This window comes from Actinoplanes derwentensis (assembly GCF_900104725.1).
GTDB lineage: Bacteria > Actinomycetota > Actinomycetes > Mycobacteriales > Micromonosporaceae > Actinoplanes > Actinoplanes derwentensis.
Map to the genome: position 1 here is coordinate 10,529,538 of NZ_LT629758.1, position 57,671 is coordinate 10,587,208.

Consider the following 57,671-nt stretch of genomic DNA (forward strand, 5'->3'; position numbering starts at 1 on the left):
GCAGCCAGCGGACACCGGGAGCCCGCAACTCCACCCCCAGGGCCAGCGCGAGCGCGCAGTAGACCACGACGAGAGTGCTGGTCGGCACCGCGATCGCGACCATCCGGGCCAGCAGGGTCTCGTCGCCGGCGAGGATCGGGTTGACCACCAGCAGCCAGGCGATGCTGGCGAACGGGGCCAGCAGGACCGCCGAATCGAGGAACGCGGTACGCCCCGACCGGGTGGCCAGCATTCCGGCGCCGGCGGCGATCGCCAGGTGAGCGGCCAGGTAGAGCCCGTCGGCGACCGATGGGAACGGTGGCATCGCCCCGCTGGCGGTGTACGCGGCGAAGATGATGTCCCCGACCCCGGACAGCGCGAGCCCGGCCACGATGATCTGCCAGCCGCCGCGCCGTTGCGGGGCGTTGCGCTGCAGACCGACCCAGGTGGCGATCGGCGCGGTGCAGTTGAGCACCACGTAGATCCAGCGGGTGGTGGCGGTGAACGGCAGCAGCACGTACGCCGCGGCGGCCGATGAGGCGAGCACCAGGTAGATCCACCACAGGTGGCGGAGGGGCCCGCTCATTCGCATGCCCGGACTCATCGGCGCCGGCGGACCCGACCGGAGGGAAACCGCCAGGGGTTGATGGGCGTGGATCCGGCTGGCAGGGTTGCCGGGCATGACGACAATCGTCCACGGACTCGACGGCCTGACCTCCCTCGCCGGTACGGATCTCGGCCACAGCGGCTGGCTGGAGATCACCCAGGAACGGATCAGCACGTTCGCTGACGCCACCGGCGACCACCAGTGGATCCACGTCGACGTCGAACGCGCCTCGCAGGGCCCGTTCGGTGCGCCGATCGCCCACGGCTACCTCACGTTGTCACTGGTCATCCCACTCTTCACCCAATTGCTGCACGTCGAGGGCATCACCATGGGCGTCAACTACGGCCTGGAGAAGGTCCGGTTCCCGAGCCCGGTCCGGGTCGGCTCCCGAATCCGCCTGACGGCCACCGTGGTCAGCGTCGAGAAGGTGGCCGGCGAGGGCGTACAGGCCGTCTACGACTTCACCGTCGAGATCGACGGCGCCCCCAAACCCGCGTGCGTCGCCCGCCCGGTCTACCGCTACTACGCCTGAGATCGGGCGTGCGACCACTGCTCACGGAAGTGGCCATGCGGCCTCCGTCAAGGCGGGGAGGATGGTGGCTGCGGGGCCGTGCAGGTTGATGGTGGCGGTGGCGTCCAGTGGGGTGGGCTGGGGGTTCACCTGGATCACGGTGGCGCCGAACATCGTCGCCACCTTCGGGATCTCGGCGGCCGGGTAGACCAGGCCGGACGTGCCGACCGTCAGCAGCAGGTCGCAGGCGGTGGCCTCCTGGACGGCGGTCTCCAGGGCCTGTTCGGGGAGCGCCTCGCCGAACCACACGACGCCCGGGCGGATCGGGGCGAAGCAGTGTGCGCAGCGTGGTGGGGCCAGGCGGCGGCCCTCGTCCGGTTCGGTGGCGGCGGGGACTTCGGCGGGGTGGGCGCATCCGGCGCAGCGCGGGGTGAACAGGCTGCCGTGCAGGTGGATCGGATCCCGGGAACCGGCTCGTTCGTGCAGGTCGTCGACGTTCTGCGTGATGACGACCGTACGCGGCGCCCGGTTTTGGATCGTGGTGACCGCCGCATGGCCGGGGTTGGGGGCGACCCGCTGGATCAGCGAACGCCGCCATTCGTACCAGCCCCAGACCAGCTCCGGATCGTCCTCGAAAGCCTGCGGGGTGGCCAGCGTCTGAGCGTCGAACCGCTCCCAGAGGCCGGTCAGCGCGTCCCGGAACGTGGGCACGCCGGACTCCGCCGAGATGCCGGCTCCGGTGAACACGACGACCCGCTGTGCCGCCGCCAGGGCCTCTGCCGCTTTGCGCAGGTCGTGCATTCGATCTCCCGTCTCGGATGAACGTAGGTGCCACTGCGGCCGAGTCTGGCAGAACCTAATTCTGCAGTGGTTCGTTGACCGGGGGAGTAGGCGTCGCCTTGGGAGGTGCTGATGCCGTCAGAACCGGGGGACAACGCCCGCCGTCGCCTCGAACAGGTGGGAAACTACCTGCTCACCGCGGTCGGCGATTGGACCGCACCCGCCCCACCGGACCGTCCAGGTTGGTCGGATTCGACCATGAACCTGCTGGTACGGGTCGTCACCGCGGTCACCGCCGTGGTGTTTCTCCTCGCGATGTTCATCATCTGGCTGATGCGTTGAGGGCTGCCAGGCAGGCCGCCGGGTCGTCGGCGAACGGCAGATGACCGCAACCCTTCAGAGTGACGTGCCGGGCGGCGGGCAGCAGCGCGCGGGCGCGACGGGACTGGGCGAACGGCAGGACCGCGTCCCGCGTACCCCACGCGATGGTGATCTCGCAGAAGTCTCCGACCGGGGCTTGGAAACCGGCGAACGCGTCGCGGGCCGCCGGGAAACCGGGCGCGGAGGCGAGGGCTCGGGCCGCCGCCACGCAGTCGGCTGGGTCGAGTCGCCGGGGGCGGGCGTAGAAGAGCGAGCAGAAGGCCGCGCGCCCGGCCGGGGAGTCCATGATCTGCGGGAGGCGGCTGTCCAAGTGGGACGCGGCGGCGCGGGCGGCGGTGACCACCGACTGGCTCCAGCGGCGGCCGGCCGCCGACCAGAAGCCGATCGGGGCGAACGCGGTGACCGTGGTGGCCCGGCCGCGCCGGCCCAGTTCCAGCGCTGTCCCGCCACCCATCGAACTGCCGGCCACCTGGCACCGGCCGACGCCGAGCCCGTCGAGAAACGACTCGACTCGATCGGCGAACCAGGAGACCGAACCGTAGCCGAATGGGGACGGGCCGATCGGGGAGTCGCCGAAGCCGGGCAGGTCGAGGGTGATCACGTCGCGGTCGCGGGCGAGCGTGTCCAGGATCGGGGTCCACACGTGACGGTGGCTGCCCAGCCCGTGGATCAGGACCAGGGTGGGCCCGGTGCCGCGACGGTCGTACGCCAGCTCGGTCATCAGTCTTTTATGAGACGTCTTCGCTCTTCGCGCAAGACCTGGAAACGCGTTGTTGACATGTTGCCAATAACGGTGTGATGGTACGGCGATGTCGTACGACTACGACGTCCTCGTCATCGGCTCCGGGTTCGGTGGCAGCGTGACCGCGCTGCGCCTGACCGAGAAGGGCTATCGCGTCGGCGTCCTGGAAGCGGGCCGCAGATTCACCGACGAGCAGTTCGCCACCACCTCGTGGCGGCTGCGTGACTACCTCTGGGCGCCCGCGCTCGGCTGCTATGGCATCCTGCGCCTGACCCTGCTCAAAGACGTGATGATCATGTCGGGGGTGGGCGTCGGCGGGGGATCGCTCGGCTACGCCTGCACCCTCTACGAGCCGCCGGACACCTTCTTCGACGACCCGCAGTGGGCCGGGGTCACCGACTGGAAGACCGAGCTGGAGCCCTACTACGACCAGGCCAAACGGATGCTCGGGGTGACCGACAACCCGGTCCTGACCGCTTCCGACCATGCGCTGAAGGCGGTCGCGGAACAGATGGGGGTGGGGCACACGTTCCGGCCCACACCGGTCGGGGTGCTGTTCGGCGCCACTCCCGGAGTGGACGTGCGGGACCCGTTCTTCGGCGGGGCCGGACCGGACCGGCGCACCTGCACACTGTGCGGCTCGTGCATGACCGGCTGCCGTGGCAACGCCAAGAACACCCTGGTCAAGAACTATCTTTACCTGGCCGAGAAAGCCGGTGCCCAGGTGCACGAGCGGACCACGGTGACGTCCGTGCGGCCCGCGCCGGGTGGTGGGTACCTGGTCGAGACCCGAGAACGAACGTTCCGTACGGAACAGGTCGTCTTCTCCGGCGGCGCCCTCGGCACCCAGCGGCTACTGCACCGGATGCGTGACCGGGGCCTGCTCCCGAACATCTCGCCGAGACTGGGGGAGTTGAGCCGTACCAACTCCGAATCCATCCTCGGCGCCCGCACCCGCCGAGCCGGCCGCGACTACACGCACGGCGTCGCGATCACCTCATCGATCCACCCGGACCCGGTCACCCACGTCGAACCGGTCCGGTACGGGCCCGGCAGCAATCTCCTCGCCCTGCTCGCCACCGTCCTGGTCGACGAGGGCCGGCCGCGCTGGCTGATCGCCCTGAAAACCCTGGTCAAGGCCGGAAAGGACTTGCGATTGTACGTCTCCCCACGGCACTGGTCCCGGGAGACGATCGTCCTGCTCGCCATGCAGCCGCTCGACAACTCGATCACCGTGCACACCCGGCGCGGCCTGTTCGGCCGGCGTCTCAGCAGCCGCCCCGGCATCGGCGAACCCAACCCGGTGTGGGTGCCGGCCGCCCACGACGTGGCCCGCCGGGTCGCCGAGCAGATCGACGGGGTGCCCACCGGCGCGATCACCGAGCTGGCCGGGCGGCCGGTGACCGGGCACTTCATCGGCGGCTGCGCGATCGGGGCCATCCCGGAGGAGGGCGTGGTGGATCCGTACCACCGGCTCTTCGGTCATCCGGGGTTGCACGTCATCGACGGATCCGTGGTCGCCGCGAACCTCGGGGTCAACCCGTCGCTCACCATCACCGCGCTGGCCGAACGGGCCGTCGCGCTCTGGCCCAACAAGGGGGAGCCCGACCCCCGGCCCGCATCCGGATATCAGCCGGTCGCGCCGGTCGCGCCCCGGCAGCCCGTCGTGCCCGCCACGGCGCCCGCGGCGCTGCGGCTGACCATCGGGCGGCGACCGTGACCCGAATCGCGATCATCGGGGCCGGGTTCGGCGGGGTGGCGGTGGCGGCGTCGCTGCTCAAGGCCGGGTTCCGCGACATCGTGGTGCTGGAGAAGGCGGCGTCGGCCGGTGGGGTGTGGCGGGATAACACGTATCCGGGGTGTGCGTGTGACGTGCCGGCGCCCCTGTATTCGTATTCGTTCGCTCTGAATCCGTCGTGGTCGCGACGGTATCCGCCGCACGACGAGATCCTCGCCTACCTACGCTCTTGCGCCGACAAAACGGGCGTAACGCCATTGATTCGGTACGGGGCCGAGGTCGCGTCAGCCGTATGGTCCAGTGGAGCGTGGGACATCTCGCTCACCGGCGGCGAAGAGGTGCGGGCCGACGTGCTGATTCCGGCTGTCGGGCAGCTGTCCCGGCCGTCCATCCCGGCCCTGCCCGGGGCCGAGTCCTTCACCGGGATCGCCGTCCACACCGCACACTGGACGCCGGGCATCCCGGTCGACGGCCGGCGGATAGCCGTCGTCGGCACCGGCGCCAGCGCCATCCAGCTGGTGCCGGCGATCGCCGGGCGGGCCACGCACATCGACGTCTACCAGCGCACTGCCCCGTGGACGGTGCCCAAACCGGATCGACGGTACGGCCGGCTCCGTCAGGCCCTGGCCCGGCGCCTTCCGGCCCTGATGCTGCTGTCCCGGGCCGCCACCTGGGGCCTGACGCTGGTGCCCGGTGCCGCGCTGCACGGCAACCGGCCGGTGAACGCGCTGATCCGCGCCTACTCCTGGGTGCAGCGCCACTGGCAGGTCCGGGACCCGGTACTGCGCGCCAAGGTCACCCCCGACGAGCCGATCGGCTGCAAACGCCTGCTCTTCACCAACGCCTGGCTGCCCACCCTGAACCGCCCCGACGTGGACCTGATCACCGAGAAGATCATCGCGGTGACCCCGGACGGCATCCGCACCGCCGACGGCACCGACCACCCGTGCGACGTCCTGGTCTACGGCACCGGTTTCGCCGCCACCGACTTCCTGGCCCCTATCGAGATCACCGGCCGCGACGGCGTGAGCCTGGCCGGCGCGTGGTCCGGCGGCGCCCACGCCTACCTGGGCCTGGCCGTGCCCGGTTTCCCCAACATGTTCCTGGTCTACGGCCCGAACACCAACACCGGCAACACCTCGGTCATCTACTTCCACGAGGCCCAGGCCCGCTGGATCACCCAGGCGGTGCGGTCGGTGGCACAAGGCACCACGATGGAGGTACGCCCGGAGGTGGCGGCCGCCTACGACACCGAGATCCAGTCCCGTCTGTCCACCAGTGTCTGGTCGGCCTGCCAGTCCTGGTACCGCACCGCCGCCGGCCGCATCGTCACGAACTGGCCGGGCAGTGCCACGGAGTACCGCCGCCGTACCGCCGTCCTCGACCGGGCCGACTTCCGGCCCGCTGTGGTGCGGGACGACAGTGGCGGGGCCGGATGACGCTCCGGGCCCCGCCACTGTCAATGACTGCCTATCCGATCACCACTTCTGGTTGGTACCGCCGTTGCAGGTCCAGGTGGTGAGCTTGGCGCCGTCGTTGCGGTTGCTGCTGGGGATGTCGATGCACAGTCCCGAGTTCACGTTGCGCCACGAGTTGTCGGAGTAGTACTCGAACTTCTGGGCGTTGGAGGTGTTGCAGGTGTAGATCTGCAGCACCGTGCCGCTGGTCGTGCCCGAACTCCGCGTGTCCATGCACTTGCCGTTGAAGCTGATGAAGCGCTTGGTGGCGGAGTCGTACTGCCACGCCTGGAAGAGGCTGCTGCTGTTGCAGGTGCGCATCTCCAGCTGGGTGCTGTCGGTGAACGTCGTACCGGGAACGTTGATGCACTTGCTGTTCCAACGGCTGACCATCGTGCCGTGGTGGGTCGCGGTGCTCCAGGTGACCGTGTTGTCGCTGTTGCGGTAGAGCACCAGGTTGCCGTCGTTCTGCATCCTGAGGGTGCTGGGTCCCTTGCCGTAGGTGTTGGAGGCCCAGATCGCGATGCCGTCGGACTTGCGCAGCACCAGGTTGCCGTCGGCCTGGTTGATCAGCCGTACGCCGGTGGTGGTCTTGGTGTTCCAGAGCGGCAGGCCGCCCTTGGTGATCACCACGTTGCCGTCGCCCTGCAGCCGGACGGCGTATCCGTTGTGGGAGGTAAGGAACTTCGCCTCGCCGAGTTCCTGGTCGACCAGCAGCCGAGTGTTGGTGGGGTGCCACAGCTGGTTGGTGCCGCCGTTGACGGCGTAGCTGAGAACGGCGGCGCCGTGGTCGCGGCTGGCGTTCTGGACGGTGACGGCGCGGGTGGCGAAGCCGTTGATCCAGGTGTAGTGCTCGCCGGTCTTGGTGTACTTGAAGGACTGGTCGGCCACCTCGGAGATGCCGCAGGTGGCGATGGCGAACCTGATGTTGTCGGCGGCGGTCCGCTCGGAGAGGGCGGCGCACTTGGTGCGGTCGTAGGCGTTGACGATGCGGTAGCGGTCCGGGGTGCTGTAGACGCGCATCGCGATCCACCGCTGCCGGTCGTTGTCGACGCAGTCGGCCTGCACCAGCAGGGCGCCGTTGGTGAGGCTGTCACCGGCGGCGGCGAGACACTTCTCCGAGTTCTGGTTGCGCCACTGCCAGGACTGGCGGCTGGGCCGGTTGTCGGTGTCCGGGGCGACCCGGGTGCGGCCGGTGCGGACGAAGTCGTTGACGGTGTCCGGGCCGGCGACGGCGAGAGCCCAGGTGGCGGCGGTGACGAGGTTGTCGAAGCCGTCGGTGCGGGCCTTGGTCCGGATGCTCTCGGCGTTACGGCGGTCGGCGGCCTCGGCTTCGGCTTCGAGGCGGGCGCGGTCGGCCTTGTTGGCGGTGTAGATGCCGGTCTCGATGAAGGCGCGCCAAGCGGCCGGGTCACTGTTGCGGACCGCGGTACGGGCGGCGGTGGCGATCTCGGCACGGCGGGTGTCACCGTCGGTGAGGTCCCAGATCCAGCGGACGAAGTTGTCGTCGGTCATGGCGAGTTTGCCCTCGTCGGCGAGGACGCCGAGGACGGCGGCCGCGGCGCGCAGGGTTCCCTCACGGGCGATGCGTTCCTGCTCGATCTTGCCCTTGATCTCAGCGGCGATGATCTCGTCCTGGACGTCCTGGTCAGCCGCTGCTTGCACACCGGTGAGCAGGAAGGCGTGACGTTCCTCAGGGGTGCCGTTGTAGGCGGTGGTGGCGGCGGCCTTCACCCGAGGGCCGGTGGCTTTGGTGATGATCTCGGCGATGACCTGGTGTTCCGGGTAGACCAGCATCTCCCCGGCGGCGTCGAGCGGGACCTTGGCGGCCGCGTAGGCGGCGCGTTTGAGTTCGCGGGCCTGACGAGCGGCGGTGTCGTCGCTGATCTGCTTGGCGTCGTCGGCGACCTTGGCCTCGAAGATGCCCTGCAGGATGAACGACTTGCAGACCCAGTCGATGGTGCTGTCCGGGGCGGACAGCGCCAGCTCGGCGGCGTTACGGATCAGCGGCTGCTCGGCGGTGTGCTGCCAGATCTTGAACACGAAGTTGCGGTCGGTCTGGTTGAGCCAGTCGTTGCCGGGCTCGATACCGATCTCCCGGGCCGCTTTGATCTTGTCCGGGATGCCGGTGGGCAGTCCGTCATCCTCGATCGGATCCTCGGCGGCGAGAGCCTTCGCCGCCACGGTCGGGGCGCCGGCCGGGGACGGGTCGGCCGGCGCGGCCTGGCGGGTGGCCGTCTTCGGCGCTCCCGGTGAGGTGGTGACCACGGGGGTCGGTGACGGCACCGGGGCCGGTGGAGTCACGGCGAGGGCCGGGCTGGTGATCAGCGTCACCAACGCTGAGGCGGTGACCGCGATGAGCAGACCACGGACGGCGTGTGGTCGCCTGGTGGAAGTGTGCATGAAATCCCCGTTGGTATGTGAGTGAACGTGCTGGTGCCGCCGATGCGGAAGAGGGCGGCGAGGGCATGCGGGAACGCAGTCGTGTTCCCGGCCCGGAAGCGCGAACGGTACGGACCCTGTGGATGTGCGTCAATAGCATTTCGGCTACCCGTTAATGGTTAGGTAATTTTTGTAATATTTGAGAAATGGGTTTCTCAGGTTGATCGGGTCGGGGTGGCGGGCCGGTCGCCGGTCGTGTTAGATGCACTCAGGATTCGGCGAGCATGAATGAAATGTGTTTGCCGTCGTCGATCCGCTGTCGCCTATCCCCCCGCTGTCCGACCTGGCAGGTGCCGCCTGTCCAGGTGCGGGGGCCCTCGGCGGTCGCTGTGTCGGCGGAATTTCTGTGAATCACGGGGGATAATTTAATGAATTCGCGACCGACGGCCCGTGGGGCCGTTCTTCTGGCTGCCCTGGTGACGGTTCCGGGCCTGCTGACCATGGGGCCGACGCCGGTGTGGGCAGCCCCGTCATCGGTGGTGATGGCCGCTGCGGCGGTTGACCCGGCGGCGGCTGACCTGATTTATGTGACTCATCTGGCGTTGTATGACACGCGGGCGTTGGTGCGGGTCGCGGCCCGCAACGCGATCACCGTCGAAGCGCGCCTGGTCAAAGCGGCGGTAGCCCGGTTCTTGAAGTCGGAGTTGCCGTTCGCGGTGAGCTATTCGCGGGAGTTGAACGCCGCGAACGCTGATTTCGCCGAGCGGATCCTGGCTACGCACACGCCGGAGTTCGCGCCGGAGGTGCATGCCGCCGCGCAGTTCGCGTTGTCGCGAGGTGCGGCCGCGTTGGACGCCTTCGCGAAGACCGGTTACGAGCAGGCCAAGCTGCGTGACCGCGCGGCTCGGGAGGCGGTCGGTGAGCAGGCGGCGGCGTTGCGGGCCGAGGATCGGGCGTTCGTGGCCCGGTTGCGTGACACCGATCCGGGGATGAACGTGCGTGCCGCGGCGGGACTCGCGGTGGGCGCGGACGGTTCGGACGCGGATGTGGTGGAGTTCTTCGCCTATGACTGGGCTGCCGCCGCGGCGGTGGATCTGGAGATTCTGAAGGTGCGGTGTGCGGACGCCGACATGGTGGGCCGGGCGAACCTGACGCAGTTGGAGACCAACGCCCGTAACGCGGAGAAGGCCGCGCTGGCCGCCGCGGATGAGGCGAAGGCGCAGAAGCTGGCTGTCGCGGCTCGTGCGTGGGAGCTGGTCGGCGGTCAGGCGGAGCCGATGGCCGGCACGTGGGACGAGGCCGAACGGGTCGCCACCGAGCAGGCGGCGCATTGGCGGCAGATCGCGGTGGACGCGGCCGCGGCTGCCACGGACAACCCGAACTGGGCTGCTGTCGCCGGTTCGGCGCAGACCACCGCGCAGCAGTGGCTCATCGAGCGGGACAACGCCGCCGGCCGGGCTGCCTTCTGGGCCGACCGTTACGAGGAAGCGCTGGCCGGCGAGCTGCGCATGCAGCCCTGACCCCTCCCACCCTCATCGCCTTCAGGTAATAAAAGGAATCAGGTGCCATGAACAGCATCCGCATGCCCGGTCTCTGGAGACGGGTCCGTTCGGCGACGTTGTTGTCGCTGGCGGTGACGCTCGTCGTGACGTTGGGGTACGTGCCGCCGTCGGTGTCGGCGTCGCCGCGTTCCGCGGTGCCGCAGGCGGCTCAGCTTCCGGAGATCCCGGTCCCGCCGCTGGTGACCGATCCGTGGGACGGCAGCGAGGGTGTGCCGGAGATGGACGAGCGGTGGCGGCAGTGGGTGGCCGATACCGCCGAGTCCGCTGAGGAGCCGGAGATCCGCGACGCTGCGCTGGCGGCGCTGGCCACCGGTGACAACGCGGTGATCATGAAGTTCGTCATGGAGGACATGCCGATCCTGGACCAGCAGGTCAGTGATCGTAAGTACAAGGAGGCCGCTGACAACCTGGCCAAGGTCAAGGCGATGAAGGGCACCGGTGCGGCGGGCGGCTACTTCAACGCCGAGGTCACCCGGGTGCTGGCCGGTTCCGCGTACGACCGGGTGTTGTTCCTGGCTTATGGGGCTCGGATCGCTCGTGAGCGTGACGAACAGACCGCGAAGCGGACCCTGGAACGGGCTGCGGAACTACGCCAGCGGGTGCAGATCATCGCGGCCGGGGCGGCTGAGGCGTCGCAGGTCAAGCGGGCTGCCGAGGCGGCGCTGGCCGGTGGGGACACGGCGATCGCCACGTTCCTGAAGACCGGCTACCTGACCGCGGCGAACGCGGATGCCGCCGAGTGGGAGCAGCACCTCAAGGACCTGGAAGAACGTAACAAGGCCGCCGAGGAACTCACCGATCTGGCCAAGCGGTCGGCGCGGGCCAACGAGGCCCGCCGGCAGTTGATGATCGCCCATGGCGAGGGTGTGAAGGCGTTGATGCAGGTCGCCAACGCCATGGGCGGGGCGGCCAACAACGCGCGGGAAGCCCAGCGGATCATCACCGGTAGCGACACGGTCGCGGTCAAGAACAGCCGGCTGACCACGGTCAAGGATCTGACCGCCGCCGAACTGCAGCGGGTGCAGAACGCCGCCGAGCTGACCCGGGTCGCCGCCGCCAAGGCCACCCTGGCCACTGACGTGCTGGTGGAGACGGGCCTGGAGTACGGCATCGAGTGGGCCCGGATCACCCAGGGCATGAACGAGGCCGCCAGCGCCGCGGTCAACGCGACCCAGACCGCCGCGCACGCGATCACCGCGACGATCGCCACGAACAACGCCCAGGGCGCGCAGGCGCAGGCCGCGGCCCGTGAGCAGCAGGCGATCACCTGGCATCAGCACGCCGTGGAACACGCCGCCGCGGCCGCGAAGCTCGCCACCGCCGCGGAGAAGCAGGCCGCCGCCGCCAAGACCGCAGCGGCCCGCGCCAAGACCGCCCGGCAGCAGGCCGAGGCCGCCGAACGCACCGCCGCGGTCGAAGCGGCGAAGGTCGCCCAGCAGCGCAAGATCGCCGAGGACCAGGCCGCCGAGGCCGCCCGGCAGCGCAAGATCGCCGAGGACGAGCGCGCCAACGCCGAACGCCACCGCATCGAGGCCGAACGCCAGGCCTCCATCGCTTCCACCGCTCGTGGTGAGGCTGATCGGCAGGCCGGGATCGCCGGGCAGTCGCGGACCAAGGCGGCGGACGCCGAGCAGGCGGCGGCGGGGGCTGACGAGCGGGCGTGGCAGCAGGAAGGTGTCGCCAGGCAGGCCCGTGACGCGGCCACCGCTGCCGAACGCGACGAGCAGACCGCCAAGGCCAAGGCCCAGGCGTTGCGTGCCGCGGCGGCGTCGGCGGACACCGAAGCCGAGAAGCGTGAGGCGCAGGAGCAGGCCGCGATCGCCGATCAGGAGGCTGTCACCGCCGGTAACGCCGCCCGTTCGGCTCGTGCCGCGGCGAACACCGCGACGGGTGCGGCCGCGAATGCGCGGGCCGCCTCGAACCGGGCGCAGCACGCCGCTCAGCTGGCGTGGGCGGCGTACGAGCAGGCGAAGGCCGCGGCGAAGGCCGCCGACGCGGCGGCGGACAAGGCCGAGTCCGGTGCGCGTGCCACGCACGCGGCCCGGGTCAAGGCCGACGCCAAGGCCGCACAGGCCACCGCTCAGCAGGTGAAGGCCGCGGCCGCCGCCAATGCCGCCCAGCGGCTGGCATCGCAGGCCCAGGACGAGGCCGGCAAGTCGTTGCGGGCCGCTGACCGGACCCGCGACGCCGCGCAGGCGGCCACGACCGAAGCCGTCGCCGCCAGTGCGCAGGCCGACGACGCGGTCGCCGCCTCGCACGCCGCGGCCATCTCGGCGGCCGGGATCGCCGACCCCGCGAACACCGCCATCGCGATGGTGCGGCCGTTCGCCGGCACCGACATCGACGCCGACTTCGTCATCCGCATCGCCGAGCAGGCCAAGGTCATCGGCGCCGAGCAGGCCGCCGCCGCCAGCGCCCGTGCGACCGAGGCCCTGGAAGCGGCCAGGCTGGCCACCGAGGCCGCCGACCGGGCCGCCACCCACGTCAAACCCGCCTATCAGGAAGCCGCCAAGGCCGCCCGATCGGCCGCAGCCGCGGCGACGTCCGCGGCCGAGGCCAAGCAGTCCGCCGCCGAAGCCGCCGCCGACGGCGCGGCCGCCCGTCTCGCCGCGGCCAGAGCCGCCGGCCACGACGCCCAGGCCCGCGCCGACGCCACCGCCGCCCGTGCCGCCGCCAACGCCGCGGCCAGCGACGCCAATGCCGCCGGGCGCAGCGCCCAGGACGCCCAGAACGACGCCGACCGCGCCGACCAGGCCGCCACCGCGGCCGAAGCCGACGCGGCGGCAGCCCGCCAAGCCGCCACCAACGCCGAAGCCGACGCCGCGCTGGCTCGCAGCTCAGCCGACAGCGCCCAACGCCACGCGGACAGCGCTGCCCAGGCAGCGAACAGCGCCCTGCAACATGCCGTCGACGCGCAGCGGGCGGCGGACCGCGCGGAAGAGGCCGAGCGCCAGCGGCAGGCCCAGGCCATCGCCGACGCCGCAGCCGGTGGCACCCTGGATCCCCTCGACCCCGACCTGCTGCAATATCTGACCGCCGAGCAACAGGCGGAACTGCGTCAGGCACACGCCGACGCCGGGACCAGCGTCCTCGACTTCCTCCAGGTCGAGGCCGCCGACCTGCTGTTCGAACTGTCCGGTGCCGGTGACCTGGTCCGTTGTTTCCGCGACGGCAACATCGAAGCCTGCCTCTGGAGTCTCGCGGGCCTGCTCGGCGGTATCAAAGCCGTCCGTGCCGGCTACAAGATCGCCAAAGCGATTCCGAAGATCGTCAAGTTCGTCAAGAAGGTCAAGGACGCCAAGAAGCGCCGCGAGGTACTCCTCGAACTCGCTCGCAAGCTGAAGCGGAAGGCCAAGGACCAGGACGACTGTGACGACCGGCGGAACAGCTTCCTGCCCGGCACACCCGTTCTGCTGGCCGACGGCACCACCCGCCCCATCGAGCGGTTGACCATCGGTGACATGGTGCTGGCCACCGATCCGGTCACCGGCGTCACCGCCGCGAAGCCGGTCACCGCCACGATCATCGGTGACGGCGACAAGAAGCTCGTCGACATCACCGTCGACACCGGGACATCGACGGCCACCGTCACCGCCACCCACAACCACCCGTTCTGGGTGCCGGCTCTCTCCGAGTGGGCCGACGCGGAACACCTGGCGCCCGGGCAGTGGCTACGCACCAGCGCCGGCACCCACGTCCAGATCACCGCGATCGGGCAGCGCACGGCCGACACCCGCGTCCACAACCTCACCGTCGCGGACATCCACACCTTCTACGTGACCGCCGGCGCCGCATCGCTGCTCACGCACAACAGCGATGAGTGCGAAGTCTTCGTAGACGTCTACAGGTTCGCCGACCGGAACGACCCCGATTCCGTGCGACCTGTCCTCAAGGGTGATACGGCAACGGCGATGTTCGAGGTTTTCAAGGGGAACCCCGAGTTCAAGAAAGATATCGCGAACAAGCATGCCCGGGAGTGGGACAAGTCTTTCAGCCCGTTCGTGTCGGTGGCGATGGATGTCGAGGCGATCGCTAATACGACAGACTGGGAAGTGCGCAGAGATGTCATCGAGAAGGCTCCTGACATCGGTCACTTCCGTGTCCCCATGAGTAAGCTCTACGAGCTCGACAATGCTCTGTCGACTCGGGAGACGGAATGGTTGTACGAGGGTGAGGGGCTCGGGGGCTATATCGTCAGTTGGCGAACCAATCCGTATCGAAAGAACTGATCGCTGTTTCTGACGTAGGATTATTCATGTGGATGGCCGAATCGAAGATCCGGATGACCTGCTGATAATCGTTGAGCATTCCTACGGGCAGGGGGAGTTTCCGCTGAGTGACTGGATGGCGCACGGGCCCGGTCCGCGTAACACGCAGGTGGTGCGGGTCCGGTCGAAGTCGACCGGTGAAGAGCTTCCCCTGACCGTCATTCCGTTGGCCTACCGCAACAGCCGTGAGTCACGCGCTCTGATCCGGGCCGGTCGTATCGCCTCGCCCTGGCCCGGGCAGGGCGGTGACCCGCCGGCCTTCGACGGGGAGGTCGCGGGCCCCGCGGAGATCGATCGTGCCGTGGCGTCTCTGGTCAGTGTGCTGTCTCGAGGTCCTCTGGACGCCGAGGTGGTCCGGGAGGCGCTGCGGGTGATGCCGGCTCCGGAGTTCGCGCTCCTGGTGCCGTCGATGGTCCGGCGTCTGGCGGCCGGGGAGCGCTGGGCGGACTTCGAGGCGATCACCGGCCTGGCGGGCGTGGCCGGGGTCGCTGAGGTCGGTCCGGTGCTCTGCGAGCTTCTCGATTCGTCACTGCCGGTGCCGGACCGGGGGCACGTCGTCGAGGTGCTGGCACGTGTGCGGTTCGACGACGCGGTGGAGACGCTGGAACGAGAGTTCCTGTGTTACGTGTACGCCGACGAGGACCTTCCTGGCGCTCGACGGTGCCTGCGAGCATTTGCCGCGATCGACAAGGCCAGGTCACGGGTGTACCTGAACCTCATCTCCTGGCGTGACTGGCTGCCGCCGATCATCCGGGAATGGGCCGTCCAGGAGCTGGACGCGATCGGCGCCCGTGTTCCCTCTCCGCGCGAGACCGTGCGGCCCGAGACACGTGATTCCGGTTGAGCCGCAGCCGGGCCGGGGCAGTCAGGGTGTGGGGCGGATGACTTCTGAATGGCTTCCTTATAGCGAATCCGCAGTAGGAGGAGCCGGGTTGGAACAGCGCGCCGCATCCGCGTTGATCAGTCCGGGGCTTCCGGTCGACGAGCGCAAGCTGTTCGTCCGGAACTCCACTCGGGAGTTGGAGTCGAGAAGTCTCGACGGGTGTGGGAGCGCGGCCTTCCTGGGGCAGTACGAGGACGGCGTCAACACCTATTGGGTGAGCTTGCGGGACGGGACGGTGTGGATGCTGTTCGGTTACGACGACGTTCCGCAGAGAGTCGCCCGGATCAATACGTCGGTGACGGCGTTGCAGGCGCTACTCGCTTTGTGGGACGAGTTCATCGGGTCCGGGGTCCACGAGGACGACGACGCCTACGAGGGACTTGTCGAGGACGTTCTACGGCGCGCCCGGCAAGCCGATCCGGAGATGTTCGACGACGAGGAGTCCTGGTGGTCGAGGGTTTTCGAGGAAGTCGAACTCGGAGTCCTGGCGCCGGAGTGAAGAGCGCCTGTCCGAGGATCATGAGCGGCTCCGGAACGATTCGCCTACGTCGACGGTGAGCTCGTTGCTAAGGCGTCGCGTAGGCGGCGCCTGACGCGCTGAGCAGGCCGGGAAGGAATTCGGGGGGCTTGGGGCGGTTCAGGCCGAAGCCCTGGAGCAGGTCGACGCCGGCGGTGGTCAGGTCGGCGGCGGTGGGTTCGTCCTCGACGCCTTCGGCTACCACGGTCATGCCCAGGGAGCGGGCTATCGCGATCACCGAGTCGATGATCGTCGCGTGGGCCACCGAGTCGTGCATGCGGATCACGAAGGAGCGGTCGATCTTCAGTTCGTCGATGGGGAGTTCCGGGAGCAGGCCGAGTGAGGTGTAACCGGTGCCGAAGTCGTCGATCGCCACCCGGACACCCCGGGCCCGCAGTTCGGTGAGCTGGGCCGCCACCTGTTCCGGACGGGTCAGGACCGCCGTCTCGGTGATCTCCACGGTCAGCATCGTCGCCGGGACCTGTTCGAGGTCGAGCAGGGTCAGGATGGTGCCGACGGCGCGGTCCTGGGCCAGGTACGCCGGTGGCAGGTTCACCGACACCGGGATGTGGTGACCGGCCGCCTGCCACACCGACGCCTGGTGCAGGGCTTCGGCCAGCACCCAGTCGGTGAGTTCGAGGATCACGTCGGAGCGTTCCGCGTCGGGTAGGAAGACACCCGGCGGAAGCAGGCCGCGTTGCGGGTGCTGCCAGCGGACCAGTGCCTCGGCGCCGTGGATGCGCCGGGTCTTCGCGTCGTGCAGCGGCTGGTAGTGCAGGCGCAGGTGGCCGGAGCGCAGCCCGGCCCGGAGTTCAGTCAGCTGGCGCAGGTCGACACGCTGGTTGGTGTCCAGGTTCGGGGTCCACTCGACGACCCCGGTGCGGTCGAACTTGGCCCGGCGCATGGCGGCGGCCGCCCGGCGCATCAGCACCGTGACGTCGTGGTGGTCGGCGTGGCTGATACCGATGCTCGCCTCGACGCTGATCGGCAGGCCGTCGACCGGGTGCGGGCCGCGGATGCCGGCGGCCAGGCGGCGGCCGACACTCTGCGGGGTCTGGCCGGGCGGCAGTTCGGAGAGCAGCACCACGAACTGGTCGCCGTCGAGACGGGCGGCCAGGTTGCCGGTGCCGGTGGCCGACCGCAGCGTGCCGGCGACCAGGCTGAGCAGGGTGTCGGCGCCGTGGTGGCCGAGCACGTCGTTGGCGTCCTGGAAGCGGTCCAGTCCCAGGTGGACGACGACGGTCAGGGTGCCGTCGTCCAGCCGGCGCTGTCCTTCGGCCTGGGCGGTGGACCGGTTCGGCAGCCCGGTGAGCGGGTCGGTCCGGGACAGCCGGGCGAACCGGCCGGCCATCGCGGCGAGCAGGTCGACGATCGGGGCGATGCCGTACCGGCCGTCCGGCCAGCACACCAGCACCGGTTCCTCCCGTTCCGCCGCGGGCCGGGCCAGCGCGGCCTCGGCGGCCACGTCGATGTCGGTGTCGGCGGCCAGTTCCAGGGTGGCGGCCCCGGCCACCTGGCAGACGGTGACGGACGGATCAGCGGTGGTGGAGCGGAAGCGGTCCACCACCGCCCGGCTCAGCAGCCGAAAGCCGCCACCGGCCACCGAGGAGCCGGCCACCGAAGAGCCGGTGGTGACGATGACGCCGGGCACCAGGGCGTCGGCGGCCAGGATGCTCTCGACGTCACCGATCGGGGTGTCCGCCGGGATCGGGGTCGTCGGGACGCCGATCTCGCCGAGTTTGCGGGGCAGACGCGGCCCGGTGGACATGGTCACGCGCAGTCGTCCAGCCGGAAGCAGGACACGCTGATCGACTGGTCGCTCCGGGGCCGCAACCGGACGAGCAGACGATCGGTGAGGACACCGTCGGCCCGTTCGCCGCGGACCGCCGACTGCCACAGGGCGGCCAGCGCCTCCTGATCCTTCTCGGCCACCAGCGCGGCGAGCGCCGGCGCCGGGGTGGGTCCGGCCGGAGCCGTGACGGAGAGTACGGCGAGACGTTCCACCAGGTCGGCCAGGTCTCCGCGGACGGCTTCCAGGTCGAGTTCGGTGTGCCGTTCGCGGGTGCGGTCGAGCAGCATGCCGTCCCAGACGGTGGCGCCGCCGGGTTCCCGGTGCGGGCGGGCCGCCCCGTAGAGCCAGCGGCGGGAGCCGTCCCGGCGCACGACGCTGCCGCGCCAGTCCCACGGTTCCAGGGTCTCGGCGGACCGCAGCACGCTGGCGGTGTACGTCTCCAGGTCCTCGACCGCGATGGTGCTCAGGACGTTGCCGCCGGAGGCGATGATCTCCTCCGGTTCGACCTGGTAGATGTCACGGCTGCCGTTGGAGACGAAGGTGAACGAGGTCTCCCCGGTCGTCTCCATCCGGAACTGGTAGAGCATGCCGGGCGCGTTGTCGACGGTGGCCCGGAAGAGCCGTTCGCCGTCGGCGATGGTGGCCTCGCTGCGCCGCCGCCCGGTGTCGTCGATGCCGATCGTGCAGACCCCGTAGACCGAGCCGTCCGGGTCGGTCAGCGGAACCCGGGTGACCACGTACTGGCGGATCTCGTCGCCGAACGGGATCTCCTCGAGGACCGTCTTGGCGGTTCCGGTCTCGGCGACGTCCTGATCGTGGGTGCGCCCGATCGCGGCGGCCGGCGCCGACAGCAGGTCGGCCTCACTGCGCCCGACCATGTCGACGGCGGTGACCTGGAAGACCCGCTCGTACTCGCCGTTGACGAACAGGTAGTTGCCGTCCAGGTCCTTCGCCGAGATGATCGCGGTGGTGTGCTGCAGGATCGCGTTGATCAGGGTGTTGCTGCGCTGGAGTTCCAGTTGGGCGCGGTGCCCGTCGGTCCGGTCGGTGACGAACGCGAAGAAGCCCTGTTCACCGAGCGGGTCGATGGTCATCGACAGGCGTAGTTCGGAGCCGTTCCGATGGGTCGCGGGCACTTCGACCGGGTGGCCGACCATGTCGCTCTCGCCGTTGACCAGGTACCGGGCGAAACCGGCGCTGTGCGCGGACCGCAGCGCCGCCGGGATGATCAGGTCGGTGAGACGCTGCCCGACGGCCTCGTCCCGGGTCCAGCCGAAGATCTGTTCGGCGGCCGGGTTCCAGTCCCGGATCACCCCGGACCGGTCGATCTGCAGGTAGGCCAGTCCGGTGGCGCTCACCGCCCGTTCCCGGAGTCCGGCCGCCGGCGGGGCGCTGATCTGAGGGGCTTCGACGGTGAACACGCCCCGCTCTATCGTCCCGGCGGCGGCCGACTTGAGGTCAGACCAGGGCGGCGGTGGTGTCGAGTGCCGGACGCCACTGCTCGGAGCCGAACACCTCGTACCGGATCCGCTCGTCGGCGACGCCTCGCCGGTGCAGCCCGGCCCGGACCGCCTGCATGAACGGCGCCGGCCCGCACAGGTAGATCTCGGCGTCCGGGTGGAGCGGGATCCGGTCGGTGTCGATCCGGCCGGCGAAGGTGCCCGGCTCGGTGGTCGCCGTCTCATAGAAGAACACGCTGCGGTACGAACGAAGCCGGGCACCGTGGCCGGTCATGTCGGCGCGCAGCGGATGCCGGTCCGGACTGCGGTCGGCGTGCACCGTGGTCACCTCCCGGGTCGGCTGGGTCCGGGCCACGTGCTCCAGGATCGCCGCCATCGGGGTCACTCCCACTCCGGCGCTGATCAGCAGCAGCGGGTCGGGGCCGGAGGTCAAGGTCAGATCGCCGTACGGGCGGCTGAGCCGCAGTCCGTCACCGGCCCGCACGTGGTCGTGCAGATGCCCGGAGACGATCCCGTCGGGGGCCCCGCCGGTGCCGCGCACCCGCCGGACGGTGATCCGCAGCGTCCCGCCGGTGGCGGCCTGGGACAGCGAGTACTGCCGGAGCTGCCGTCCCGCTCCGGGCAGTTCGGCGTTGACCGTCACGTACTGCCCGGGGTGGAAGTCCGGGGCGGGCCGCCCGTCCGCCGGGACCAGCACGAACGACACCGTGTCGTGTGCTTCGGCGATCCGGCTGATCACCGTGTAGTCCCGCCACGGGTCGGCGCCGTCGACTCCGGCCTCCGCGTAGATCCGCGCTTCCCGGCCGATCAGCCGGGCCGCGAACAGCCAGTACACCTCGTCCCAGGCGGCGGCGACGGCCGGGGTGACCGCGTCACCGAGCACCGTGCCGACGGCGCCGAGCAGGTAGCGGCCGACCATCGTGTACTGCTCGGGGCGGATGCCGAGGGCGCAGTGCCGCTGGGCGATCCGCTCGACGATGTGCTCGAACGCGGCCGGTGAGGGACCGGCGCCGATCAGGTGGGCGGCGTAGGCGGCGACCGCTCCGGACAGGGCGCTGCGCTGCTCGCCGGTGGCCTGAGCACTGCGGCTGAACAGGTTCAGCAACTCCGGGTTCTCGCCGAGCATCGTCCGGTAGAAGACGTCGGAGATCGTTTCGAGGTGCTCGCCGACGACGGGCAGGGTGGCCTCGATGATCGGGGCGCTGGATGTGGACAGCACTTTTCCTCCAAGGGGACGAGGGGCTAGTGGCTGAAGGCGCCGAGGGTGAGCAGCACCTGACGGACCGGGGGAGCGGCCAGCTCGCCGACGGTGACGGGGTCGAGTGAGACGTAGAACGCCTCCTGTGCGACACGCAGTGCTCCGCGCAGCCGGCATCCGGCGGTGCTGAGCGGGCAGGGGGTGTCCCCCTCGCACTCCACCACCTCCGAGGCGCCCTCCAGATCGCGGACCAGGCCGCCGACCGAGGCGGACGAGGCTCCGGCGGCGATCCGGACACCGCCGTTGCGGCCGCGCACCGTCTCCAGCAGACCGAGGTGCTGCAGGCGCTGCACCACCTTGGCGAGGTGGTTGCGGGGCACCGCGACGGAGGTGGCCAGCTCGTCGATGGTGAGCAGGTCGTCGGCGCGGGCGGCGGCGAGCATCAGGACGCGCAGGCCGATGTCGGTGGAGCGATTCAGTCGCACGAGACGACCGTACCTAAAGAGGATTTTGAAAGTCCTGTTTTATAGCGTAAATCACGGGAGGGGGCCCGGCCCCCTCCCGTGATGACGATCCGATCAGCTCAGGCGGAACACCGTGGCCTTGTTGCCGACGGTGAGCTGTCCGTTCTTGACCAGGATGTACCGGCCGGGCGACACCCGCAGGGTCACGCCGCCCCTCGCGGCGATCCGGGTGACCGGTGTCCCGGTGCTGCCCAGCGCCACCGTCGTGCCGCTGACCGTCAGGTACTTCGTGGGCTGGTCGACCGACTGGACCGTCTCGGCGGGAGTGCCGTCGGTCCCGGCGATGAACCGGAACTGGGTCAGCTCCAGCTCGCGGGGCGCGTGCGCGGTCCGGACCAGGTCGCCCTCGTGCTTGACGAACGAGCGCGGCTTGTCGGCCGGCGACAGCCGCACGATCGGCCCGCCGGACCCGACCGGGATGCCGAACAGCGGCGTCCCGTCCTCGTGCCAGTACAGCTTCTGCACCCGGGTGTGCCGGTTCGGGTCGTACAGCGGGTCGCCGGTGATCTGCTTGTAGTCCCGCGCGTGGTAGACGAGCATGTCGGTGCCGTCGGGAGTCACCGTGAACGAGTTGTGCCCGGGACCGAAACGAGAGGTTGCCTCGTTCGTGGTGAAGATCGGATCCGGGTGCTTCGTCCAGCTGGATCGCGACAGCAGGTCAGCCGAAGCGGACGCCGTCAACAGCCCCATGCAGTAGTTGGAGTCGGTGGCGCTCGCCGAGAAGGTCAGGAACACCTGACCGTTACGGATCAGCACCGCCGGCCCTTCGTTGACCTTGTACCCGATGATCTCCCAGCTCTTCGTGGGCGTGGCGATCCGGGTGGGCTTGGTCTTGAGCGTCCACGGGTTCGCCATCTCGGCGATGTAGAGGCTGGTGTTGACCGCGATCTCCGGCTCACTCTGCGCCCACACCAGGTACTGCCGGCCCTTGTGGGTGAACGACGTGGCGTCGAGTGTGAACCCGTCCCACTCGGTGAGCAGCTGGCCCTTGAGGACCCAGCCGGCCGGGTCGCGCGGGTCGTCGAGCGCCGACTCCATCACGTAGGTGCGGATCCGGAACACCTCACCGGCGTCACCGGCGGCGAAGTAGAGGTACCACCGCCCGCCGATCCGGTGCAGCTCCGGCGCCCAGATGTGGCCGCCCATCCTGCCGCTGGCAGGCCGCCGCCAGATGACACTCTCCTCGGCGCCGGCCAGGCCCTCGATGGTCGGGGCGCCCCGCACGACCAGGCGATCGTATTCGGGCACCGACCCGGTGAAGTAGTACTGCCCGTTCACCGGCTTGGTGATCCAGGGGTCGGCGCGCTGGCTGATCAGAGGATCGACGGTGGGCACGCCGTAGATCTCCGCATCGGTCTTCGCCGGAGCGGCGTGGGGTGCACCGGAAGCGCCCGCGGGCAGGACGACGGCCATGGCACCCACGGCGCCGCCCGTCAACACGGTTCGTCGGTTCATCAGCGGGCTCCTCATCGGGTCTTGATGCGCAGGAAGGTGACCGAGTTGGCCGGGAACTCACGGGTGAAGACCGAGCCGATGCCGCTGACCGTCGACGTGACCGGCAGGATCGGCTCGGCGGAGCGGGTGTTCTGCTCGCCCGGGTCGCCGGTGATCACGATCTGCTTCGCGGTGCGGGCCACCTTGCGCCCACCCAGGTCGATCTTCGTGACGGCCGGGGTGTCCTGCGCGTTGACCACCTTGACGATCAGCTCGCGGGTCTTGGTGTCCTCGGTGACGACCTGGGCGAACGGCTCGGTGACCGCGTTGTCGTCGAACGAGGCCCATTCGGCGCCGTCGAGGAACAGGGTGACCTTGGTTCCCCGTACCGAAATCTTGAGGTCGTAGGTCTTTCCGGTGGTCACCACGTTGGGCTTGGTCAGGATCTGCTCCTTGGCCGAGGTGATGCCCTTCTCGACCGCGCCCTGGGTGTTGTTCCAGCCGCCCAGGTTCCACCAGTAGAACTGGCCGGTCTCCTGGATGCCGAACGCGACCAGGAAACCCTCCGCGCCGGCCTGTTTGGTGGCCTTCAGCGTGTAGTCGTAATCGGTCTCGCTGACGGTCGCGGCCTTGACCATGGTGTCCTCGGTGTCGGTGGTCGTCTGCGCGTAGCTACCGTTGCTCACCGTCCAGTTGCCACGGTTGGTCACCGAGGTCCAGCCGTCGGCGTTCCCGTCGTTGAAGTCGTCGCCGTAGAGCACCGTGCCGTCCGGCCGGGTCACCTTCACGTCGTCGTACGTCGCTGCGGTACGCCAGGTGGACAGCCCGATCGCGCCGGTGATCGGCTTGGGCTGGAGCACATCGCCGGTGGCCGTGGTCGGGATGACCTTGTCGCCGACGTTGTTCATGAACAGTTTCTGCACCTGGTAACTGGTGGAGCCCCACGACTCGTCGTTGTCGAACCAGATCATGTCCGGTTTCCACTGCACGTTGTCGATGTTGGCGAGCAGCGGCGCGTACGACGCCATCTTCACCACGTCGGCGTTGCGCTCCAGACCGGTCATGTAGGCGGCCTCGGCGAGCGAGTTGTAGAGCTTCGCGTCCAGTGACGCGTACTCACCGAGGAAGACCTTCGGGCCACTGCGGTCGTACGCGTCATAGCGCTTGTTGTTCTGCAGGAACCACGCCGGACTGTTGTAGTAGTGCTCGTCGACCATGTCCGAGCCGTGCGCCTTGTTCTTGGCCCACAGGTTCTCGAACGTGCTGCCCTGGTCGTCGGGGCCGGAGTTGCTGACCACCGTGATGTCCGGGTACTTCGCCTTGATCGCCGACTCGAACTTGAGGAAGTTCGCCCAGTACTCGTTCGGCAGGTTCTCCTCGTTGCCGACCGCGACCGTGGTCAGCCCGAACGGCTTCGGGTGCCCGGCGGCGGCGCGCACCTTGCCCCAGACGCTGGTGGCCGGCCCGTTCGCGTACTCGATCAGGTCCAGCGCGTCCTGGATGTGCCGCTGCAGCAGCGCCTCGTCGACGGTCGCCCGGTTCTGACCACAACCGGTCACCAGCGCGGGCAGCACCGGCAGCGGCATGGCGCCGATGTCCTCAGAGAACTGGAAGTACTCGTGGTAGCCGAGGCCGTAGGTCTGGTTGTAGCCCCAGAAGTTCTTGTTCGTCGCCCGGGTCTCGACCGGCCCGACGGTGTCCTTCCACTGGTAGGCGCGGGCCCGGGGGAAGTTGTTCGCGGCGTCGTAGGCGTACATGCTGCCGGTGTTGACCAGGCAGCCGCCGGGGAAGCGGACGAAGCCGGGGTGCAGGTCGGCGACCTTCTGTGCCAGGTCCTTGCGCAGGCCGTTGGCGCGGCCCCGGTAGGTGTCCTTGGGGAACAGCGAGATCTCGTCGAGGCGCACGCTTCCGGTGGTCTTGACCGACAGGCGGGCGACGTCGCTGGTGGCGGTGGCCTTGAGTGAGCCGGTGTACTTCTTCCAGGTATCGCCGGTGACGGCGACGGTCAGCGGGGCGGAGAGCGGGGTGCCGTCCGCGGTCTGGAGCGCGATCTGGAGATCAGCGGCGCCGGACCGTGCCCAGACCGAGAACTCGTACTTGTCGGACTTCTTCACCGCCAGCCCGGTGTTGTAACCGGAGTTGATCAGGGCGGCGGTGCCGGTCACTGCCAGATAGTTGCGGTTGCGCTCGTTGAGCCGCTGGTCGTCGTTGGTCACGACCGCCGATCCGGTGGCGGCCCAGCCGGTCAGGCCGTTCCAGCCGGCCGCGTCGGTGGTGTTGAACTCGAACGAGCGGTTGCGGACCAGTTCGGCGTAGAGCCCGCCGTCGGCCGCGTAGTTGATGTCCTCGAAGAAGACGCCGTACATCGATGCGGGGATGGCGGCGCCGGTGGCGGCCGGGTTCACCGTGATGGTGTAGTCCGGTTCGACCGCGTGGGCGGCGACCGGCGGCGAGACCGCGAGCGGGAGCGAGACCAGAACGGCGGCCGCGCCCGCTAGGCGGTAGGGGATTCTGCGCATGAGGGGTCCTCCGGTGCGAATCGCAACGGTTTCAGAAGTGTTTCCGGTAGACGGGCTGAGCAATGTGTACGCAAACATCGACACGCCTGTCAAGAGTTGATGGTCGATGTTCTTGCAGCGCTGCAACCGGTAAAGTGCCCTCTTGTTAACGCTAACCAGCGCTAACGCCGAAGACTTTCACCAACCGGTCGACGTCCGGATAACGCGCGGTCTCGACCAGACCCAGAGCCCGCTCGCGGACCTGCTCCGCGGCCGCCGTGTCACCGGTGGCCAGATGGCAGGCGTAGAGACCGATCAGAGGATCGATGTGCATCTCGCGGATGTCGTGGTAGCACTCCAGCGCCGCCTCGAAACAGGCGACGGCGGCCGGGAAGTCCCCGATCGCCCGGTGCAGCGTGCCCGCCGAGTTCAGCGTGTTGCCCTCGGCGAAGGTGTCGTTCCACTTGCGCACGATCCGCAGGGCCTCCGCGAAACAGCCGAGCGCCCGCTCCCGCCCGTCGGGCTGGTAGAAGTGGTGCCAGCCGATCATCGGCAGCACACTGGCCGACGCCCGTTCGCCGCCCTCCCCGCCCATCAGGCGGAAATTCTCCAGAGCCTCACTGGCGTACGGGTGGGCAGCCTCGACCCGATCCCGGGTGGGGATGTCCCACAGGCCGTCGATGACCGCGATGGCCAGTCCGGTCAATCCGATCGCCAGCTGTTGCGGGCCACCGGCCGGGCGCATCACCTCGACCATCCGCGCCAGCGGCTCGCGGGCCTCCGCCCGGCGGTTGAGCAGCAGCAGTCCCCGCCCGATCACGAACATCAGATTGCCGGTCCACCACGGATCGGCGCTGATCCCGGCTCCGGTCAGGGCGGTGCGGGCCATCGCGATCGACTCCTCCTGGAACGGCCGCAGATCCTGCTGATAACAGGCGAGCGTGTGCGCGAACCGGGCCAGATACCGTTCCGGCCCGTCGAGCCACCCCGGCCGGGCGCACAGATCGGTGATCGCGGTGAGGTTCGGGTACTCGGTGTCCAGCCAGCCGACGGCCGCCGCGTGATCGGTGAACTCCTCCGGCAGTACCCCGGGCCGCTCGGGCAGGGGCGGCGGCGGTTCGACGAAGTAGAAGACTCCGGCCGCGTTCTCGGCCGAGCGCAGGAAATACTCGACCAGCCGGTGCGGCACATCGGACAGATCGTCGCCCGGGTCGGTGAGCCGGCGTGCGTAACCACGCAGCAGGTCGTGGTACCCGTACCGGCCGGGGGTGGGCTCGTCGATCAGATGCGCGTCGCGCAGCAGGCGCAGCAGCAACCCGGTCGCCGACCGGGACCGGCCGCTGACGCTGACCGCCGCGTTCAGGCCGAAGTCCGGGCCGGGATGGCGGGCCAGCCGCCGGAACAGTTCGGCCGCGTCGCCGGGCAGCCGCCGGTAGGACCAGGAGAAGACGGTCCGCAGGTCGTGCCCGGCCACCGCGAACGCGTCGAGCCCCTCCTCCCCGTCCAGTTCGCCCGCGACGCCTGCCAGCGAGAACCCGCCGGCCCGTGCGCAGACCAGGGCCAGCGCGAGCGGCAGCCCACCGCACCGGTCCACGATCGCGGCGGTGGCCGCCGGATCCTCGTCGACCGCCGCCGACCCCAGCCGCCGCCGCAGGTAGGCGTGGGCCTCGTCGTCGTCGAACACGTCCAACGGCACCGGCCGGGCGCCGTCGACGACGGCCAGCCCGTCCAGGCGGCTGCGGCTGGTGACCACCACGGCACAGCCCGGCGTGCCGGGAAGCAGCGGCCGGACCTGATCGGCGTCGTGCGCGTTGTCCAGCACGAGCAGCATCCGCCGCCCGGCCAGTACACCGCGGAACATCGCCGTCCGCTCGTCCGCACCCGGCGGCACCCGCTGGTCCGGCACACCCAGCGCGGTCAGGAAACTGAGCAGCACCTCACCCGGCTCGGACGGGGCGTCGTCCGGCCCGAAACCGCGCAGGTCGGCGTAGAGCTGGCCGTCCGGATAGCGCCCGGCGATCCGGTGCGCCCACCGGACCGCCAGAGTGGTCTTGCCGACGCCGCCCGGCCCGGTGATCACGGTCAGCCCGTTCGGGTGCCGGTCCAGTTCAGCCAGTTCCGCCTCGCGGGCCGCGAACGTCGCGGGCGTGCGCGGCAACTGGGCCGGCCGGACCAGCGGCTCGGGTTCCTCGCCGAACCGCAGGTGCCGTTCCAGGACGTCCAGGCGCTGCCCGGCGAGGGCCTGCTCCAAATCGGTCAGTGCGGGTTCCGGGTCGAGGCCCAGTTCGTCGGCGAGCACCCGGCGGTGCCGGCGTAACGCTTCGAGGGCGTCGCCGGGCCGCTGCGCCGCCCACAGCCCGAGCGCGTAGAGCCACCACGACACACCCCGCTGCGGGTGCGCCTCGGCCAGCTCCCACGCGGCCCGCACCCCGTCCTCGGTGTAGCCGAGTTTCAGCTCGCAGGCGATCGCGCGCTGCCGGCCGACCAGCCGCGCCTCCCGCAGCCGGGTCACCTCGCCCTGCGCCCACACCCGGCCGGCGAACTCGCCGTACGGCTCGCCGCGCCACCGGCCCAGAGCCCGCCGCAGGATCTCCAGGGCTTGCGCGGTGGTCAGTTCGCGGGCCTGCTCCTGGACGCTGTGCACCTCCCGTTCCAGGCACCACGCGTCCACGGCGCTGTCCGGCAGGTTCAGTGTGTACCCGACGGCATCGCCGGCCAGGACGCTTGCCGCCCCGCGCGGTGCGCGCCGGGGTTCCAGCAGCTTGCGGAGCCGGGAGACGTACGCCTGGAGCGAGCTGACCGCCCGCGGCGGCGGCCCGGACTCCCACAGTTGACCGACCAGCCGGTCGACGGCGACGGCCCGCCCGCGCGCCGCCACCAGCATGGCCAGCAGAGCCCGCTGCCGTGGCCCGCCGACCGCCACCGGCACCCCGTCGACCAGCACCTGCAACGGGCCCAGCACCCGTATCTCGATCACGCCCGCGTCCCGGTCGTCCCTGGTTCTCCGGTCGTTCCGAGGACCGTCCGCAGCCGCTCGACGTCGTGATAGCGGGCCGACTCGGCCAGCCGGGACGCCTCGGACCGGACCCGTTCCGCGGCCGCCCGGTCACCGGTCGCCGTGTGCACCAGATAGAGGCCGATCAGCGGGTCCATCCGGTGCTCGGCCACGTCACCGTGCTCGTCGAGCACCCGCTGGAACGCCTCGGCCGCACCGGCCTGCTCGCCGGACTCGTGCCGCAGATAGCCGATGTGCAGCAGAGCCTCGGCGGCGTGCTGACCGTTGTCCTTCCGCAGTTGCGTCTCCAGGCTCTGGTCGAGCAGTTTCGCCGCCGCGTCGTACCCGTCGCCGAAGTAGAAGTGCCACCAGGCGATCGTCAGCAGACAACGGGCCTCGCCGATCTGCGCGGTCACTCCCCGGACCGGGTCGCTGAGCACCAGCCGGTACGTCTCCAGCGCCTCCACGGCGTGCGGATGCGCCTGGCGGACCGACTCCCGCGACGGCGTGCCGATGTAGCCGGTGATCGCGGTGACCAGGGCGATCAGCCCCTGCGCGAGATTGATCGGGATACCCGAGGAGCGGGCCGACCGGATGACCCGGTTCAGGTACACCCGGGCCTGGGCCATCTCGTTGAGCCAGAGGTACGCCCGCCCCAGCATGAACAGCAGATACCGCGTCAGCCAGTCGTCGCCGGTCCGCTCGGCCACCGGGAGAGCCCGCAGGCACAGGCCGATCGAGTCGTCCACGAGGAACCGGAAGTCCTGCTGGTACGGCATCAGGGTCCAGACCAGCGGCCCCAGATAGCGTTCGCCCCAGGGTTGTTCGCAGGCCGCGGCGAGAGCCATCACGTTCTCGTACGCGCCGGCCATCCACGCCAGCGCGGCGGCGGCGTCGTCGAACTGTTCCACCACGATGCCGTCCGGGGCCGCGCCGACCCGGTCCGGCCGGGCGAACGTCAGGAACGTGTTCACCGCGTTGTCCGCCGAGTGCAGGTGATACTCGACCAGACCACGGAGCACCCCCTGGTGTACGTCCACCGGGTCCTCCCGCTCCGCCACCTCCACCGCCCAGCCCCGCACCAGGTCGTGGAAGGCGAACCGGCCCGGCTCCCGCTCCTGCAGCAGGTGCGCGTCGGCCAGCGACCGTAACAGCGCCCGGGTGCCGCCCCGGGACAGGCCACTGACCCCGGCTGCCGCGTTCAGCGCCACGTCCGGGCCGGGATGCAGCGCCAGCCGCCGGAACAGGGCCGCCGCGGCCGCCGGCAGCCGCCGGTAGGACCAGGAGAAGACGGCCCGCAGGTCGTAGCCGGAACCGGTGAAGGCGTCCAGCCCGTCGTCGTCGGCCAGTTCGGCGGCCACCGCGGCGAGCGGGCGGCCCTCGGCCCGGGCGCAGACCACGGCCAGTGCCAGCGGCAGCCCGCCGCACCGGGCCACGATCGTCGCGGTGGCCGCCGGATCCGCGTCGGCCGCGGCCGCACCGAGCCGGGCCCGCAGAAAGGCGCGCGCCTCGTCGTCGCGGAAGCCGCCGAGACGCACCGGGAACGCGCCCTCCGCGACGATCAGGCCGCCCAGGGTGTCCCGGCTGGTCACCACGACCGCGCAGCCGGCGGTTCCGGGCAGCAGCGGCCGGACCTGCTCGGTGTCACGGGCGTTGTCGAGGACCAGCAGCATCCGGCGGCCGGCCAGCACACTGCGCAGCAGCGCGGCCCGTTCCGCCTGGCCCGGTGGCACCCGCTGGTTCGGCACCCCCAGCGCGCCGAGGAAACCGGCGAGCACGTCCGCCGGGGCGGCCGGGGTGTCCTCCGGGCCGAAACCGCGCAGGTCGGCGTAGAGCTGCCCGTCCGGATAGCGGCCGGCCACCCGGTGTGCCCAGCGGACCGCGAGGGTGGTCTTGCCGACGCCGCCCGGCCCGGTGATCACCACCAGGCCGTCCTCCTGCCGGTCCAGCTCGGCCAGCTCCGCCTTCCGGGCCGCGAAGGCTTCCGGTTCCCGTGGCAACTGGGCGGGCCGGCCGGCCGCTCCGGTCGCCGGTTCGGTCTCGCCGCCGGTCTCGCCGAAGCGCAGGTGCCGTTCCAGGACGTCCCGGCGCTGCTCCAGGATCGCCCGCTCCAGCTCGGCCAGCTCGGCCGACGAGGCTCCGGCGAGCCGGCGGTACCGGCGGATCGTGTCGAGGGCCTCCGCCGACCGGTGTGCCGCCCACAGGCCGAGCGCGTACAGCCACCACAGGTCGCCACGTGCCGGATTCGCCTCGGCCAGTCCCTGGGCGGCCAGGCAGGCGTCCCCGGTGTGCCCGAGCCTCAGCAGGCAGACGATCGTGCGCCGCCGTCCGGCCAGCCGCACCTCGCACAGCCGGTCGATCTCCGGCCGCGCCCACGGCTCGTTCTCGAACTGCTCGAACGGCCGGCCCCGCCAGCGCGCCAGGGCCGTCCGCAGCGTGTCCAGGGCCGCGTCCGCCGACTGGCTCTCGGCGGCGGCCACCTCACGTTCCAGGCACCAGGCGTCGACGGCGTCCACGGGCAGGCGCAGGGCGTACCCGGCGGGCTCCAGCACCAGAACGGACGCCTCGCCGCGTGGCGCACGCTCCGGTTCGATCACCTTGCGTAACCGGGAGATGTACGCCTGCAACGAGACCAGCGGCTGTGGCGGCGGTGCGCCACCCCAGAGCCGCTCGACGATCCGCCCGGCCGGCACGGCCCGCCCGCCGGCCGCCACGAGCATGGCCAGTACCGCCCGCTGCTGTGGTCCGCCCAGTGAGACGGGTGTCCCGGCGACCGAGACCTCCAGCGATCCCAGCACCCGGACAGCCATGCGACTCGACAGTTCTTCGGCAGGCATCCGCCGGTCCCTCCACTCGGGCGAGGACATAGCGCAGTGTCACCGCGCTCGGCGATCTTAGGCGCATGGCGGCCTCGTTCACGTTTCCGGAACGGACACCGTCGGGAACGTGACACTCGATCGTCAATCGAATGTCCACGGGTGGGCCGGTAAATGGAGCGGGGACGGCGACGGCCGGGTTCGTGGGGAACCCGGCCGTCACTCCGCTAACTCACACCCTGGAGAATCCGCTGGTGCAGCCGCTGCAGTTCGGGAGTGGGCTCGATGCCCAGCTCGTCGGCGAGGGTGCGCCGCACCTGCCGGTAGTGCGCGAGCGCGTCGGCCTGCCGCCCGCCCCGGTAGAGCGCCGTCATCAGCAGCAGATGGCAGCGCTCCCGCAGCGGATCCTCGGCGACCATGGCCCGCAGGTCGGCGATCGCCTCGGCGTAACCGCCCAGTTCGACGGTCAGGTCCACCAGGTCGAACGCGGCGCCCCGGCACAGTTCGGCGAGCCGGGCGCGCTGGCCCTCCACGTAACCGCCGGCCGCGCCGGCCAGGGGAGTGCCCCGATGCAGGTTCACCGCGGCCCGCAACTCGGCGGCCGCCTCCCGGGTATGGCCGTCGCGGCGGGCTTCGGCGGCCCGGGTGGTGTGCCGGTGGAACAGGTGCACGTCGATCGAGCCGGGCGGGGCGGTCAGTACGTAACCGCCGCCGATCCAGTCGATGCGAACCCCGCAGTTCGTGGGGAAGAGCCGCCGCAGCCGGGACAGGTAGGTGCGGACCGTCGCCACCGCGGCCGGTGGCGGGCCGTCCGGCCAGATCGCGTCGACCAGCTCGTCCATGGTGGTGAGCAGGCCCTCCCGCAGCAGCAGCACGGCCAGGGTGGTGCGCTGCTGCGGCGAACCGAGCAGGAACTCGACCCCGTCCCGCCGGGCCCGCACCGGGCCCAGTAGCGCGAAGCTGATCACGCGACCCCGCCCCGCAGCGCGGACATCTGACGGCGGTACTGCCGCTGCCCGACCAGCTTCCACAGCAGACGGCCGGCCGGCGGCACCTTGGCCAGGAAGAAGGCCCGCTCGTCGTCGGTGGCGTCCTCCAGGATCGCGCCGAGGGCCAGGAACACCTTCTCCTTCGGCAGGTTCTCCAGCCCGGCCCGGCCGACCCGCTCCCATTCCGCCTCGGTCAGGTGCTCCTCGACCATCGGCATGACCAGGTCCTCCTCGTCGTAGAGGTGTTCCAGCAGCACCTCCTGATGATCGGCGACCGCGTCGGCGAGGGCGGTCCGGTCGTCCTCGTCGGCCGCCTCCTCCCAGCGGCTGAGCCGCCGTTCGACTTCGGCGAGGGTCGCGTCGAGCGCCTGGTGCTGCATCTCCATCCGGTCCACCAGTTCGCTGTGCAGGCGGGCCCGCTGGTGCAGCAGCGGCCAGATCAGTTCGTCCTCGCAGGCGTGGTGGTGGTGCAGTCCTCCGATGTACTCGCGGACCCATCGGGCCAGCCGGCGGGCGCGGGCGACGTCCCCGGCTTCGGCCGCGCTGACGAAGCGCAGCAACTGGGCGGCCTCGCGACGGAACACCCGGTGGATCATCACCATCTCGCGGGTGTACGGGGTGGTCGTGACGGGCACAGCGTTACTCCTAGGTGGTTCCGTGGCTCTTACGATCGGCCAGTCTCACCGGGCCCACTTGCCGACGACTTGCAAAAGTGACGTTCACTCCACGTTCACGTGAGTGCCACCTCAGAAGGGTGGGTGCCGTACACCTGGGGTTCCTAGCGTCCGGGCCAGCCCGTCATCGCGTTGATGCCGGGGGACCGAGGAGAACTATCCGATGCCGGACTTCAGTCGCAAACTACTGCCGCTGCTGGGACACAGCGGCGGTAGCCGAGATGCGATGACGTGTCTGTACCGATGCGGCAACGCCTGTGATCACCCAGCGCCCAACCAGTCGGCCAACCCGTACCTGGGCGATGTGGTGAACGCCGAGATGAGCCGTCGTGGCGTCATCACCGCCGGTGCGGCCGGCGCGATGGTGCTCGGTTTCGGTGGCTCCGTGCTCGCCGCCACCCCGGCGTTCGCCGGTGGACACCACCCCACCAAACCCGCCACGCCGGCCAAGGCCGGCAAGATCGGCTTCACGCCGGTCGCCCCGAACACCCTCGACCAGGTCAGCATCCCGGCCGGCTACCAGACTTCGGTGGTGATCCGCTGGGGTGACGCGGTGGTGCCCGGCGCTCCGGCGTTCAACGTGGACCGGCAGACCGCCGCCGCCCAGTCGAAGCAGTTCGGTTACAACAACGACTTCGTCGGTGTGGTGCCGATCCCGGGCAGCAAGGACCGCGCGCTGCTCGTGGTCAACCACGAGTACACCAACGAGAACCTGATGTTCCGCGGCTTCACCAGCCTCGACGCGCTCACCGTCGAGCAGATCCAGGTGGCGATGGCGGCGCACGGCCTCTCCGTGGTGGAGATCGAGCGCACCGGCAAGCGCGGCCAGTGGAAGCCGGCCAAGGACCACCGGCTGCGGTACAACCGCCGGATCACGGCTCTGGCCACCGAGTTCAAGCTGACCGGTCCGGTCGCCGGCACCGCGGCCGTGAAGACCGCCGCCGACCCGTCCGGGAAGATCGTCATCGGCACGCTGAACAACTGCGCCGGCGGCGTCACCCCGTGGGGCACCATCCTGTCCGGCGAGGAGAACTTCAACCAGTACTTCGTCGGCGGCGACGCGGTCGCCGCGGAGACCAAACCCAAGCTCAGCCGGTACGGGATCAGCACCACCGCCCGGTACCCCGCCGACAGTCGCAAGTGGGAGCGGGCGCAGGAGCGGTTCGACCTGGCCAAGCACCCCAACGAGGCGAACCGGTTCGGCTGGATCGTCGAGGTCGACCCGTTCGACCCGGATGGCCGCCCGCGCAAGCACACCGCGATGGGCCGGTTCAAGCACGAGGGCGCCAACGTCATCGTCGCCGGGAGCGGGCACGTCGTCGCGTACATGGGTGACGACGAGCGCTTCGACTACCTGTACAAGTTCGTCTCGGACAAGAAGTACATCAAGAGCGACGCCCCGTGGGCCCGCAAGCACAACCTGACCCTGCTGGAGTCGGGCACCCTCTACGTCGCCAAGGTGACCGGCGACAGCCCGGCCACCGAGATCGACGGCACCGGCACGCTCCCGGCGGACGGCAAGTTCGACGGCAAGGGCCAGTGGATCAAGCTGGTGTCCGGTAACCGGTCGTTCGTGCCCGGCATGACCGCCGTCGACGTGCTGACCTTCACCCGGCTCGCCGGCGACGCGGTCGGCGCGACCAAGATGGACCGTCCCGAGGACGTCCAGCCGAGCCTGCGCACCGGCAAGATCTACGCGGCGATGACCAACAACACCAACCGCGGTGTCGGTACGAACCCCGGCGTGGACGAGGCCAACCCGCGCAACGCCAACAAGCACGGCCACATCTTCGAGATCACCGAGGACCGGGGCGACCACACCGGCCTCACCTTCACCTGGCAGCTGCCGATCGTCTGCGGCGACCCGGCCGCCGCCGGCACCTACTTCGGCGGGTACGACAAGACCAAGGTCTCGCCGATCTCCTGCCCGGACAACGTCGCCTTCGACAGCGCCGGCAACCTGTGGATCTCCACCGACGGAAACGCCCTCGGCAGCAACGACGGCCTGTTCGCCACCCCGATCGAAGGCAAGGAGCGCGGCCACCTGCGCCAGTTCCTCACCGTGCCGAAGGGCGCCGAGACCTGCGGCCCGTTCATCACCGGTGACGACAAGTCGGTCTTCGTCGCGGTCCAGCACCCCGGCGAGATCACCGGCGCCTCGGTGGACAACCCGGCGTCGCACTGGCCGGACGGCGACTTCGCCAAGCCCGCCGTCATCGTGACGTGGAAGACCGACGGCGGCCCGATCGGCAGCTGAAGCACACGTCCGGGCGCGGCACTGGTGAGGGTGCCGCGCCCGGACGCTGGCCGGGCTCACCTACCATCGTGGCCGTGCTGATCAAGGTGTGCTCGCTGGCGGGCCGCAATCGCGTCGCCGTCCTGGTCGTCGCCGTCGTTCTCGCGATCGGGCTCGGCGTCCTGCGGGAGACGGCGAGCCGGGACGGCCGGGATCTGATCTTCCTCACCGGCATCGTGGTGATCATCGGTTCGCTCGCGCTCGCTCTCGCCGCGATCTACGGATACCACCCGGCGGCACTGGTGGTCCGGCCCGATCTTCCGGCCTTCGAGACCCATCCGCCGGCCGGCCAGGTGCTGCTGTTCGCGGCCCTGACGGTCCAGGGCGGCACCACCGTCACCGGCCTGATCATGGATGCCGTCAACGGCGAGGAATACTGGACCTTCGGCCTACCTGCCATGGCTCTCTGGCTCATCGCCATCGGTTTCGCCTGGTGGCAGATGCTCCGTCCGGGCGGCGTGCGCCTGCGGCCCGACGGTGTCGAGGACCGTCAGCCCTTCGGCTCGATGTTCGTCCCGTGGGAGGCGTTCACCGGCGTGCCCTATCCGGCTCTCGTCGTCGGGCGCTCCAAGATCACCCTCACCTTCGCCGACTCCGCCCTGGTCAGGACCCGTGGCTGGCGACCGATCGGGCCCGCGCTGCCGGCGAACGCTGTCGACGCACGGTTCCTGACCTACGCCATCCACGAGTACGCGCACCGGCCCGAACTGCGGGCGGTCATCGGGACCGAAGCCGAGTACGACCGTCTCACCGGGGCCTGGCGGGACTGGCCGAACGTAGGGTGAAAGGCAGGCGTCTCACGTGATCGTGCCATCACTGTTCGTCGAGGGTGGGCCTGCGGTCAGCTCGTCGCATGGTGGGAAGCGGGTGTCCAACGGCTCAATCGGCCGCCGGGATGATCCGTAAGAGCCTGGCAGGCGTGTTGCTAACCGTTGAGGGACCGAAGCATGTGCGGTGACGCCGGCGGGGGTGACGGGTTGAGTAAGACGCAGACCACGACGAGACCGGAGGCCGGCACCGCCGCGCCACCGGTCACGCCACCGGTGCGGGCCGGCCGGCCGCGGCCCTGGGTCGCGCTGCGGCTGACGCGGTTCCTGCCCGCCGGGCTCACCGGGGCCCTGATGCTCGGTGTCGGCCTGGTGCACGCCGGCCGTCCCGTCCTGAGCTGGGACGAGGTCACCTCGGCCGAGGTCGCCTCCCGGTCGGTGCCGCAGATCGTCGACCTGATCCCGCACCTGGACGCCGTCTTCGGCTTCTACTACCTGCTCCTGCACTGGTGGACGGCGCTGGCCGGCACCTCCGAGACGGCCCTGCGGCTGCCGTCGATCGTCGCGATGGCCGGTGCCGTCGCGGTCGCCGCCGAACTCGGGCGCCGTCTCTTCACCCCGATGACCGGCCTGGTCACCGGGCTCATCCTGTGCATGATCCCGAATACCTCCCGCTATGCGGCCGAGGCCCGGTCCTACGCGTTCGCCTGCTTCTTCGCGGTCCTCGCCCTCCTGCTGCTGCTCGAGGCGATCCAGCGAGGGCAGAGAAAGCGATGGCTCTGGTACGGCCTGAGTGTCCTGTTCCTGGGCCTGTTCCACCTCGTCGCCCTGACCACGCTGGTGGCCCACGCCGCGTTCGTCGCCCTGCACCGCCGCTCCCGGCTGCCCGTCTGGGCCGGCACCGTCACCGCCGCGCTGCTCCCGCTGGCGCCGATCGCCTGGTTCGGCCTGCACCAGCAGGACGCCCAGCTGCACTGGGTCGAACCGCTCAACCTGCGCCGCCTGCACAGCATGCCCGGGGAGATCGCCGGTTCCCGCGAGGTCGTCTGGTTCCTGATCGGGATGGCCGTCCTGGTCTCCTGGCGCCCGCTGCGCCGTCTCGCCCCGGTCGCCCTGTTCGCGATCGGCCCGCTCGCCGTCCTGGCCGTGGTGTCGGTGCTGTTCTCGCCCATGTGGGTGGCCCGCTACCTGCTCGTCGTCCTCGCCCCGCTGGCCATGCTCGCCGCCGTCGCCCTCACCGGCGGGCGCGACGGCTGGCCCCGGTTCACCGTGCTGCGGGTGGTCACCGCCCTGCTGCTGCTCGGTGCCATCGCGATCCCCGGCCAGCGGGCCGTCCGGGCGGCCACCGCGAAGACCGGGCCCGACTACCGGTCCGCCGCCGCGGTCGTCCTCGACCGGGCCGCGCCCGGCGACGTGATCGTCTACCCGGCCCGGAACCGGTCCACCCGGGCCGGGATGGACTACTACCTGCGTGATCGCGGCCCGGCCGGAGTCGCGCCCGCCGACCCGCTGGTCCGGGTGCCGTCCGCCGAGACGGGCTGGCTGATCGCCACCGAACACACCGCCGCCGCCGCCCACGTGACCGGTGCGGCCCGAATCTGGATCGTGGTCGGCGACGTCCGGCCCGATCCGCTGACCGCCCGCCCCGACCTGCGCCCGCTGCTGACCGCCGACTACCGGCGCTCCGGTCTCTGGCACGAGAAACGGGCCACCGTCGGGCTGTACGAGCTGCGGCCCTGACCACCGCATTCGGCCCGGCGGCCGCGCGACGGCCCCGGCCGTCGCGAACCTCGCGCGGACCGGGCGGGACCGTTTCGTGGGGCGTACCCGAGCAAGGGTTTTGATCTGGCCGGTGGCAGGCTGGCGGTCATGAAGGTTCTGTTGCCCGACACCATCGCCCTGGATCCGGAACTGCCCGCCGGGGCGGTGACCGCCGTCTACGACGTGCGCCTGCCGATCCCCGCCGAGCACACCGACGCCGCGGTGCTGGTGGTCTGGGGGAACACCGCGGACAATCTCGCCGACGCGGCGCGCAGGCTCACCGGTGTGCGCTGGGTGCAGACGCTCGCGGCCGGGCCGGACATGGTGCTGCGGGCCGGGTTCGCCGCCGACGTGGTGGTGACGGCCGGGCTGGGGTTGCACGACCGGACCGTCGCCGAGCACACCCTGGGCCTCGTGCTGGCCGCCGCCCGCCGGCTGAACCTGCTGGTCCGGGCCCAGATCGGCCGTCGCTGGGCGGCCGAGCTCGGCGGTCTCCAGCCGGTCCGGCCGACCGATTCGTTCCGCACCCTCGCTGACGCGAACGTGGTGATCTGGGGCTTCGGCGGCATCGCGGCCCGGCTGTCACCCCTGCTGGCGGCCCTCGGCGCGAACGTCACCGGCGTGGCCCGGACCGCCGGCACCCGGCACGGTTTCCCGGTGGTGACCGCATCCGATCTGCCGGGCCTGCTGCCCACCACGGACGTCCTGATCGACATCCTCCCGGCGTCCCCGGAGACCGCCGGCATCGTGAACGCCGCCGTCCTGGACCGGCTGCCGGCCCACGCCTGGCTGGTCAACGTGGGCCGGGGCAGCACTGTCGACGAGTCTGCGCTGCTGGCGGCCCTGCGGTCGGGGCGTCTGGCCGGTGCGGCCCTGGACGTCTTCGAGACCGAACCGCTGCCGTCGTCGTCGCCGCTGTGGGACGAGCCCGGCGTCATCATCACGCCGCACGCCGCCGGTGGCCGGCCCGAGGGCGCCGCCGCGCTGCTGACCGGGAACCTGGCAGCGTTCGTCACGAACGCCCCGCTGCGCAACGTGGTCTCCCGCTGACCTCGGCTTTTTGCCATAACGGCAACATCAGTTGCCGGATCTCCGCAGCCGGGAGACGGTGAGATCCGGTAACGGAGAGAGGGGTACGGCCGTGGAGGAACAGGGTTACGACGTCGTCGTCATCGGCGGTGGGGCGGCCGGGCTCAGCGGAGCGATGGCGCTGGCCCGGTCCCGGCGTTCGGTGCTGGTGGTGGACAGCGGCGAACCGCGGAACGCACCGGCCGCGCACATGCACAACGTGCTGGGCCTCGACGGGGTCCCACCGGGGGAACTGCTGGCCGCGGGCCGGGCCGAGATCGCCGGGTACGGGGCGGAGGTGGTGTCCGCGCGGGCCGAGAGTGCGGTCCAGGACGAGACCGGGTTCCGGGTGACCCTGGACGACGGCCGGGAGGTCCGGGGACGCCGGCTGCTGGTGACGACCGGGCTGGTCGACGAACTGCCGGAGATCCCGGGACTGGCCGGACGCTGGGGCCGGGACGTGGCGCACTGCCCGTACTGCCACGGCTGGGAACTGCGCGACCAGCGGATCGGAGTGATCACGTCCGGGCCGATGAGCGTCCACCAGGCCCAGATGTGGCGGCAGATCAGCCCCAAGGTGCTGCTTCTGCTCAACGGCGCGGACGAGCCGGCCGCCCCGCAGGCCGAGGAACTGGCGGCGCGGGGTGTCCCGGTGGTGCCGGGCGTGATCGAGGCGCTGGAGACGAGCGAGGACCGGATCACCGGGGTACGCCTGACCGGCGGCGACGTGATCGCCCTGGACGCGGTGGTGGTGGCGCCGAAGTTCACCGCCCGGTCCGGGTTCGCCGAGTCGCTGGGCCTCGCGGTGAGCCCGTTCGAGATGCACGGTGTCACGCTGGGCAGCCGGATCGCGGCCGACGAGATGGGCGCGACCTCGGTGCCGGGCGTGTGGGTGGCCGGGAACGTGACGAACCTGGGCGCCACCGTGGTGATCGCGATGGCCGCCGGGCAGACCGCCGGAGCGGCGATCAACATGGATCTGATCGCCGAGGACACCCGGCAGGAGGTGGCCGGTTACCGGAACCGGATCGCGACGATGTTCGAAGAGGACGCCTGGGAGGAACGTTACCGGGGCCGGGACGCGATCTGGAGCGGTCGCCCGAACCCGGTGCTGGTGTCCGAAACCGGTGACCTGAGCGCCGGGCGGGCCCTGGACGTCGGTTGTGGTGAGGGCGCTGACGCGGTGTGGCTGGCGCAGCGCGGCTGGCAGGTGACGGCGGTGGACATCTCCACGGTCGCGCTGGGCCGGGCAGCCGGGCACGCCGAGGCCGCCGGAGTCGCCGAGCTGGTCACCGTCCGGCACGCGGATCTGCGGCACGACGAACCGGGCACCGGGTACGACCTGGTCAGCGCCCAGTTCATGCACGGCCCGCCGGAGATGCGCCGGGAGCTGTACTCCCGTCTGGCCGGGGCGGTGGCACCCGGGGGTCTCCTGCTGGTGGTCGGGCATCACCCGTCGGACCTGGCGACGTTCGTGGGGCGGATGCACTTCCCGGACATGCTGTTCACCCCGGAGGAGATCGCCGGCCTGCTGACGCCGGGGGAGTGGAAGATCGTCACGGCGGAGGCTCGTCCCCGCCCGGCGACTGACCCCGAAGGCCGGCAGATCATCATCCACGACGCGGTGCTGGTGGCACGGCGCCAGGGGTGATTTGCGGGCCAACCGGGCGAATCGGCTACGTGGGTGCGCCCTAGTTGCTGGAATGGGCACATGGGGCCGGAAGATGCGCAAGGACACGGCGGTCCGGACGACGACGTCCGGGCGATGCTCACGGCCTGGCGCGACGGGATCGTCGAACCCGGCGGTGGCAACCGCCTGATCAACCTGCCTCGCGGCGGGCCCGACCTGGTGGAGATAGTCGCCCCGGACCCGGACGGCGTGCTGGAAGCGCTGCGCCACGGCCGCGACTGCACCCTCAGCGGCTCCGGCGGCCGGGGCAGCCGGGGCCGGGTCCTGCGCACCGACCTGCCGGACGGGGTGCTCCAGCTGCTACTGCGGCGGATGCGCCGGCATGCCCAGCAGGAACAGGCCGACCGCGGAGTGGACGTGCTGCACCTCGCCGTCGGGCTCCTGCACTGGCAGGAGACCGGCGGCGCCGGCTGGTCCAGCCCGCTGCTGCTGATCCCGGTCGAACTGGTAGCCCTCGGCCCGGGGGATCCGCCCCGGCTGCGGGCCGGCTCCGGCGACCCGATGGTCAACCCGGCGCTCACCGCCCGGCTGGCCCGGCACGGCGTCACCCTGCCCGAAGCGGACGACCTGGCCACGCTCGACATCGCCGGGCTGACCGCCCGCATCACGGCGGCCGTCGCCGGCCACGACGACTGGCGGGTCGCGCCGATCGCGGTGCTGGCCCGGTTCGACCCGGCGGCCGAGGCGACCCGGCGGGACCTGACCGAGAACGAGGACCGGATCGCCGCGCACCCGGTGGTCCGGGCCCTGGCCGAAGCCGACGGCACCGCCGGTGCGTTCGTGTTCGCGCCGATCACCCCGGACGAGATCGACGTGCTGGCCTCCCCCGACGACGTGCCGCTGGTGCTGGACGCCGACGCTGCCCAGCGGGCCTGCGTGGCCGCCGCCTGCGAAGGACACAGCTTCGTCGTCGACGGCCCGCCCGGCACCGGCAAGTCACAGACCATCGCCAACATGATCGGGGCCCTCACCCACGCCGGAAAACGGGTGCTGTTCGTCTCCGAGAAGGCGTCCGCCCTGGACACCGTGCAGCGGCGGCTCGCCGCGGTCGGACTCGGGAACTACCTGCTCGACCTGCACGGCTCCCGGGCCTCCCGCAAGCAGGTGGCCGCCGCGCTGGCGTCCGCGCTGGAAGCGGTGCCACTGCCGGCGCCCGGCCTGGACGCGGACAGCCGTGACGTGCTGCGGAACCGGCGGGAGCAGCTCAACGCGTACGCCGAAGCGGTGAACGAACGCCGCGAACCGCTGGCCCGCAGCCTGCACGACGTCATCGGCCGGTTCTCCCGGCTCGCCGCGACACCGGAGGCGCCGGCCCCCGCGTTCCCGGCCGCGACCCTGACCGGCGACATGCTGGACCGCATCCGGGACGCCGCCGCCCGCCTGGAACACGCCTGGCGGCCGGCCACCGAACGCAGCGGATTCCGGTGGCGGGAAGTAGCCGAACGGGAACCGCTGGCCGAGGTCCTCGCCGAGGCCACCATCGCCCTGGAGGACCTGGCCACCGCCACCGCCGGCCACGCCCCGATCGCCGCCGCCTTCCACCTGCGGCTGCCGGCCGACGCCGCCCAGCTCGCGGAGATCGCCGAACACGCCTCGCAGCGGCCACCCGGTGTCGCCGACCAGTGGCTGAGCGCCATCAGCCTGCGCCCGGTCCGGCAGGCCGCCGAGGAGTTGGCGCAGCGCCTGGAAGTGAGCCGCCGGGCCGCCGCCGCGGTCCGCAAACGCGCCGGGGTGGCCTGGGAGGTGCTGGCCGGGCCGATGGACCTGGACGCGTTGCCCGAACCGCCGCGCCTCGACCCGCCGGCCGTCCAGCTCGGCCCGCTGACCGGCGCCGAGGCCAAGGCGCTGGCCGACCGGTTCACCGGGGACGCCGACGAACTGGAACAGCAGCAGCACCATCTGGACCGGGCCACCACTCGGCTCGGCCTGCCCGACGTGATCACCTTCTCCGACGTCGAACTGGTCACCCTCGTCGCCGAACTCGGCGCCCGCACCGACAAACCGGAACGGGCCTGGTTCTCACCGGGCGCCCAGTCCGCGGTGCACGCCGCCGCCGGGACACTGCGCCTGCACGTCGAGGCGGTCAGCACCGCCCGCGCCGAAGCACAGGAGATCTTCACCGACGCGGTGCTCACCGAACCCGTCGAAGACCTGGCCGAACGCTTCACCAACGTGCACCGCGGCGCCCGCAAACTGCTCGCACCGCACCGCCGGGACAAGGAAGCGGTGGCCGGGCTGATCCGGCCGGAGGCGACCGTCGACGAGGCGATCGCCGAACTCGGGCTCGCGGTCGCCTGGCGCCGCGCCCACGAGGGCCTGATCGCCGCCGAACGGCAGCACGCCGGGCTGCTCGGTCCCTACTGGACACGGCTCGGCACCGACTTCCCGGCGATCGGCCGGGCCCTGCACACCGCCGCCGAAGTCTTGCGGGTGACGCCACCGGAGGCACTCGGGCCGGTCGTCGAGTACGTCTGCGCCCCGCACCCCGATGGCGAACTGCACCGGACGGTCACCGAGGCCCGCGACGTCTTCCGGCACTGGCGATCCACCCTGCGGCCGGAACCCGACCCGGCCGGGCGCCCGGAACTCGGCCACGGTACGGTCCAGCACGCCGTCGACTGGATGCGCGCCCAGGTCCCGCCGCTGCGTGCCGCCGCCGCGGCGTTGCGGCAGCTCGGTGATGCCGTCGGCCGTGACCTGAACGTGGCCGAGGCGGCCGGGGTGGTCGAGGTGCGACAGGGCGTGATCGCCGCCGAGCAGGCCTTCGACACCGCCACCGGAACCTTCGAGAGCACGCTCGGCCCGGTCTTCCAAGGCCGCGGCACCGATCTGCGGACCCTGGAGGACGCGATCGAGTGGACCGCGCACGCCCGGACGCTGCGCAGCGGGGTCGACGCCGTCCTCACCGGCGAGCAGGCGCAGGCGATGGCCGAGGGCCATCCGGCGCCGGTGATGACCGCCGAGATCGAGGCCTGGCAGACGGCCCGGCAGCGGGTCATCGACGCGTTCGGCCCGGCCCGGCAGGTTCGGCTCGCGACCGCTCTGGACCGCTACGAGACCGGCCGTGACCTGCTGCGGGACCTGTTCGAGGACGAGTCCGGACAGCGCGAGTGGTTCGACTATCTGGCCGCCCGTGGTGAACTCGCCGAGTACGGCCTGGACACCGCCGTCGACTTCTGCGCCGACCACGGGATGGACGTGACAAAGCTCGGTGACGTGCTGGAACGGGCCGCGAGCCGGGCCTGGATCGACGCCGTCCTGGCCACCGACGAACGCCTGCAACCGCTCGCGTCGGCCGCGCGCGACGAGCTGATCGCCGAGTTCCGCAGCCTCGACGCCGAACTGCTGCAGGACGCGGCCGGCACCGTCATCGAAGCCCTCAACGCGCGCCGCCCGACCGTCATCGACATCGGCGAACCGGCCGTGATCCACGCCGAAGGACACAAACCCCACGGCCATCTCCCGGTACGGGACCAGCTGGCCGCCGCCTGGGACACGGTGGCCGCCCTGAAACCGTGCCTGTTCATGCCGCCCGCCGAAGTCAGCCGGCTGCTGCCGGACCGGGCCGCGTTCGACGTCGTGGTGATCGACGAGGCGTCCCGGATGACCCCGGCCGCCGCGGCCGCCTGCGCCTATCGGGGCACCTCGCTGGTGATCGTCGGCGACGACGCCCAGTTGCCGCCCGCCGGTGACCAGCCGTCGGTGCTGGTGGTGGCGAACGACTGCGGCGCGTTCACCCGGCTGGCGCTGACCAACCACTACCGCAGCCGGCACGAGAGCCTGATCGCCTTCGCCGACCAGGCCTTCTACCAGGGCCGGCTGTTCACCTTCCCGAGCGCCCACGCTCCCGGCCCGGACCTCGGCGTCGACCTGCACCCGGCGGCTCCGGCGGACGAGGCCGCCCTGGTCGCCGACCGGGTGTTGCACCATCTCACCAACCGGCCGTCGCTGTCGCTGGGCGTCGTCACCCTGACCGCCGCGCACGCCGACGAGATCGCCGCCGCCGTCGAGACCGCTCTCGCCGGCCGCCCCGATCTGGAGGGTTTCCTCGGGGACTTCGTGGTCGAGGGCGCCGCCGCGGCCCAGGGCGACGAACGGGACGTGATCATCCTGGCCACCGGGCCCGACCTGGGCGCGGCCGGTGGCCCGACCGGGGCGCGGCGGCTGGACGTGGCGGTCACCCGGGCCCGGCAGAAGGTCGAGGTGGTCTCGTCGATCAGCACCGCCGACCGGGACGAACCCGGCGGCGAGGGAGAACGGCGACTGGCCGCCTACCTGGAGTACGCCGCACGGGGCGGCCCGGTCAGTGTCCCAGCCCGGCCGACCGCCCTGGAGGAGTCGATCCACGAGATCCTCACCGGCTGGGGCTACGTGGTCGAGTACCTGCCGATCGGGCTCGGCATCCGGCAGTCCGGGGCGCTCGTCCTCGGCATCCGCTGCGACGGCCCCGGCCGGCAGCTGTCCCCGGCCGCCCGCGACCGGGACCGCCTGCACGACCAGATCCTGCACTCCCTCGGCTGGCAGTTGCACCGGGTGTGGAGTGTCGCCTGGTACATCGACCGGGAGACCGAACAGAGCCGGCTGCGGGTGGCCGTCGAGAACGCCCTGGCCGCCCCGGACGTCTTCGCCGACCTGCCGGACGAGTCGCTCACCAGCCGCCCGGCTCAGCCGCCGGAATGGGCGCTGCCCTACACGAAGGCGTCTGTCGAACCGCTCACCACCGGGCGACTGGACGACGAGGGGGCCCGGCGGATGCTGATCCGCACGGTCGAGCGGATCGCCGAAGCCGAAGGCCCGGTGCACGTGGCGACCCTGACCCGGCGGATCCGTGAGGCGTGGGGCATCAGCCGGCTCACCCCGCAGATCCGGGCCGCCGTCGACGCGGCGATCAACGAGTCCCGGGCCGGTTTCGACGGCACCTTCGTCACCGCAGCCGGCTCGCCGATCCCGGCCGTCCGGGTCCCCGGCGACGGGGTGAACCGCAAACCCGACCAGATCAGTGACGCCGAACTCCAGCTCGCCCTGGAATATCTGGTGCTCGACGCCGGCCTGGTCGAAGGGGACGATCTGCTGGCCGCGGCCGGCCGGCTCTTCGGCTGGAGCGGCAGCCGCACCGGCCCGGCCCGGCTCGCGGCGATGCTCGACGACCTGGTCTCGGCCGGCCGGCTGATCGCTCACCGCAACGGGCTGATCGCCGCCCCGGCGGACGACCTGCTCGACCTGCCCGACCCGGCGACCCTGCCCCGGCGCACGTCGAACGGCCTGCGTATCGAGGTCAACCAGTGACGGCCTGTCTGGCCAGATAGACGTCGTGCGGGATCCCGGCCGCCCACAGCGACGTCCGGGCCCGCGCGCAGTACCGGACGATCTCCGGATCCTCGGTGACGGCACCGCCGGAGAACGACCCGTCCGGCTCGAACAGGCTGAACACCACCCGCCGGTCGTCGAACAGCCAGAAGTCGTCGGTGCCGACGGTCAGCCCGGCCGTCGCGGTCCGGTCCAGCCAGCGGATCTCCTCACCGGCGTCCACGTTGTTGCCGGAGATGCTCAGCAGCCACCGGGTGTAGTCCCGATGCGGCACCGGCACCACCCGCAGCCGCCGCACGCTGCGCCCTGCGTCGGTCACTTCCCGCACCAGCTCCAGCCAGGGCCGCTGCCAGGCGAAGTCGTCCGGTTCGGCGTCCAGGAATCGCTGGAACGGCACCGCCTCCTCCGGGGCGTGGTAGACGTCGCGCACCTCCAGATGGAACGCGGTCCGCTCGAACTCCCGAAACAGCCCGTCGAACGACCTACCCAGCAGTAACCGCATGACCACACCTTGACCACAGTGGACCGCGCCGGTCCACTCGGCGGCGCCGATCACGCAGTCCGAGGAAAACTCCCGCTCAGACGTTGCGCGGAAGTTCGCGGGCCATCACCTTGCCGGTCGCGTTGCGCGGCAGTTCCGTCAGGAAGACCGGTGTCAGCAGGCCGTGCCGGGCCATCGTGGTGGCGATGAACAGGGCCCCCATCAGCGGATCTGCACACCGGAGATCGCGCGGGCGATGACGAGACGCTGGATCTCCGACGTGCCCTCGAAAATGGTGTAGATCTTGGCGTCCCGGAACATCCGCTCCACCGGGTGCTCCCGCAGGTAACCGGCACCACCCAGGATCTGGATCGCCTTCTCGGTCACCGACACCGCCACCTCACCGGCCTTCAGCTTCGACATCGAACCCTCCCCGGCGGTGAACGGCTTGTCGTTGCGGCCCATCCACGCCGCCCGCCACACCAGCAGCCGGGCCGCGTCGATCTCGGTCCGCATGTCGGCCAGCGCGAACGCCACCGCCTGGTTCTCGATGATCGCCCGGCCGAACTGGACCCGGTTCTTCGCGTACTCCAGGGCGTACTCGTACGCCGCCCGCGCGATACCCAGCGCCTGTGCGCCGACCGCCGGGCGGGACAGCTCGAACGTGCGCATCGCCGCCTGGCCGGACCGGCGCTGCCCCTCCCGGGCCCGGGCCAGCCGCTGGTCCAGGGCCTCTTTACCACCCAGAAGACAACTTCCCGGCAGCCGTACGTCGTCGAGGAACACGTCCGCGGTATGCGACGCGCGCAGACCCAGCTTCTTCAGCTTCCGGGTCGCCGCCAGCCCTGTCGTGCCCGGCGGCACCACGAACGCCGCCTGCCCGCGCGACCCCAGCGACGGATCCACACTGGCGGTGACCACGTGCACGTTCGCGATCCCGCCGTTGGTGGCGTACGCCTTCTGCCCGCTCAGCACCCACTCGTCGGTCGCCTCGTGATGAATCGCCCGGGTCCGGATCGCCGCCACATCGGAACCGGCCTCCGGCTCGGTGCTGCAGAACGCGCCGAGCTTCGGATCGGCCGGATCGCCGAAACACTGCGGAATCCACTCGACCATCTGTTCCGGCGTGCCCGAGCCGTAGATCGACGCCACCGCCAGGGACGTGCCGGAGATCGCCATCCCGATCCCGCCGTCCCCCCAGAACAACTCCTCGTTGGTGATCGGCAGGCTCAGCCCGCTGATGTCCGACCAGGTGTTGGCGAGGAACTCGAACCCGTACAGCCCGATCTTGGCCGCCTCTTGAATGATCGGCCAGGGAGTCTCCTCCCGCTCGTCCCACTCCGCGGCGGCCGGCCGGATCACCGACTCGGCGAAGCCGTGCACCCAGTCCCGCAGCTCGCGCTGCTCCTCATTGAGATCGAGCCAGAACTCCACGTCGGCAGCCCCTCCGCCAGCAGGTTAACTCGCCGGTAACTTACCGACCAGCCACCCGTCCTGACAACACTCATCGATGTGTCAGTGGATCGCGCTCGAACCGGCGGCGGCCCGTCGGCTGATCCGCTTCGGGGTGAATCCGGCGGCCTATCGGGAGCGTTTCGTCAGCACGTTTGGCTACCATATGTCCCGATAGTGCCATATCTATGACGGGGGATTTCATGAAGAAGCTCGGCATGACGCGGCGCGCGAGTGTGCTCGGGGCCGCCGCCCTGATGTTCTCCGCGCTCCTGCCCGCCGCCGCGGCCGTCGCCGATCCCGGTGACCCGCAGCGCATCCAGAAGATCTCGGTGTCGAACCAGGGCGGTTACGTCTTCAGCTTCAAGATCCAGTATTTAGGCAAAGACCTCAAGTGGCACACAGCGAACTGGGAGAGCGACAAGTTCCCGGTCGGCCAGACCCGGACCACCCCGGACCTCGGCACCATCGGAGTGCCGGCCAGCGCCTTGGCGGTCCTGCCGTACGGCTCCGCCGTCGCGGGCGAGTCCGCCCAGGCCAACGCAGGCGTCGTCTACAACGCGAAGAGCACGAACGTCGCCAACTACATCGCCAAGGGCACTACCTTGATCGGCTTCGAGGTAGTCCTGACCGAATGATCCATCTCGGCCGGCGCCACCCGGCGCCGGCCACATCCTCCACAGCCATGACTCCTGACCGGGGCAGTTCCTGGCCCGAAGGCTTCGCCCTCCTGCCGGGCCGCCGGTTCAGCGGAGGAGCCTCTTTCCTCCCCCGGTCGTTTCTGAGACCTCCATGATAGGCGTCTCGCCGTGGCCGATTCGGGGCGGAGACCATCGGTGATCAGGGCGTGACGACTCCAGCAAGGTGGGGGCCCTCCGATCCCAGGGAGAAGGTCCGCGTCGCGCCTTCCTGGGTGCTGTGGAATCGCACTCTCGCGGGTAGCGGGATGGGCTTCTTGAAGGCGACGTCCACCGTGTAAGTGTCCGGCAGGCGGCCCTCCAAGGCGGCCAGGCAGCGGGCCTTGGACCACATGCCGTGGGCGATGGGGCGGGGGAAACCGAACGCGCGGGCGCCCAGCCGGGACGTGTGGATCGGGTTGCGGTCGCCGGAGATCGCGGCGTAGTCGGTGCCGGTGCGGGCCGGTATCCGCCAGACGCTGCCGCCGGGCGCGGGGAAAGCCGGAGCGGCGGCAGTGGGAGCGGGGGCGGTGGATGAACCGTCGAGGTGCAAGTAGGTGGAGACGCCGCGCCACACCTCGGCGCCGTTGACGGTGGCGGTGGTGGTCACGTCGAACTGGCGGCCCCGGGCATGGTCGCGCAGCGCTGCGGCCCGGACCGTCAGGTCCAGCGTGGCGCCGGCGTCGATCGGGCGGTGGACCGTGATCCGGTTGGTGATGTGGATCAGGCCGATCAGGGGCAGGGGGAAGCCCGGGTCGGACATCAGGCGCATGGCCAGCGGGAACGCCAGGACGTGCGGATAGGTCGCGGGCAGCAGGTCGGTGAGGCGGAAACCGCAGATCCGGTCGTACGCCGCCAGATGTCCCCGGTCGACGGTGACGCCCCGGTGCAGTATCTCGACGTCCGGCAGTGTCCCGGAGCCGCTGGGCCGCAAGCCGGGGAGCAGGCCGAGAGCGGCCCGGGCGTACGCCACCGTCGTCCGGGGCCCGGCGCTGACCTCGACGACCGCGACCATCTCAGGCCCCCAGCAGGCTCTGGCCGCAGACCCGGACCACGTTGCCGTTGATCGTGGCGGAGCCGGGTGACGCGAACCAGGCGATCGTCTCGGCCACGTCGATCGGCAGCCCGCCCTGGGACAGGCTGTTCAGGCGGCGGCCGGCCTCGCGCAGGCCGACCGGAATCTTCGCGGTCATCGCCGTCTCGATGAAACCGGGCGCGACCGCGTTGATGGTGATGCCCCGTTCGGCCAGCAGCGGCGCGTAGGACTGGACGAGCCCGATCACGCCGGCTTTGCTGGTGGCGTAGTTGGTCTGGCCCCGGTTCCCGGCGATGCCGGCGATCGACGCGACGCCGACGATGCGGCCGCCGGACGGGATCAGGCCACGTTCCAGCAGTATCTCGTTGACCCGTTCGGGAGCGGACAGGTTGACGCCGATCACCGAGTCCCACCGGTCGGCGGACATCCGGGCGATCGTCTTGTCGCGGGTGATGCCGGCGTTGTGGACGACGATGTCGACACCGCCGCGCGGGCCCGCGGCCAGATAACCGGCCAGGCGTTTCGCCGACTCGGGACCGGTCAGGTCGAGTTGCAGGGCCCGGCCGCGGGTCGCGTTGGCGACGTCGGCGAGCGCGTCACCGGCGGCCGGCACGTCCAGGGCGATCACTTCGGCGCCGTCGCGGGCCAGCACCCGGGCGATGGCCGCGCCGATCCCGCGGGCGGCGCCGGTGACCAGGGCGAGCTTGCCGTCCAGGGGGCGCCCCCAGTCGGCGGGGACCGGGGCGTCACCGGCGGCGACCCGGATGACCTGCCCGGACACGTAGGCCGACCGGCCGCTGAGCAGGAACCGCAGCGTCGACTCGACGGCCTGCTCACCGCCGGGCGCCACGTAGACGAGCTGGGCGGTCACCCCGTGCCCGAACTCCTTGCCGATGCTGCGGGTCAGCCCCTCCAGGCTCCGCTGCGCGGTCGCCTCCTGCGGCGAAACGATGGTCTCGGGAGGTGTGCCGAGCACGATCACCCGGCCGGAGGCTTCCAGCGAGCGGGCGTACGGGTGGAAGAAGTCGTAGAGACCGCGCAGCCCGCTGGAGTCCACGATGCCGGTGGCGTCCAGCACGAGCGCGCTCACCCGTACCCCATCAGGGGTCTGGTCGGTGACCTTGACCCCCGCCTCGGCCAGCAGCTTGCCGACCGGCCCGGACAGCCGCCCGCCCGCTGCCGCACCCAGCAGCACCGGGCCGGTGACCAGTGGATCTCCGGCGTGGTGCCGGCGCAGTCGGGGCGGATCAGGCAGCCCGAGGCGCTTGACCATGGTCCGGCCGAGACCGGAGTTGGCGAAGTTCGCGTACCTGTCAGCCATGCGGGTAGCCTACCGGTGAGTAACCGCAGGATCTCAATGTGGAGGACAGCCGTGCCGAACGTGCGCCGTGTCGCCGTGCTGGGCGGGAACCGGATCCCGTTCGCCCGATCCAACAGCCGCTACGCCGAGGCGTCGAACCAGGACATGCTGACCGCCGCCCTGGACGGTCTGGTCGCCCGGTTCGGACTGTCCGGCGAGCAGCTCGGCGAGGTCGTCGCCGGTGCCGTTCTCAAACACTCGCGCGACTTCAACCTCACCCGGGAGACCGTTCTCGGGTCCCGGCTCGACCCGCGCACTCCGGCCTACGACATCCAGCAGGCCTGCGGCACCGGTCTGGAAGCCGCGATCCTGGTCGCCAACAAGATCGCGCTCGGCCAGATCGACTCCGGGGTGGCCGGTGGAGTCGACACCACCTCGGACGCGCCGTTGCAGCTCAACGAGGACATGCGCCGCGCCTTGCTGGAACTCGGCCGGGCCCGCACCCTCAGCGCCCGGCTCAAGGCGGTCGCCAAGCTCCGTCCGCAGCAGACGGTCAAGCCCGAGCTGCCGCGCAACTCCGAACCGCGCACCGGCCTGTCGATGGGCGAGCACGCGGCGATCACCGCCCTGCGCTGGAGTGTCGACCGCGACGCCCAGGACGAACTCGCGCTCACCTCACACCAGCGTCTTGCGGCGGCGTACGACCGCGGCTTCTTCGATGATCTTCTGACTCCCTATCTGGGACTGACCCGTGATCAGAACCTGCGCGCCGACACCAGTCTGGAGAAACTGGCCAGGCTGAAGCCGGTGTACGGCACGGAGAACGCCACCATGACGGCCGGCAACTCCACCCCGCTCACCGACGGCGCGTCCACGGTGCTGCTCGCCTCCGAAGAGTGGGCCGCCGCGCACTCGCTGCCGGTCCTGGCGTACTTCGGCGACTCGGAGACCGCTGCCGTCGACTACGTGCACGGCGACGAGGGCCTGCTGATGGCGCCGGCCTACGCGGTCCCCCGCATGCTCGCCCGCAACGGCCTCACGCTGCAGGACTTCGACTACTACGAGATCCACGAGGCGTTCGCGTCCCAGGTGCTGTCCACCCTGGCGGCGTGGGAGTCACCGGAGTTCTGCAAGGACAGACTGGGCCTGGACGCCCCGCTCGGCTCCATCGACCGCGCCAAGCTGAACGTCAACGGCTCGTCGCTGGCGGCCGGGCATCCGTTCGCCGCCACCGGCGGCCGCATCGTCGCGTCACTGGCCAAGCAACTCGCCGAGAAGGGCTCCGGTCGGGGCCTGATCAGCATCTGCGCCGCCGGTGGTCAGGGCGTGGTGGCCATCCTGGAGCGCTGACCGTCGGCGGTCAGCCGGTGAGACCGTGCTGACCGAACGGGTGGCCCGCCGATCGCATCGGCGGGCCACCCGCGTCAGAGGGTCAGCGGGCGATGCAGGTGGTCGTGGTGGACGGGGCGTTGCCGGTGCCCTGGAAACCGAACTCGGTGGAGCCGCCGGCTGCGACCGTGCCGTTGTAGCCGACGTTGGTGAAGCCGACGGCCCCGGACGAGCCGGCCGCTGTGGCGCTCCACGTGTTGGTCACCGCTGCGCCGGTCGGGAGGGTGACCGTCGTGGTCCAGCCGGTCAGGGCCGCGGAACCGGCCGTCACCTTCACCGTGGCCACGAAACCGCCGGTCCACGCGTTGACCGAGACGGTGGCCGTGCAGGTCTTGGTGCCGGGCGGCTGGCTGGTGGACGGGGACGGCGACGCGGACTGTGAGGGCGACGGTGATGAGGTGGTGCCGCCGAGGGCGTTCAGGACCGCTGTGTACGCCGCCTTCGGGTTGCCGTTGCCGTCGAACAGCAGCGGGGTGCCGCTGGCCCGCCAGGAATCGGTGTCGCGGATGCCCCACACGGTGATGCCGTTGCAGCGGGTCACCGCCAGGCAGGCGTTGGTGGCGGCGGCGAAACTGTTGGCCTGGGCGGTGCCGGAGCCTTCGATGTCCAACTCGGTGATCTGCACGTCGACGCCCAGGTCGGCGAAGCGCTGCAGGTTGGCCTGGTAGTCCGACGGGAGCGGGGAGGCGGCGTTGAAGTGGGACTGGAAACCGACGCAGTCGATCGGGACGCCGCGGGCCTTGAAGTCGGAGACCATGGCGTACACCGCGTTGCTCTTGGCGTTCTGCCCGTCGGTGTTGTAGTCGTTGTAACAGAGCTTGGCGGCCGGGTCGGCGGCCCGTGCGGTGCGGAAGGCGACTTCGATCCAGTCGTTTCCGGTGCTCTGCAGGTTGGAGGTGCGGCGGGCGCCGGTGGAGCCGTCGGCGAAGGCCTCGTTCACCACGTCCCACGAGTCGATCTTGCCGCGGTAGTGGGTGGTGACCTGGGTGACGTGGTTGACCATGGCGTTGCGCAGGGCGGTGCCGCTGAGGTTCTGCGCCCAGGACGGCTGCTGCGAGTGCCAGGCCAGGGCGTGGCCGCGGACCTTCGCGCCGATCGAGACGGCCCGGTTCACGATGGTGTCGGCCGAGGTGAAGGTGAACGTGCCCTGGGTGGGTTCGGTGGCGTCCCACTTCATCTCGTTCTCAGGCGTGACCGAGTTGAACTCGCGGTTGAGGATGCCGGAGTAGACCGAGTCGGACAGTTTGTAGGCGGCGACCGCGGTGCCGAAGTAGCGGCCCTTCTCGGCGGCGGCCGCACCCAGGGTGGTGGCGGCGCTGGCACTGGGGGAGAGGGCGGCGAACGTGCCGGCCACGAGGGCGCCGCTCGTCAGGACGGTGAGGATCGCGCGGGATCGTCTCATCGGGAACTCCAGTCGGGGATCTGGAGGCATCGACCATCATCGAAGCCGATCGAAACGCTACCGATACCTTCCGGAAACTTCAATCGATGAGTCGTGATCAGCGCAGGATATGACGCTCCGAAACTTTCGGGCTCAATCCGCGGTACGAAGCACCTCGGCGACCGCTTCGGCCGCTCCGGGAGCGTCGTCGCCGTCGGCGTGGACGGTGACCGTGGTACCGGCCGGGGCGTTCAGTGACATCAGGCGCAGGGCGCTGCGCGCCGGAGCGGACCGCTCGCCGACCCGGATCTCGACGGTCGCCGTGAACGCCGCGGCGGCCCGGACCACCTCACCGGCCGGCCGGGCGTGCAGCGCCGCCGGCAGCACGACCGCGATCTCAGAACTTTCCGACATCACGGGCCTCCCGGGCGGCGTCGGCGACCATGGTCTGATCGGCACCGGTTGACGCGATGACGGCGGCGGCGACCGCGCCCTCGACGAACGGCGCGTCCACCAGCAGCGGACCGGGCGGCAGGTCGTCCAGAACGGCGCGGGCGGTGAGGACGGCACTGCCCAGGTCGGCGAGGATCACGACTCCGGCCCCGGTGTCGGCGCGGGCGACCGCCGCCGCGATCAGGTCGAAACTGGTGCCGAGCGAGCCGTCCTCGGTGCCGCCGGCCGTCTCCACCCGCACGTCGTCACCCGCGACCTGACCGAGCAGATCACGCAACCCCGAGGCCAGCGATCCACTGTGTGACACGAGCACGATCCCCACGTACGACATAGGTTCTGATCGTAGTCACCGAAAGCCTTGGCCGAATCGCTGTGCGCGACGATGCTGGGACCCGGGGCATCGTCGCCCGTGGAAGGAGCAGGTCGTGAAGAAGTTCGTCAACGATCCCGCCGACGTGGTGGCCGAGGCCCTCGCCGGCTTTGCCGCCGCCCATCCGGAGCTGCGTGTCGACGCGGCCGAACAGTTCGTGGCCAGGGCGGACGTGCCCCGGCCGGGCAAGGTGGCGCTGGTCTCCGGCGGCGGTTCGGGGCATGAGCCGTTGCACGCCGGTTTTGTCGGCGCCGGGATGCTGGACGCGGCCTGTCCGGGCGAGATCTTCACCTCGCCGGTGCCGGACCAGATCCTGGCCGCGACGAAAGCGGTCGACGGTGGTGCGGGCGTGGTGCACGTGGTGAAGAACTACACCGGCGACGTGATGAACTTCCAGATGGCCGCCGAACTGGCCGCCGACGAGGGCATCACCGTGGAGACGGTGCTGGTCGACGACGACGTGGCGGTGCTGGACTCGACGTGGACCGCGGGCCGTCGCGGCACCGGCGCCACCCTGCTGGTGGAGAAGATCGCCGGAGCGCTGGCCGAGGAGGGTGGCAAACTGGCCGAGGTGGCGGCGATCGGGCGCGAGGTGAACACGGCGTCGGCGTCGTTCGCGTACGCGCTGACCGCCGGCACCACCCCGGCCGCCGGGCGCCCCGGTTTCGACCTGCCGGACGACGAGATCGAGGCGGGTGTCGGCATCCACGGCGAGCCGGGCCGCCGCCGGGAGAAACTGCGCCCGGCCCGCGACCTGGTCCGCTCCGCTCTGGACGCGATCCTCGAGGCCAAACCCATCGCCCGGGACGACCAGGTGATCGTGCTGGTCAACGGCCTCGGCGCGACCCCGCTGATCGAGCTGTACCTGGTCTACGGCGAGGTCGTCACGGTGTTGGCCGAGCGTGGGGTCCGGATCAGCCGCCGGCTGGTCGGCAACTACGTGACAAGCCTCGACATGGCCGGCCTGTCGATCACGGTGACCCGGGTGACCGGCGAGATGCTGCGACTGTGGGACGCCCCGGTGCACACGCCCGGCCTGCGGTGGGGCGCCTGACGTGGACGTCGCCCTCGCCACGGCCTGGCTGCGGGCCGCCGCCGCTGCCGTCGTCGACGACACCGACGAACTGACGAGACTGGACGCCGCGATCGGCGACGGCGACCACGGTGTCAACATGCGGCGCGGGTTCACCGCGGTCACCGCGGTCCTGGACGGCACCGAGTTCACCGGCGTGGGCGAGGTGTTCGTCAAAGCCGGCGGCACCCTGATCTCGAAGGTGGGCGGCGCGTCCGGTCCGCTCTACGGCAGTGCCTTCCGGGCCGTCGGCAAGGCGCTGCCACCCGGTGCCCAGGTCCGGCCCACCGACCTGGTGACGGCGTTGCGTGCCGGGCTGGAGGCGGTGCGCCGCCTCGGCGGGGCGGTGGCCGGCGACAAGACGCTGGTGGACGCGTTCGGGCCGGCGGTGGCCGCCTTCGAGGAGGCGGTGCTCGGCGGGGCCGGGCTGCCCGAGGCGGCGGCCGGTGCGGCCCGGGCGGCCGGCGACGGGGCCCGGAACACCGTCGCCTTGACCGCGCGCAAGGGCCGGGCGTCCTACCTGGGCGAGCGCAGTGCCGGTCACCAGGACCCGGGCGCCACCTCGACGTGGCTGATCTTCCAGGCCCTGGCCGACGTGACGGCTCCCTGAGCCCCAGCTGCCCCAGCTGTCAATCGGGTGTTGTCGGTCCCGGATCACCCGGATGGGCGACAGACTACGAGGATGGGGCTGAGTGGGGTTTTCGATGACCGGTCGCTGCGGACGAAGATCGGCGCCGCCGCGATGACCGCCACGGTGAGCGGTCTGATCGTCGGCGCGGTGGCGATCAGTACCGTCTACGACCTCAACGATCACGCCGCGGCGGTACAGCGGCAGTCGATCGCAGTCCAGTCCGCGGTCGGATCGTTCGGGCGCAACATCGAGGCGTACGTCGGCGGGGTGTCGGCGGTCCAGCTCTATCCGGCCATTGCCAAGGACATCCAGGCCGGGATGGCGGTCAACCAGAAAGCCGTGGAGACCGCGCTGGCCGATCTGAAGTCCGCCCTGCCCGGTGACGCGGTCGTCGCCAAGTCGGAGGAGGACTGGGCGGCGTTCCTGGACCAGCTGGCCGTCGACGTGCGCGGAGCCTCGCCTGCCGAACTGGCCAAGGCGCTGGACGACTACAACACCCTGCACACCGCGCTCAGCGACGACCAGGAGGCGCTGAAGGAGCAGACGACGGCTGTCGTCGAGGCGCGGATCGTCGAGGCCGAGACGTCCGGCCGGCACGCGGCGTACCTGGTGGCGGGCCTGTTGCTGGTGGGCATGGTGCTGAGTCTGCTGATCGGTTTCCAGGTGGCCGGGCGGGTGCGCGAGACGGTGCGGTCGGTGGGCCGGATCGCGGAAGGGCTGGCCGAGGGCGACCTGACCCGGACCTCCGGGGTGCGCAGTCAGGACGAGATCGGCCGGATGGCCGCCTCCCTGGACCAGGGGATGGCCCGGCTGCGGGACGACATCGTGCACCTGGCCGGGAGTGTCGGCACCCTGCAGGACTCGGCGGGCCGGCTCAGTTCGGTCTCCGGTTCGGTGAGCGCGGCCGCCACCGAGGCGTCCAGCCAGGCCGGCACGGTCGCGCTGGCCGCCGACGCGGTCTCCAGCAACCTGCAGATCGTCTCGGCCGGGTCGCAGGAGATGGGTTCGGCGATCCGCGACATCAGCGTCTCCACGTCGGAGGCGACCGAGGTGGCCGCGCAGGCGGTCCGGGTCGCGGCGGAGACCAACGCGATCGTGGCCCGGCTCGGTTCCTCCTCCGAGGAGATCTTCACCGTGGTCAAGGTGATCACCAGCATCGCCGAGCAGACGAACCTGCTGGCCCTGAACGCGACGATCGAGGCGGCTCGTGCCGGTGAGGTCGGCAAGGGTTTCGCGGTGGTGGCCGGCGAGGTCAAGGACCTGGCGCAGGAGACCGCGAAGGCGACCGAGGACATCTCCCAGCGGGTGCAGGCGATCCAGGCCGACACCAGCGGGGCGGTGATCGCGATCGGGGAGATCTCCGAGATCATCGAGCGGATCAACGGCCTGCAGCTGACCATCGCGTCGGCGGTGGAGGAGCAGACCGCGACGACGCAGGAGATGAACCGGACCCTGACCGAGGCCGCGAACGGGGCCGGGGACATCGCGGCGACCATCGGGTCGGTGTCGTCGGCGGCGCGGCGCACCACCGAGACCGTCGGCGAGACCCGGAGCGCGGCCGACGACCTGTCCGCGACCGCGGCCCAGCTCCAGACGGTGGTCTCCCGGTTCAGGTATTGATAGCCGCGGTTACCCCTGGCAGGGTGGGAGCATGTACCCGCCTGAGCCCTGGCACCTGCGCGGACAGATGTACCTCTCGATCTTCCTGGTCCCCCGGCGGGACATGCCGGCGCTGGATCCGGTCGTGGGCGCCGCGATGCGCCCGGTCACGGTCGGTGGCCGGATCGCGGCCGGGGCGGCCTGGGTGTCGTACGAACCCGGCGGTGTCCTGCACTACCGGGAGTTGCTCAGTGCCGTCCTGGTGCACGAGCGCGGCCGTCCCCGGGTGAGCATCACCGACATCTGGGTGGACAGCGCCGTCTCCCGGGAGGGTGGCCGGGGCCTCTGGGGCATTCCGAAAGAGATGGCCGAGTTCACCCTCGACGCCGAGAACGACCCGCTTGTCGACGCGACGATGACCGAGCCTTCGGTCGCCGCGCTGATCCGTCTGCGCAAGACGTTGCCGGGCCGGTTCCCGCTGGGCTTCACGGTGGCCCAGGAGCTGGGCGGTCAGGTCCGGCGCACCCCGGTGCGAGGCCGGGGCGGATTGCGTACGGCCGACGCGGCGTGGCGCCCCGACCCGGACGGCCCGCTCGGCCACCTGGCCGGCCGCCGTCCGGTGATGAGCCTGGCGATCACCGACTTCTGGCTGGTCTTCGGCCGCACCGCCGCACAACGGGCCAAGTCCGGGGAGCGCACGCCCCGCTGATCCAGGTCACGCGGGTACGGTTCGCGGGTGAACCGCAGCCGCCCC

42 protein-coding genes (1 of these 42 only partly in view) are annotated in these 57,671 nt (G+C 70.8%); 20 read left to right on the plus strand and 22 right to left on the minus strand.

Translation table 11 applies throughout. From position 1 onward, the window contains the following. A protein-coding gene (locus BLU81_RS47020; protein WP_231953868.1) for a putative bifunctional diguanylate cyclase/phosphodiesterase crosses the window boundary here: on the minus strand, nucleotides 1–565 show its 5' portion. Its footprint begins 1,667 nt before the window's first position; 565 of the gene's 2,232 nt are visible here — the first part of the coding sequence; its start codon is at nucleotides 563–565; its stop codon lies beyond the left edge, outside the window. A gap of 94 nt (nucleotides 566–659) precedes the next feature. On the opposite strand from BLU81_RS47020, the gene BLU81_RS47025 reads away from it, so the two are divergent. Beyond that, a complete protein-coding gene (locus BLU81_RS47025) occupies nucleotides 660–1,118 on the plus strand; it encodes a MaoC family dehydratase (RefSeq protein ID WP_092556222.1) in 459 nt (152 codons plus the stop codon). A gap of 21 nt (nucleotides 1,119–1,139) precedes the next feature. Here the strand turns inward: BLU81_RS47025 and BLU81_RS47030 are convergent, their stop codons facing one another. Continuing rightward, on the minus strand, nucleotides 1,140–1,898 hold the full coding sequence (locus BLU81_RS47030; protein WP_092556223.1) for an SIR2 family NAD-dependent protein deacylase: 759 nt from the start codon (nucleotides 1,896–1,898) through the stop codon (nucleotides 1,140–1,142). A gap of 111 nt (nucleotides 1,899–2,009) precedes the next feature. On the opposite strand from BLU81_RS47030, the gene BLU81_RS47035 reads away from it, so the two are divergent. Further along, nucleotides 2,010–2,219 (plus strand): hypothetical protein, encoded by a 210-nt coding sequence (locus tag BLU81_RS47035; protein ID WP_157752122.1) that lies wholly within the window; start codon nucleotides 2,010–2,012, stop codon nucleotides 2,217–2,219. Here BLU81_RS47035 and BLU81_RS47040 read toward each other — a convergent pair. Beyond that, the gene (locus tag BLU81_RS47040; protein WP_092556226.1) at nucleotides 2,200–2,979 is read right to left on the minus strand and encodes an alpha/beta fold hydrolase; all 780 of its coding nucleotides are present in this window, start codon (nucleotides 2,977–2,979) and stop codon (nucleotides 2,200–2,202) included. The two genes, BLU81_RS47035 and BLU81_RS47040, sit on opposite strands and share 20 nt — an antisense overlap. Before the next feature lie 88 nt (nucleotides 2,980–3,067). Between BLU81_RS47040 and BLU81_RS47045 the strand changes: the two genes are divergently transcribed. Both BLU81_RS47045 and BLU81_RS47050 read left to right on the plus strand, forming a co-directional pair. Continuing rightward, nucleotides 3,068–4,720 carry a GMC oxidoreductase gene (locus tag BLU81_RS47045; protein WP_092556228.1) on the plus strand — a complete coding sequence of 551 codons (1,653 nt, stop codon included), beginning with the start codon at nucleotides 3,068–3,070 and terminating at the stop codon, nucleotides 4,718–4,720. Continuing rightward, nucleotides 4,717–6,177 carry a flavin-containing monooxygenase gene (locus tag BLU81_RS47050; RefSeq protein WP_092556229.1) on the plus strand — a complete coding sequence of 487 codons (1,461 nt, stop codon included), beginning with the start codon at nucleotides 4,717–4,719 and terminating at the stop codon, nucleotides 6,175–6,177. The genes BLU81_RS47045 and BLU81_RS47050 overlap by 4 nt, the downstream gene beginning before the upstream one ends. Before the next feature lie 39 nt (nucleotides 6,178–6,216). On the opposite strand, the gene BLU81_RS47055 is transcribed toward BLU81_RS47050, so the two are convergent. Further along, on the minus strand, nucleotides 6,217–8,598 hold the full coding sequence (locus BLU81_RS47055) for a ricin-type beta-trefoil lectin domain protein (protein WP_092556231.1): 2,382 nt from the start codon (nucleotides 8,596–8,598) through the stop codon (nucleotides 6,217–6,219). Between the two features lie 407 nt (nucleotides 8,599–9,005). On the opposite strand from BLU81_RS47055, the gene BLU81_RS47060 reads away from it, so the two are divergent. Genes BLU81_RS47060 through BLU81_RS47075 form a run of 4 tightly spaced genes read left to right on the plus strand, consistent with a single transcriptional unit; the run spans nucleotide 9,006 to nucleotide 15,789 of the window. Continuing rightward, nucleotides 9,006–10,097 (plus strand): hypothetical protein, encoded by a 1,092-nt coding sequence (locus BLU81_RS47060; protein ID WP_157752123.1) that lies wholly within the window; start codon nucleotides 9,006–9,008, stop codon nucleotides 10,095–10,097. Between the two features lie 47 nt (nucleotides 10,098–10,144). Then, nucleotides 10,145–14,368: a polymorphic toxin-type HINT domain-containing protein gene (locus BLU81_RS51345; protein ID WP_157752124.1), complete on the plus strand. Its 4,224-nt coding sequence runs from the start codon at nucleotides 10,145–10,147 to the stop codon at nucleotides 14,366–14,368. Between the two features lie 28 nt (nucleotides 14,369–14,396). After that, complete coding sequence (locus tag BLU81_RS47070) at nucleotides 14,397–15,251, plus strand: hypothetical protein (protein ID WP_092556237.1); 855 nt, start codon at nucleotides 14,397–14,399, stop codon at nucleotides 15,249–15,251. Between the two features lie 37 nt (nucleotides 15,252–15,288). Next, nucleotides 15,289–15,789: an SUKH-4 family immunity protein gene (locus BLU81_RS47075; RefSeq protein ID WP_269460973.1), complete on the plus strand. Its 501-nt coding sequence runs from the start codon at nucleotides 15,289–15,291 to the stop codon at nucleotides 15,787–15,789. A 67-nt stretch (nucleotides 15,790–15,856) separates the two neighbouring features. Here BLU81_RS47075 and BLU81_RS47080 read toward each other — a convergent pair whose 3' ends face one another. The 10 genes from BLU81_RS47080 to BLU81_RS47125 form a co-directional block, all read right to left on the minus strand. Continuing rightward, complete coding sequence (locus BLU81_RS47080; RefSeq protein WP_231954909.1) at nucleotides 15,857–17,575, minus strand: putative bifunctional diguanylate cyclase/phosphodiesterase; 1,719 nt, start codon at nucleotides 17,573–17,575, stop codon at nucleotides 15,857–15,859. A 2-nt stretch (nucleotides 17,576–17,577) separates the two neighbouring features. Next, nucleotides 17,578–19,020 (minus strand): PAS domain-containing protein, encoded by a 1,443-nt coding sequence (locus tag BLU81_RS47085; RefSeq protein WP_172890766.1) that lies wholly within the window; start codon nucleotides 19,018–19,020, stop codon nucleotides 17,578–17,580. 37 nt (nucleotides 19,021–19,057) lie between these two features. After that, entirely contained in the window at nucleotides 19,058–20,278 is a 1,221-nt protein-coding gene (locus tag BLU81_RS47090; protein ID WP_092556245.1) for a globin domain-containing protein, read from the minus strand. A 23-nt stretch (nucleotides 20,279–20,301) separates the two neighbouring features. Then, nucleotides 20,302–20,742, minus strand: a complete 441-nt coding sequence (locus BLU81_RS47095; RefSeq protein WP_092556247.1) for an RrF2 family transcriptional regulator — start codon at nucleotides 20,740–20,742, stop codon at nucleotides 20,302–20,304. A 93-nt stretch (nucleotides 20,743–20,835) separates the two neighbouring features. Next, nucleotides 20,836–22,236 (minus strand): family 43 glycosylhydrolase, encoded by a 1,401-nt coding sequence (locus BLU81_RS47100; RefSeq protein WP_092556249.1) that lies wholly within the window; start codon nucleotides 22,234–22,236, stop codon nucleotides 20,836–20,838. An 11-nt stretch (nucleotides 22,237–22,247) separates the two neighbouring features. Continuing rightward, nucleotides 22,248–24,734: an alpha-L-arabinofuranosidase C-terminal domain-containing protein gene (locus tag BLU81_RS47105; RefSeq protein WP_092556251.1), complete on the minus strand. Its 2,487-nt coding sequence runs from the start codon at nucleotides 24,732–24,734 to the stop codon at nucleotides 22,248–22,250. A gap of 151 nt (nucleotides 24,735–24,885) precedes the next feature. After that, entirely contained in the window at nucleotides 24,886–27,690 is a 2,805-nt protein-coding gene (locus BLU81_RS47110) for an AfsR/SARP family transcriptional regulator (protein ID WP_092556253.1), read from the minus strand. Beyond that, nucleotides 27,687–30,545 (minus strand): AfsR/SARP family transcriptional regulator, encoded by a 2,859-nt coding sequence (locus tag BLU81_RS47115; protein ID WP_172890767.1) that lies wholly within the window; start codon nucleotides 30,543–30,545, stop codon nucleotides 27,687–27,689. The genes BLU81_RS47110 and BLU81_RS47115 overlap by 4 nt, the downstream gene beginning before the upstream one ends. Before the next feature lie 206 nt (nucleotides 30,546–30,751). Continuing rightward, nucleotides 30,752–31,492, minus strand: coding sequence for an AfsR/SARP family transcriptional regulator (locus BLU81_RS47120; protein ID WP_172890769.1), 741 nt, complete (start codon nucleotides 31,490–31,492; stop codon nucleotides 30,752–30,754). Next, nucleotides 31,489–32,148, minus strand: coding sequence for a hemerythrin domain-containing protein (locus BLU81_RS47125; RefSeq protein WP_197686080.1), 660 nt, complete (start codon nucleotides 32,146–32,148; stop codon nucleotides 31,489–31,491). Before BLU81_RS47125 ends, BLU81_RS47120 begins: the two co-directional genes overlap by 4 nt. A 202-nt stretch (nucleotides 32,149–32,350) precedes the next feature. Here BLU81_RS47125 and BLU81_RS47130 point away from each other — a divergent pair, with 202 nt between their 5' ends. From BLU81_RS47130 to BLU81_RS47155, 6 genes are all read left to right on the plus strand, one after another. Next, complete coding sequence (locus BLU81_RS47130; protein WP_092556259.1) at nucleotides 32,351–34,444, plus strand: PhoX family protein; 2,094 nt, start codon at nucleotides 32,351–32,353, stop codon at nucleotides 34,442–34,444. Nucleotides 34,445–34,518: 74 nt separating this feature from the next. Next, a complete protein-coding gene (locus BLU81_RS47135; RefSeq protein WP_157752126.1) occupies nucleotides 34,519–35,268 on the plus strand; it encodes a PH domain-containing protein in 750 nt (249 codons plus the stop codon). A gap of 192 nt (nucleotides 35,269–35,460) precedes the next feature. Next, nucleotides 35,461–36,990 (plus strand): glycosyltransferase family 39 protein, encoded by a 1,530-nt coding sequence (locus BLU81_RS47140; RefSeq protein WP_157752127.1) that lies wholly within the window; start codon nucleotides 35,461–35,463, stop codon nucleotides 36,988–36,990. A gap of 129 nt (nucleotides 36,991–37,119) precedes the next feature. Beyond that, nucleotides 37,120–38,061, plus strand: a complete 942-nt coding sequence (locus BLU81_RS47145) for a phosphoglycerate dehydrogenase (protein WP_092556265.1) — start codon at nucleotides 37,120–37,122, stop codon at nucleotides 38,059–38,061. Between the two features lie 91 nt (nucleotides 38,062–38,152). Further along, entirely contained in the window at nucleotides 38,153–39,730 is a 1,578-nt protein-coding gene (locus BLU81_RS47150; RefSeq protein ID WP_092556267.1) for a bifunctional NAD(P)/FAD-dependent oxidoreductase/class I SAM-dependent methyltransferase, read from the plus strand. 60 nt (nucleotides 39,731–39,790) lie between these two features. Further along, the gene (locus BLU81_RS47155; protein ID WP_092556270.1) at nucleotides 39,791–45,055 is read left to right on the plus strand and encodes a DUF3320 domain-containing protein; all 5,265 of its coding nucleotides are present in this window, start codon (nucleotides 39,791–39,793) and stop codon (nucleotides 45,053–45,055) included. Here the strand turns inward: BLU81_RS47155 and BLU81_RS47160 are convergent. The 3 genes from BLU81_RS47160 to BLU81_RS47165 form a co-directional block, all read right to left on the minus strand. Continuing rightward, nucleotides 45,045–45,578: a DUF6879 family protein gene (locus BLU81_RS47160; protein ID WP_092558635.1), complete on the minus strand. Its 534-nt coding sequence runs from the start codon at nucleotides 45,576–45,578 to the stop codon at nucleotides 45,045–45,047. The two genes, BLU81_RS47155 and BLU81_RS47160, sit on opposite strands and share 11 nt — an antisense overlap. 76 nt (nucleotides 45,579–45,654) lie before the next feature. Then, a complete protein-coding gene (locus BLU81_RS51760) occupies nucleotides 45,655–45,780 on the minus strand; it encodes a hypothetical protein (protein WP_269460974.1) in 126 nt (41 codons plus the stop codon). Next, nucleotides 45,780–46,991, minus strand: coding sequence for an acyl-CoA dehydrogenase family protein (locus tag BLU81_RS47165; protein ID WP_092556272.1), 1,212 nt, complete (start codon nucleotides 46,989–46,991; stop codon nucleotides 45,780–45,782). The genes BLU81_RS51760 and BLU81_RS47165 overlap by 1 nt, the downstream gene beginning before the upstream one ends. Nucleotides 46,992–47,212: 221 nt before the next feature. Between BLU81_RS47165 and BLU81_RS47170 the strand changes: the two genes are divergently transcribed. Next, on the plus strand, nucleotides 47,213–47,647 hold the full coding sequence (locus tag BLU81_RS47170; protein WP_197686081.1) for a hypothetical protein: 435 nt from the start codon (nucleotides 47,213–47,215) through the stop codon (nucleotides 47,645–47,647). 202 nt (nucleotides 47,648–47,849) lie between these two features. Here the strand turns inward: BLU81_RS47170 and BLU81_RS47175 are convergent, their stop codons facing one another. Beyond that, entirely contained in the window at nucleotides 47,850–48,701 is an 852-nt protein-coding gene (locus BLU81_RS47175; protein WP_092556274.1) for a MaoC family dehydratase, read from the minus strand. 1 nt (nucleotide 48,702) lies between these two features. Then, nucleotides 48,703–50,043, minus strand: a complete 1,341-nt coding sequence (locus BLU81_RS47180) for a 3-oxoacyl-ACP reductase (RefSeq protein ID WP_092556276.1) — start codon at nucleotides 50,041–50,043, stop codon at nucleotides 48,703–48,705. Between the two features lie 51 nt (nucleotides 50,044–50,094). On the opposite strand from BLU81_RS47180, the gene BLU81_RS47185 reads away from it, so the two are divergent. Then, complete coding sequence (locus BLU81_RS47185) at nucleotides 50,095–51,372, plus strand: acetyl-CoA C-acetyltransferase (protein WP_092556278.1); 1,278 nt, start codon at nucleotides 50,095–50,097, stop codon at nucleotides 51,370–51,372. Nucleotides 51,373–51,454: 82 nt separating this feature from the next. Here BLU81_RS47185 and BLU81_RS47190 read toward each other — a convergent pair whose 3' ends face one another. The 3 genes from BLU81_RS47190 to dhaM all read right to left on the minus strand — a co-directional run bounded on the left by BLU81_RS47190 (nucleotide 51,455) and on the right by dhaM (nucleotide 53,576). Further along, nucleotides 51,455–52,813: an endo-1,4-beta-xylanase gene (locus tag BLU81_RS47190; protein ID WP_092556280.1), complete on the minus strand. Its 1,359-nt coding sequence runs from the start codon at nucleotides 52,811–52,813 to the stop codon at nucleotides 51,455–51,457. A gap of 132 nt (nucleotides 52,814–52,945) precedes the next feature. Then, a complete protein-coding gene (locus BLU81_RS47195; protein ID WP_092556282.1) occupies nucleotides 52,946–53,206 on the minus strand; it encodes an HPr family phosphocarrier protein in 261 nt (86 codons plus the stop codon). Beyond that, a complete protein-coding gene (gene dhaM / locus BLU81_RS47200) occupies nucleotides 53,190–53,576 on the minus strand; it encodes a dihydroxyacetone kinase phosphoryl donor subunit DhaM (protein WP_092556284.1) in 387 nt (128 codons plus the stop codon). The genes BLU81_RS47195 and dhaM overlap by 17 nt, the downstream gene beginning before the upstream one ends. A gap of 94 nt (nucleotides 53,577–53,670) precedes the next feature. Between dhaM and dhaK the strand changes: the two genes are divergently transcribed. The 4 genes from dhaK to BLU81_RS47220 all read left to right on the plus strand — a co-directional run bounded on the left by dhaK (nucleotide 53,671) and on the right by BLU81_RS47220 (nucleotide 57,626). After that, entirely contained in the window at nucleotides 53,671–54,669 is a 999-nt protein-coding gene (gene dhaK / locus BLU81_RS47205; RefSeq protein WP_092556287.1) for a dihydroxyacetone kinase subunit DhaK, read from the plus strand. Nucleotide 54,670: 1 nt separating this feature from the next. Beyond that, nucleotides 54,671–55,297 carry a dihydroxyacetone kinase subunit DhaL gene (gene dhaL, locus BLU81_RS47210; RefSeq protein WP_092556289.1) on the plus strand — a complete coding sequence of 209 codons (627 nt, stop codon included), beginning with the start codon at nucleotides 54,671–54,673 and terminating at the stop codon, nucleotides 55,295–55,297. Nucleotides 55,298–55,369: 72 nt separating this feature from the next. After that, the gene (locus tag BLU81_RS47215) at nucleotides 55,370–56,938 is read left to right on the plus strand and encodes a methyl-accepting chemotaxis protein (protein ID WP_092556291.1); all 1,569 of its coding nucleotides are present in this window, start codon (nucleotides 55,370–55,372) and stop codon (nucleotides 56,936–56,938) included. 31 nt (nucleotides 56,939–56,969) lie between these two features. Further along, on the plus strand, nucleotides 56,970–57,626 hold the full coding sequence (locus tag BLU81_RS47220; protein ID WP_092556293.1) for an acetoacetate decarboxylase family protein: 657 nt from the start codon (nucleotides 56,970–56,972) through the stop codon (nucleotides 57,624–57,626). The last annotated feature ends 45 nt before the right edge of the window (nucleotides 57,627–57,671 follow it).

Bases quoted from the DNA above. Each gene is read 5' to 3' on its own strand.
- BLU81_RS47130 (WP_092556259.1), top strand. From the start codon at position 32,351: ATGCCGGACTTCAGTCGCAAACTACTGCCGCTGCTGGGACACAGCGGC.
- BLU81_RS47155 (WP_092556270.1), top strand. From the start codon at position 39,791: ATGGGGCCGGAAGATGCGCAAGGACACGGCGGTCCGGACGACGACGTC.
- BLU81_RS47170 (WP_197686081.1), top strand. From the start codon at position 47,213: ATGAAGAAGCTCGGCATGACGCGGCGCGCGAGTGTGCTCGGGGCCGCC.
- BLU81_RS47035 (WP_157752122.1), top strand. From the start codon at position 2,010: ATGCCGTCAGAACCGGGGGACAACGCCCGCCGTCGCCTCGAACAGGTG.
- BLU81_RS47060 (WP_157752123.1), top strand. From the start codon at position 9,006: ATGAATTCGCGACCGACGGCCCGTGGGGCCGTTCTTCTGGCTGCCCTG.
- BLU81_RS47100 (WP_092556249.1), bottom strand. From the start codon at position 22,236: ATGAACCGACGAACCGTGTTGACGGGCGGCGCCGTGGGTGCCATGGCC.
- BLU81_RS47220 (WP_092556293.1), top strand. From the start codon at position 56,970: ATGTACCCGCCTGAGCCCTGGCACCTGCGCGGACAGATGTACCTCTCG.
- BLU81_RS51345 (WP_157752124.1), top strand. From the start codon at position 10,145: ATGAACAGCATCCGCATGCCCGGTCTCTGGAGACGGGTCCGTTCGGCG.
- BLU81_RS47115 (WP_172890767.1), bottom strand. From the start codon at position 30,545: ATGCCTGCCGAAGAACTGTCGAGTCGCATGGCTGTCCGGGTGCTGGGA.
- BLU81_RS51760 (WP_269460974.1), bottom strand. From the start codon at position 45,780: ATGGGGGCCCTGTTCATCGCCACCACGATGGCCCGGCACGGCCTGCTG.
- BLU81_RS47080 (WP_231954909.1), bottom strand. From the start codon at position 17,575: ATGTCCACCGGGCCGCGTCTGCCCCGCAAACTCGGCGAGATCGGCGTC.
- BLU81_RS47075 (WP_269460973.1), top strand. From the start codon at position 15,289: ATGACTTCTGAATGGCTTCCTTATAGCGAATCCGCAGTAGGAGGAGCC.
- BLU81_RS47040 (WP_092556226.1), bottom strand. From the start codon at position 2,979: ATGACCGAGCTGGCGTACGACCGTCGCGGCACCGGGCCCACCCTGGTC.
- BLU81_RS47195 (WP_092556282.1), bottom strand. From the start codon at position 53,206: ATGTCGGAAAGTTCTGAGATCGCGGTCGTGCTGCCGGCGGCGCTGCAC.
- BLU81_RS47030 (WP_092556223.1), bottom strand. From the start codon at position 1,898: ATGCACGACCTGCGCAAAGCGGCAGAGGCCCTGGCGGCGGCACAGCGG.
- BLU81_RS47215 (WP_092556291.1), top strand. From the start codon at position 55,370: ATGGGGCTGAGTGGGGTTTTCGATGACCGGTCGCTGCGGACGAAGATC.
- BLU81_RS47145 (WP_092556265.1), top strand. From the start codon at position 37,120: ATGAAGGTTCTGTTGCCCGACACCATCGCCCTGGATCCGGAACTGCCC.
- BLU81_RS47160 (WP_092558635.1), bottom strand. From the start codon at position 45,578: ATGCGGTTACTGCTGGGTAGGTCGTTCGACGGGCTGTTTCGGGAGTTC.
- BLU81_RS47190 (WP_092556280.1), bottom strand. From the start codon at position 52,813: ATGAGACGATCCCGCGCGATCCTCACCGTCCTGACGAGCGGCGCCCTC.
- BLU81_RS47025 (WP_092556222.1), top strand. From the start codon at position 660: ATGACGACAATCGTCCACGGACTCGACGGCCTGACCTCCCTCGCCGGT.
- BLU81_RS47055 (WP_092556231.1), bottom strand. From the start codon at position 8,598: ATGCACACTTCCACCAGGCGACCACACGCCGTCCGTGGTCTGCTCATC.
- BLU81_RS47105 (WP_092556251.1), bottom strand. From the start codon at position 24,734: ATGCGCAGAATCCCCTACCGCCTAGCGGGCGCGGCCGCCGTTCTGGTC.
- BLU81_RS47180 (WP_092556276.1), bottom strand. From the start codon at position 50,043: ATGGCTGACAGGTACGCGAACTTCGCCAACTCCGGTCTCGGCCGGACC.
- dhaM (WP_092556284.1), bottom strand. From the start codon at position 53,576: ATGTCGTACGTGGGGATCGTGCTCGTGTCACACAGTGGATCGCTGGCC.
- BLU81_RS47175 (WP_092556274.1), bottom strand. From the start codon at position 48,701: ATGGTCGCGGTCGTCGAGGTCAGCGCCGGGCCCCGGACGACGGTGGCG.
- BLU81_RS47045 (WP_092556228.1), top strand. From the start codon at position 3,068: ATGTCGTACGACTACGACGTCCTCGTCATCGGCTCCGGGTTCGGTGGC.